The organism is Synechococcus sp. H55.8, from assembly GCF_047462375.1.
In the GTDB taxonomy this organism is placed as follows: Bacteria; Cyanobacteriota; Cyanobacteriia; order Thermostichales; family Thermostichaceae; genus Thermostichus.
Genome location: NZ_JANSJC010000006.1, coordinates 56,906 through 112,596 on the forward strand (window position 1 = coordinate 56,906; position 55,691 = coordinate 112,596).

The following is a 55,691-nucleotide window of genomic DNA, read 5'->3' on the forward strand; positions in this document are numbered from 1 at the left end:
GAGACGGTAAATAACACGGGATCCATCTTCAAAGCCGATGCGGATCCCTTGGTTACGGGTGGTGCTGCCGTCCACGGGATCGGTATAGCTGAAGTTGTCGGCATAGGTCACCCTGTGGGATCCCAAACGCTGGCCCACCCACCCGGGCAGGGAGCGCTGCAGGTTTTCCATAAGGGCCTCGGCCACTTCCACCGGCAGGCCCTCGTAGTCGTGGCGGGAGTAGACGTTGCGTCCGTAGATGTGCCAATGTTCCTCCACGATCTGCCGCACCGGCTGCCGTCGGACGGCCAGAATGTTCAGCCAAAACAGGACGGCCCAGAGCCCATCTTTTTCGCGGATGTGGTGGGATCCGGTGCCGAAGCTCTCTTCCCCGCAGAGGGTCACTTTGCCGGCATCCAATAGGTTGCCGAAGAATTTCCAGCCGGTGGGGGTTTCGTAGCAAGGGATCCCCAACTTGGCTGCCACCCGATCCGCCGCTTGGCTGGTGGGCATGGAGCGGGCAATTCCCACCAAGCCCTCCCGGTAGCCGGGCACCAGGTGGGCATTGGCTGCCAGCACGGCCAAGCTGTCGCTGGGGGTGACGTAGAATTGGCGGCCCAGGATGAGGTTGCGATCCCCATCCCCATCGGAGGCCGCCCCGAAGTCCGGCCCGTCTTCCCGAAACAGCAGCTCCAGCAATGAGCGGGCATGCACCGGGTTGGGATCCGGGTGTCCGCCGCCAAAATCCGGCAGGGGCTGCCCGTTGAGCACGCTGCCCTCTGGCGCTCCCAAGGATCCCTGCAAAATGGCGCGAGCATAGGGGCCGGTGACGGCGTGCATGGCGTCGAAGGCGATACGGATCCCAGAGGCCAGGTAGTCGCGGATGGCGTCGAAATCGAACAGGCGCTGCATCAGGCCCAAGTAATCGGCCACCGGGTCGATGACGGACACCGTCAGGGATCCCAGCCGTTGCTCGCCCAAGCACTCCAGATCGACATCGGCAGCTTCCAGGATGCGGTACTCCCGGATCTGCTGGGTACGAGCGTAAATGGCCTCGGTCAGCTTCTCCGGGGCAGGGCCGCCGTTGCCGATGTTGTACTTGATGCCGAAGTCCCCTTCTGGGCCGCCGGGGTTGTGGCTGGCCGAGAGAATGATCCCCCCATAGGCCCCGTATTTGCGGATGAGACAGGAGACCGCCGGCGTGGAGAGGATCCCTCCCTGCCCCACCAGTACCCGCCCCATGCCGTTGGCCGCCGCCATCTTGAGCAGAACCTGAATGGCCTCCCGGTTGTGGTAGCGGCCATCTCCTCCCACCACCAGAGTTTGGCCGGCGGATCCCTCGAGGACATCAAAAATGGATTGGAGGAAGTTTTCCAGGTAATGGGGCTGCTGAAACACGGGCACCGGCTTGCGCAGCCCAGAAGTGCCGGGTTTTTGGCCAGGGAAGGGAGTTGTGGGAACGATGCGCAGGCTCATAGGCTGCCGGAAATGCTGCTTGCCCTTCTACTATCTCATCTATCTCCCCCTTGGGCGGGGTTCGGGCGCAGAGTCCTTTCCCCTCCTCCACTTGATGGATGGGATCGAGCTCAGTTTTCAATCGCCTGGCTTAACCACCCACTCCACCGGCGTTTTGCTGGGATCGGGCAACTTCAGCGAGAACAGCCCCGCCGCCAAGATCAACAGGGTAGAAAACCAAAGGCAGCCCACCAAGCCATAAAGCTGGAAGAGGATCCCGGAGGTCACCGTCCCCAGCAGGCGCCCACCGGAATTGGCCATGTAGTAAAAGCCCACGTTGAGGGCGACATCGTCATCTTCTGTATAGGCCAACACCAGGTAGGAGTGCACCGCCGAGTTGAAGGCGAAGACGATCCCAAAGAGGATGAGGCCGCCGGTCACCACCCATTCCGGCGGCAGGCCGGCCATAAAGGCGGTGGCAATGAGCGCCGGCACTGCCGTCAAGGTCAACGTCCAGATCTGAATGGTGCGGGCCTTGGGCGCGCGGCCCGGGCGCCCTCCCCCCAACAGTTGCGGCGCTACAAACTGAATAAAGCCATAGCCGATAACCCAGATGGCCATGTAGCTGCCCACCTGCATAAACGTCCAGCCCAGCTCGTCGTAGAGGAACACCGGCAGGGCCACCACAAACCACACATCCCGCGACCCAAACAGGAAAAAGCGGGCCGCCGAGAGAAGGTTGATCTCTTTGCTCTTGGAAAAGAGGCGCTTGAAGGGGATCTTGGCCTTGACCTTGCCCATATCCGCCGGCAGCAGCGCCCCGGAGCAGAAGATCAAAGCCAGCGCCCCCGCCTGCACGAAGTTGGCCATGCGGAAGCCCAGGGGATCCCCGTAGATCTCGGTGAAGATCTGCAGCAGGGCCGCCCCCACAAAGAACCCCACCCCCTTGAGGGCGTTCTTGGATCCCGTCAGCATGGCCACCCAGCGGAACAGGCGGGACTCGGCCTCCTTGGGCACCACCAGGCGGATGGCGCTTTTGGAACTCATCTTGGTGAGATCCTTGGCGATCCCGGCCAGAGCCTGGGCCGTCATTACGTAGGCCACCTGGCCCCAGATCGGCCACTGCAGGTTGATCACCCCCAGCATCACCAGGCCGAAGATCTGAATGGCAATGCCCCCGTACAGGGTGAGCCGCAGGCCAAACAGGGATCCAATCCAGCCGCCCAGAAAGTTGGTGATCACCCCGAAGATCTCGTAGAAGAGAAACAGCATGGCAATCTGAATCGGGGTGAAGCCCAACTTGTGGAAGTGCAGCAGCACCAACATGCGGATGGCGCCGTCGGTGACGGTAAAGCCCCAGTAGGCGGCGGTTACCAGGGCATAGTTGCGCACGGCGGCAGCTTGGGCGCTCGAGACAGAAGTCATGGGCAGGCCTCCAAGGGAGATGTTTTTATAAACTGAGAGCCACTTTGCGGGCCAATTCCGCCATGCGGTTGGCGTAGCCCCATTCGTTGTCGTACCAGGCCAGGATCTTCACCTGGGTGCCGTCCACCACCATGGTCGAGGGGGCATCCACAATGCTGGAGCGGGGATCCCCCTTGAAATCCACCGAGACGAGGGGCAGCTCCTCATAGCCGAGGATGCCCTTGAGTTCCCCCTCGGCTGCAGTCTTCAAGAGGTGATTGACTTCTTCCACGCTGGTGGGCCGCCTCACCTCGAACACCGCGTCGGTCAAAGAGGCATTCAGCAGGGGCACGCGCACTGCAAGGCCGTTGAGCTTGCCGTTGAGCTCAGGGTAGATGAGGCCGATGGCCTTAGCCGAGCCGGTGGTGGTGGGCACCAAAGACAGCAGAGCCGAGCGCGCCCGCCGCAAATCCTTGTGCGGGGCATCCACCATACTTTGGGTGTTGGTGACGTCGTGGACGGTGGTGATCACCCCGTGTAGGATGCCGATCCCCTCGTGGATGACCTTCACCAAGGGGGCCAGGCAGTTGGTGGTGCAGGAGGCGGCTGTGAGCAAATGGTGGCGGCCCGGATCGTAGAGGTGGTCGTTGATGCCCATGACGATGTTGAGGGCCGCCTCATCCTGGACGGGGGCAGCCACAATGACCTTGCGCACCCCCGCTTTGAAGTAGGCGTCCAGTTCTGCCGCCTTGACAAATTTGCCTGAGCACTCCAGCACCAGGTCGATCCCCAAATCGGCCCAGGGGACTTCGCCAGGAGATTTGTACTCGCTGAAGGTGAGGGCTTTGTCTTGGATGCGCAGCCCTTGGCCGGATGCCTCGATGTCGATGTTCCAGCGGCCCTGCACCGAGTCGAACTTGAGCAGGTGAGCTGCGGTGGCAGGCCCGCCTTTGATCTCGTTGATGTGGGCAAATTCCAGCTCCGGCCAGCCCCAAGCCGCCCGCAACACCAACCGTCCGATGCGGCCAAAACCGTTGATGCCCACCCGCACTGCCATGTTGATTGATCCCAAAATCGTTCAGTAGGGATCCCGCCTTTTCAAATGAAGATCCCGCCTCGACATTACCAGAACGCCCCACTCATTTCAAGACAAGTTGATGGAACCCACAAGGGATCCGCTGGGGTGGTGGGCATCGACAACAGGGTTCCTCCCCCAGCCGTTTTACATCAAATAAACGGTTGCGCCCAACCCGGCAAGCGGTGACCTAAGCTGGGAAAAGTCGTGCGTTTCTGGATGTGCCCTCGCCGCCTCAGCCTTCTGTGCCGGATGACTTTCCTCCCCTCCCCCCGCCCCCTCCCCGCTCTCCGGCCTTGAGGGTGGTGGAAACAGCTTTTTTGGCCAGCACCGCCGCTTTGATCTGGATCTTGAGCTACACGCCGCTGGCTCCCTTTATGCGTCTGTTTTTCCCCATTCCGGTGGCGCTGGCGGTGATGCGCTGGGATCCCCGCACCGGGGCGATGGCCCTGGTGGTCTCCGCCCTGTTGCTGACAGTGCTGATGGGGCCCACGCGCAGCATTCTCTACGTCATTCCCTATGGCCTGCTGGGCTACGGGTGTGCCCGCCTCTGGCAGCAGCGCTTCTCTTGGTATGTCTCGGTAGCCAGCGGCGCTGCCCTCAGCGCTTTCGGCCTGGTTTTCCAGTTGTTGCTCTCCTCCCTGCTGGTGGGGGAAAACCTCTGGACTTACGTGACCATCCAACTCACCGGCCTGACCAACTGGCTGCTGGATGTGTCCCTGGCCAGACTAGGGGTGTACTGGGTGGCGGAACCCTGGATGGTTCAGGTGGTGGTGGTGGCATTCATCGCCTTTAACTCCCTCATCTATGTGTTCACGGTGCATCTGGTGGCCGCTCTGGTGATGGAGCATTTCCGCTGCCCGCTGCCGCCGCCACCGAAGTGGGTGCAATTTTTGCTGGATTAGCAGCCTCCCATACTTCTGAGATGGCCGCTGTCATGAGATAGACTTGTAAGCCCTACTCTTTTGGCCTTCCGTCCTGTTGCTGACTCCTATGAATCCCCTGCCCCCGCCCGCTCACCCCTACCAGTTCCGTGCCTTGGGCCTGATCAAGGGATCCCTAAAAGCGATCCCCAAGACCTATGCGCAGGCGATGTTGGTTGCCAGCGATGGCGTGGAGTATCCGGCCACCCCTGGCCGCGCCGAGCTGCTGCGTCCTTTCACCCACTGCATCGAGAGCGGCCACACCTACTGGTACTACGTGCAGCCACAGCCGCGGTCGGGAGGCGCCCTAGGTCTGAGCGTCATCCGCATTCTGGCTCTGCCGGAAGAGGAGGCAGATCCAGAGCTGGAGGATGAGCCTTTTTTGCCTGCCCCCGAAGATGCAGAGGAGGGCTTCAACATTCGCGGCATCGTCGAGCCCCACGATGGCTTTGTTGAGATAACCGTGCGGCGCAAGCCCCAAGGGAACAAGCAATTTCCGCCCTTACAACTGCGCTTGGAGGGGTTTTTGCCAGGAGCTGTTGCGGGCGAGTTTTGGGATCTGTTAGCGGAGCGGGAGGGCCATGAGCTGCTGCTGGTGGATGGCAGCCGCCTCTTGACAGCAGTAGCCCAGCCTCAGAACCCCTCAGAATCGTGACGTCCTCCCGTCACTGACCGCAAGGAAAGTTAAAATTTTCAAAACAAAGAGTTTCCTGACTGATGGTGTCTGCTGCCGGCTTGTCCCAACGGGTCGCCCATCTATCCTCGTCCCCCACGTTGTCCATTACAGCTCTGGCCAAAGCCATGCAGGCAGAGGGTGTGGATGTGTGTAGCTTGAGCGCCGGCGAGCCGGACTTCGATACACCTGAGCACATTCGGGCGGCGGCCATCCGCGCCCTGGAAGAGGGCAAAACCCGCTACGGCCCCACCGCCGGGATCCCCGCCCTGCGCCAGGCGGTGGCGGACAAGTTGCGGCGAGAAAACGGCTTGGACTACAGCCCCGACCAGATCCTGATTAGCAACGGCGGCAAGCAAACCCTGTTTAACCTGGCCATGGTACTCCTGGATCCCAGCGACGAGGTGATCCTGCCCGTCCCCTACTGGGTCAGCTATCCCGAGATGGTGGCTTTGGCGGGGGCCAAGGTGGTGCGGGTGCAGACAGAAGAGGCTCAGGGGTTCAAACTCACCGCCGCCCAACTGCGCCAGGCCCTCACCCCCCGCAGCAAGTTGCTCATCCTCAACTCGCCGGCCAACCCCACCGGCGCCGTTTACCATCGGCAGGAGCTGGCAGCCTTGGCCGAGGTGATCCTGTCTGTCCCCCATCTGTATGTGGTCTGCGACGAGATCTACGAAAAGCTGATTTACGGACAAGCCTGCCACATCAGCCTGGGATCCCTTTGCCCTGACTTGGTGCCACGAGTGATCCTCAGCAGCGGCTTTGCCAAAGCCTATGCCATGACCGGCTGGCGGGTGGGCTACTTGGCCGGGCCCAAGCCCATCATCGACGCCGCCATCAACCTGCAAAGCCACAGCACCTCCAATGTCTGCACCTTTGCCCAGTACGGCGCCCTGGAAGCCCTGACCAGCCCCCTGTCGGCAGCGGCGGTGGAAAAAATGCGGCGAGAATTTTGGCAGCGGCGGGATCTGATGCTGGAGGGGATCCGCGCTCTGCCGGGAGTGACTTGTCCAGAGCCGGAGGGCGCCTTTTATGTGTTTGTCAACATCGGCCAAACCGGGCTAAGTTCGGTGGAGTTCTGCCAACGGCTGCTCCAAGAACATCACGTCGCCGCCGTGCCGGGCCTGGCCTTCGGGGCAGATGCCTACATCCGCCTTTCCTATGCCGCCGATCGCGCCACCCTGGAAAAAGGGCTGCAGCGGCTGCACCGGTTTGTGTCTTCCCTTTGAGGATCCAATTTGAGGATTGATAAAGAGCTGATCCAGCGGATGGATCCCTGCAGGCCGTCCTCAGCCGCGCAATCCCTATCTAAGGTGTAAACACTATTGCTTAACCCTAGCTATAGTGTTAGGGGATGGGCTACGAGGGGGATAACGCATGTCTGGCAGAACGGCGCTTGTCATCACCGTCGCCTGCTTGAGTGGGGGATCCGGAAAGACCACAGCCGCCCTCAACTTGGCCATCATGCTGGCAGAGCACGGCAAGACCTTGGCCGTCGATTTTGATCCGCAGGGCAACCTGAGCCAGTGGCTGGGCTGGACAGATTTGTCGGAGTCGGCCACCATTGCCGAGACGATTTTGCCAGGGGCGGATCGGGTTCACATTCGGGAGATCATTCGTCCGCCGCTGAATGAGGATCGCCAGGAGCGGCTGTGGCTGGCCCCCAGCGACTACAGCCTGTCGCGAGCGATGGACGCGATTGTGATGGAGCCGGGGCGGGAGCTGTTTTTGAAGCGGGCTTTGCGACCGATTTTGTCGGAGTATGACTTTTTGGTCATCGACAGTCCCCCCTCGAAAGGGCTGCTCACCTACAACAGCATTCTCAGCGCCGATCTGTTGGTGGTGCCGACGGAATGCACCCAAAAAGGGGTGATGGGGGCCCTGAGTACCCTGGTGCTGCTGAAGGAATTGGGGGAGCTGGATTTTCAGGTGCCCAAGTTTCTGGGGGTGCTCCCCACCCGGGAGCAATGGGTGGGCAACAACCGCACCAAAATGTCGCGGGCAGCGGTGGAAGCCCTGGCGGAAATGATGCAAGGGATCCCCATTTTTACCCCGGTGCGGCAAAGCACGGTGGTGCAGCAAACCAACAGTATGGGCTGGTCGTTGGCAGAGGCCGGAGAAGAGGTTTTGGCCCAACCTTATCGCGAGATCCTTGAGGTGGTGTTGAGGTCTCGCTAAGATGGCTACCACCAAAAAGCCCCCCAAGAAAAAATTGCCCACTGGCCCTACCAAGGCCGATCTGCTCTCGCGCATGGGGGTGAATAAACAGCCAGAGCTGCCCGAACCTGTGCCTGTCGATTGCGTGGATGCTCCGCACCGTCCCAAAGACAACAAAGAGACACAGCCTCTGGATCTGCCTCGCCCTGGGGCAGTGGGTGTCGAGCCGGAGCAATCTCCCGTGGCCTCGCCCCGTCAGGGCTGTGCTGCCACAACCCCGCCAGAGGCAGAGCGGATCCCTCTTTTGGCCGATGCACCCTTCCCACCTGAAGCGCCTTCTCTGGGTGGAGATCTTGACGTGGATCCTCTGCCCGTCCTGTCGCCGGCTCCGGTCGAGCAGGTCAACCCGGCCAAATGGGCTACGCTGCCGACTGAAGGGCAAGCCGAGCTTCTGCCCCCTGCCACCACCTGTACCGGCGATGGAGTTCACCAAAACGGTGCCGCCAAGCCAGCGGATCCCCGCGAGGCCCTCGATGCCCAACTGGGCCTGCAAAAGCTCACCCTCAAATGGTCTATCAAGAGAGTACAAAAGCTGGGATCCCTGCAAAGCACCACCGGGCTGCCGGGCGAGATTTTGCTGGAAGTCCTGCTGGATCATTGGGAACGACTGCCCAAAGCATTGCAACAAGAGTGCCTGCTGCAGGCCCACCGCATTCGCGTGGAACGGCTGGTGGTCAGCCAAAACTTCACCATCGCCACCATTGAGCAACTGCTGAGCAACTGTTGAACGAGACCCATTGATCCCGATCCGCTCGGGTGGGAATTCCGCTCCAAAGGATCCCTGTCCTCGAGTGCCAGGCAACGGTAGAACCAAGTCCTGTGCTACGGTCAGAGTAGGTTACCCCCAGCTTTTCAGCCTGTGCTCCCTCCCCCGCTAGCGGACGGCCATCCCAGCCTTTTTCATTTCTACTCCTCGCTAGAGCTCTCCATCGTCTGCGAAGCAACAGCAGGGCCGCAAGGGGAGTGCCATCGCTATTTTTTAAGGGTCGCGTAGCGTCAGCGCGCTGTGAGACGAGCGGGTTTTGATTGGAGCAGTAACTTTTCATGAAAGCAGTAGATTTGGCCAACGCTATCCAGCAACGGCGCACCTTTGCCATTATTTCTCACCCCGATGCCGGGAAAACCACGCTTACGGAAAAGCTTTTGTTGTACGGGGGGGCGATTCAAGAAGCGGGGGCTGTAAAGGCCCGCCGCGCCCAAAAGCGGGTTACCTCCGACTGGATGGAGCTGGAAAGGCAGCGGGGCATTTCCATTACCTCGACCGTGTTGCAGTTTGACTACCGCAACATTCGCCTCAACTTGCTCGATACTCCCGGCCACCAAGACTTCAGCGAAGATACCTACCGCACCCTGGCGGCGGCTGATAACGCTGTGATGCTGGAAGATGCCGGCAAAGGGCTAGAACCCCAGACCCGCAAGCTGTTTGAAGTCTGTCAACTGCGGAAGTTGCCGATTTTTACCTTCATCAACAAGATGGATCGCCCCAGCCGGGATCCCTTGGAGCTAATGGACGAAATTGAGACTGAGCTCGGCCTCAAGCCCTATCCTGTAACCTGGCCGATTGGCTCAGGGGAGCGCTTTACAGCTTTGTTTGACCGACGCACGCAGGAGTTTCATTTCTTTGAGCGGGTCTCGCGGGGACGGCTGCGGGCCAAAGAAATGGTCATCAAGCTGGGGGATCCGCAAATTGAAGACTTGGTTGAAAAAGATCTCTATTACCAATTCAAAGAAGAGCTGGAGCTGTTGGATGGCCTCATGCCCAGCTTGGATCTCAAGCAGGTTCATGCTGGCAAGCAAACGCCGGTCTTTTTCGGCAGCGCCATGACCAATTTTGGGGTGGAGCTGTTTCTCAATGCGTTTCTGGAGTATTCTCTACCGCCAATGCCCCACGAGAGCACGGCAGGGCTGATCCCACCCGAACATCCTGAGTTTACCGGCTTTGTCTTTAAGCTGCAGGCCAATATGGATCCCCGCCACCGGGATCGCCTTGCTTTTGTGCGCATCTGCTCCGGCAGGTTCGAGAAGGACATGGTGGTCAACCATGCCCGCCTCAACCGCCCCATCCGCCTCTCCTATCCCCAAAAATTGTTTGCTCAAGAGCGCATCTCCATCGATGAAGCCTATCCTGGCGATGTCATCGGCCTCAACAACCCCGGCATCTTCAGGATTGGGGATACCCTCTACACCGGCCCGAAGTTGCGCTACGCCGGGATCCCCAGCTTTTCGCCGGAGCTGTTTGCCTATTTAAAAAATCCCAACCCCTCCAAGTTTAAGCAGTTCCAGAAAGGGGTATCAGAGCTGCAGGAAGAGGGAGCGGTGCAGATGATGTACTCCCTCGACGAGTCCAAACGGGATCCGATTGTGGCCGCAGTGGGCCAGTTGCAGTTTGAGGTGCTGCAGTACCGCCTGGAACATGAGTACAACGTCGAAACCCGGCTGGAGATGCTGCCCTACACGCTGGCCCGCTGGGTAGAGAATGGCTGGGAAGTTCTGGAGAACATCCCCAGCCTGTTTAACACCCTTATCGTCAAAGACATTCAAGATAGGCCCGTTCTCCTCTTTAAAAACGAGTGGACCTTGCAGCAATTCATCAGCAGCAACCCCAAAATCAAGCTGAGCAAAATCGCCCCCCTTGAGGATCTCAGTCCAGAGTCCAATGGCAGCCTGTAGAGGCATCCTAAAGAACTCTCCTCCCATCCGATGGTCTGACCGCAGCCCTGTCCATCTAGCCTTGACACTCTTAATTTTCTGGGCAAGCTGCTTGGACGCGGATCCCAGATTTTTGTAACCCAGGCGACTCAGCCATGTCTTTTTCCTCAAGTGCCGGATCGGATCCCTACTGCTTGGAAGCGGCTGCCAGTGCCGAGGCACCGCTTTGCGACCGCTCGTTGTGGGGGCTGGATCCCCAGGCCATTTTTTTGAATCACGGCTCTTTCGGTGCGACCCCGAAAAAGGTGTTGCAGGCCCAAAGTGCTTGGCAAGAACGCCTAGAGGCCCAGCCGGTGCAGTTTATGGGGGAAGAGCTGCCGCGGGCTTTGCGGGCGGCGGCGGCAGAGCTGGCCCAGTTTGTCGGGGCCGAACCGGAAAATCTCGTGTTTGTGGAAAATGCCACTGGCGGCATCAACACGGTGTTGCGCTCGCTGTCGTTTCGGCCAGGGGATCAGATTGCCTGTACCAACCATGGCTACGGGGCTGTCCGCCAGGCGTTGCGCTATGTCTGTGAACGCTGGGGGGCCGTGCTGGCGGAAGCGCAGATCCCCTTCCCCATTGCGGGGCCGGAGCAGGTTCTGGCAGCGTTTGCAGCCATTCTCACCCCCCAGACTCGGCTGGCGGTCGTGGATCACCTCACCTCGCCCACGGCCCTGATCTACCCCTTGGCGGAGCTTGTTGGCCTCTGTCGGCAGCACGGGATCCCGGTCTTGGTGGACGGGGCCCATGCGCCGGGGGTTCTCCCGTTGGAGTTGGAAAGCCTAGGAGCCGATTGGTACACCGGCAACGCCCACAAGTGGCTGTTTGCCCCCAAAGGCTGTGCCTTTCTGTGGGCGGCCCCCCACCGCCAGGCCCAAACCCATCCCCTGGCCATCTCCCACGGCTATGGGCAAGGGTTCACAGCCGAGTTCGACTGGGTGGGCACCCGCGATCCCAGCGCTTGGCTGGCCATCTCGGCAGCCCTGGCCTTCATCCGGGAGCTGGGGGTGGAGAGGCTGCGCCAGCACAACCACACGCTGCTGCTGCAGGCGCGGCAGTTGCTCTTGGAAAAACTGGAAGGGATCCCACCCGCCCCTGAGAAGATGTTGGGCTTCATGGCGACCCTGCCCTTGCCACCCTTCTGGCAACAGTGGATCCCGGAGCTGCCCTTGGCGGAGCGGGCCCGCCGCCTGCACGACTACCTCTGGCAGATGCACCGCATCGAAGTTCCCATCATTCCCTTTGCCGGCCAGCTTTGGGTGCGCATCTCGGCCCAGGTTTACAACCATTTGGCTGAGTACGAACAGTTGGCGCTGGCCTTGCAGCGGTTGCCGAAGTGATGTGCGCCCTCACCCCCAACCCCTCTCCCAGAAGGAGAGGGGAGATGGGGTTGAGAAAGAGTTTTGCTGTTCTATCCGCCCTGGGTTTGGGCTGCCGGGAAAGTTCGGCTAGAGTCAGATCAGTAGCTGCGTTCACTTCTTGCTCGGATCCCCATGCTCTCTCCGGCTGCCATGCAAGCCCATCTAGGCCCCATCGATCTGGATCGCCTGCTCACGCCTGAGATCCAGCGGCCAGCCCGCTACTTGGGGAAAGAATTCGGCGCCGCCCACCGCCCCTGGGACTCGGCGCGGGTGCGTTGGGTGCTGAGCTACCCGGAGCTGTACGAGGTGGGGGCTTCCAACCTAGGCCACATCATTCTCTACAACATCCTCAACGCCCAGCCGGATCAGTTGTGCGACCGCACCTATCTGCCAGGCCCGGATTTGGCGGCCCGGATGCGGCAGTTGCGGATCCCGCTGTTTGCCGTAGAATCGCGCCGCCCCTTGCGCGCTTTCCATATTATCGGCTTCAGCCTGGCCTACGAGCTGGGGGGCACCAACATCTTAGAGATGCTGGATCTGGCCGGGATCCCGCTCAAATGGTGGGAACGGCAAGCCTTCACCCCGCAAGAGTGTCCCCTGATCTTTGCCGGTGGGCCGACCGCCACCTCCAACCCAGAGCCCTTTGCCGACTTTTTTGACTTCTTCGTCTTTGGGGATGGGGAAGAGGTACTGCCGGAGATCGGCCAGGTCTTGGCCGGATCCCTGCACAAGCCCCGCCGAGAAGTGCTCTTGGAATTGGCCCAGGTGCCGGGGGTGTACGTGCCCCAGTTTTACGAGGGGATCCCGCCCCGACCCATCGTGCCCGGCGTGCCGGAGCGTATTCGCCGCCGCGTAGCGCTGCCCCAACCCCAATACGCTGTCGGCCTGGTGCCCTTGGTGGAGACCGTCCACGACCGCCTGGTGATGGAAGTGCGGCGGGGCTGTACCCGCGGCTGTCGCTTTTGCCAACCCGGCATGCTCACCCGTCCAGCCCGCGATGTGGAGCCGGAAGCAGTAGTGGAAGCGGTGGTGCAGGGCCTGCGCAAAACCGGCTACAACGAATTTTCCCTCTCCTCCCTCAGTTGCTCCGACTACCTTTCCCTGCCGGCGGTGGGGGCCGAGCTGCACAACCGTCTCCTTGGCCAGCAGGTTGCGCTCTCGCTGCCCAGCCAACGGGTGGATCGCTTCGATGGGCAAATTGCCGCCATCATGAAGGGATCCCGCCGCTCGGGGCTGACTTTTGCCCCAGAAGCCGGTACCCAACGGCTGCGGGACATTATCAACAAGGGCCTCACCGACGCCGACCTGATTCGCGGCATCCGCACCGCCGTCCAAGAGGGCTGGGACAAAATTAAGCTTTATTTCATGATTGGCCTGCCCGGCGAGACCGACGCCGATGTGCTGGGGATCGCCCGCACGGTCGAGATGCTGCAGCGGGAGTGCGCTGCCCTGGGCCGCAAGCGGGTGGAATTTACCCTCACCCTCTCCAACTTCACGCCCAAGCCCCACACCCCCTTCCAGTGGCACCGGGTAGACTACGCCGACGTGCAGCGCAAGCAGGGCCTGCTGCAAAAAGAGCTGCGGCGGCTGCGGGGGGTCAAGGCCCACTTCACGGATATCCGCTTCAGCATCCTAGAAGACTTTATCGGCAAGGGGGATCGCTCCCTGGGCCGCATGATCGAGCAGGCCTGGCGGGCCGGCGCCGGCCTGGACGCCTGGTGGGAAAACATCGACGCCGCCTATGCCGCCTGGGTGAAGGCCTACTGCGGCGAAGCCGTGGATCCCAGCGCCGATCCGGTCGCCCTCTGCGCCCATCTCCCCATGCGCGAGCTGGGTTTGGAGGATCCCTTGCCCTGGGATCACATCGATACCGGCATCGACAAAAAATGGCTGCAGAAAGACTACCACCGCGCCCTGGAAGCCATCACGGTGGAAGATTGTTCCTTTGAGAAGTGCTCCGCCTGCGGCATCTGCGGCCCCGGCTTTGGCCACAACATCGTTATCCCGCCCCCGCCCGTCCCGCCCCTGCAAAGCCGGCCCACCCCCACCCCGGATCCCCTGGAGCCGCAGCCGCCCGCCCAGCGCTTCCGCATCACCTACGGCAAAACCGGGGATCTGCGCTGGCTGGGCCACCTGGATCTGATGCGGCTGTGGGAACGGGCTTGTCGGCGAGCGGGGCTACCTCTGGCCTTCAGCGGCGGCTACCACCCCATGCCCCGCCTGGCCAACGCCAACGCCCTACCCATTGGCCAGGAAGGCTATGGAGAGATCCTCGATCTGGAGTTGCTGGAGCGGCCTGAGGGGCCCGTCACCCCTGAGGAACTGCGCGCCCTTCTGAGCGAACAACTGCCCCCTGAACTCTCCATCCGAGCCATCCAAGCGATCGGCCTGCGGGATCCCTCGGCCACCGAAGCCGTCTATGCTGCCGAATATCAGCTCACTGTAAGTTGCGAGTCGCCCACTGCCGACTGGCCGGCCTGGGTCACCCAGATCCTGGATGCGCGCGAGATCTGGATTGAGAAACGCTCCAAGTCGGGCAAATCCGCTCCCTTCAATGCCCGTGCCCTGCTCTACTACCTGGAGTTTCAGGGCTTGGCCCCCGACGGCAGCGCCCACCTTCTCTACCGCGGCAGTTGCCGCAACGACGGCGCCTACCTACGGCCCAACCAACTGGTGCAAATGGCCGAGTCCCTGGGGTTGCCCTGCTGGACGTTGCAGACGGCCAAGCGGCTGCGCCTGTTGTGGGAACACCCCCTGTCCGATCAGGATTAAGGATTTCCCAGGGGAGCAGCCCAGCTGTTGAGATCCGGTCGCAGCAGCGTTGCGCGGCAAAATGGCCAAGTGCCTATCTGGGCTGAGGGATCCCACAAGCGCTATAATGCTGCTACTACTGGCTCCTGCCGCTGTGGGGCTTGCCGAGCATCAACCTGACCGAAGGCGGAGCGAGCAGCAGGCAAAGGTTGGGCCGGGTTTTGGAATGGAGACACTCTTAGCTCAGTACCCGGGGCAAGTAACAGGCACGGCGGGGTCAAACCATAGGTGAACAGAGGGATCTGACCGTTTGACCTAGCCCGGGCTATATCTTAACCCTGAGAAGGTGCTTCTTTCCACGTGCAAACCCCGTCTTGTTGTTGGCTCAGGCTGGGGTCGCACAATTGGGGTTCTGCAAGGAGCCAGCGTCCCATCTCCCGAGGCGGAGCCGTCATGCTTACTGAGCCTGTCGATTGAGCCCATCCATGAATCTCCATGCAAACCTCACCCCATTCATGCATCTCCACCGATGAGCTTTCGTTGCAAGCAGCAGAAGCCCCGCGCTGGACTCGCCAGGGCCAGCATCGGGTAGTTCACCTGAACTTAACTCGCCTCACCCCTTGGATGAGGAAGCTAATCGGTTCTATTCCGTCAGAGCAGAGCTTAGGGTAATAGACAACTCCATGATGAGTCGATCTTGGTTAAAGAAACTTGAGCGGATCCCGGCCAAAGGACGACGCCTCGCCCGAATGAGGGTTCAGTCCGCAACCGCGTGCCCTTGGGGCGGGGAGGAGGGTTAATGCCCAGGCAGATCGTCATTGCCGAGCAACATCGAGTGGCAGCCGTCTTCGCCGAAGACCAAGTGCAGGAGCTGATCGTCGCCAGCGGCGCTCACCAAGTGGGGGATGTTTACGTCGGGATCATCGAGAACGTTCTGCCCAGCATTGATGCCGCTTTTGTCAACATCGGCCCCGCCGAACGCAATGGCTTTATCCATGTCAGCGACCTAGGCCCGCTGCGCCTCAAACGCAACCATGCCTCCATCTCCGAGTTGGTCTTGCCCCAGCAAAAGGTGCTGGTGCAGGTGATGAAAGAGCCCACCGGCAACAAAGGGCCAAGGCTAACCGGAGATTTGGCCTTTCCAGGGCGGTATTTGGTGTTGCGGCCCTACGGCAAAGGCGTTCACCTGTCCCGGCGCATCGAGGATCGGGAAGAACGCAACCGTTTGAAATCCCTGGCTATCTTAATTAAACCTCCGCAGATGGGCCTGCTGGTACGTACCGAAGCGGAGGGGGTATCCGAAGAGGCGATAATCGACGACCTGGAGCAGTTGAAAAAGCTCTGGGAAGATATTCAACAGCAGTATCAGGCGGCACGGGAGCCAGGCCTGCTCAGCCGGGACGATGATTTCATTCAGCGGGTGCTGCGGGATGTCTACTCGGAGGACGTGAACCGCATTGTTACCGACTCTGTTGCTGGCGCAAAGCGGGTGCGCAGCTATCTGCAAGGTTGGAACAAGGGCCAGATGCCGCCTGGCGTCGTGGTCGATGCCCACCGCGAGCCCACCCCCATCCTGGAGTATTTCCGGGTCAATGCGGTCATTCGCCAGGCGTTGCGGCCTCGGGTGGATCTGCCCTCCGGTGGCTACATCGTCATCGAGCCCACCGAGGCCCTGACGGTGATCGACGTCAACTCCGGCTCTTTCACCCAATCGGCCACCTCCCGCGAGACGGTGCTGTGGACCAATTGCGAGGCCGCCACCGAGATCGCCCGCCAATTGAGACTGCGCAACATTGCCGGTGTGATCGTGGTGGATTTTATCGATATGGATTCCCGCCGCGACCAGTTGCTGGTTTTGGAGCACTTCAACAAGGCCCTCTCCAGCGACAAAGCTCGCCCCCAGGTGGCCCAACTCTCGGAATTGGGTCTGGTGGAGCTGACCCGCAAACGGCAGGGGCAAAGCCTTTACGAGATCTTCGGCCATTCTTGCCCCACCTGCGAGGGGCTGGGGATCCTGGCCCGTCTGCCAGGGGCGGAGCCGGGACGGCTGCTGACCGTCGAAAGTGGCCTGACTGTAACACTGCCCAGCGAGGCGGAGGAAGGGGATGAGGAAGAGGCTGGCCCGATCCTGCCCCGCGATGGCAACGCCCAACGGGCCCGTCTGCGAGTCGGGAGCGATGGGTTGTCTCGAGGCGATAGTCGCGCGCTGCTGCGGCGGTCACGCTCTGCCCCCGGACAACGACGCCCCAGCCCGGATCCCTTTTCGCCCTTTGCTGCCTCAGTCGATCTGGAGGAGCCACGGGTTGAAACCGAACGCAAGCGCTCCCGCGAAGACTGGGGGGATCCCCGCACTAGCCAGCGCCTCGTTGTGCGCAGCACGGATACGCTTGCCGAAGAGGAAACCCCGGAGCCGCTTGGGGAGGATCCCCTGCAGGGGGGTGGAGCAGAGCCGAAGCGCCGCGAACCCCGCCGTTCTGGCCGCGCCGAGGAGGCAGAACCCACCCTACGCAAGAGCCACACTGCCCCGGCCCGAGCTGCTGGCGCCAGCGGGACGGAGTCCTCAGAAGGCCGTCCAGCTCCGCCACGGCAAACCATCACCGTGGAGATGACCCCGCTGCAACAACGGGTCTACTCGGAGTTGGGGCTATCGCCGCTGTTGCTTCTGGATCAGCCGCCACCTTGGGGCCGCGACCTGGCGGTTAGGGTGGTTCTGCCGGGAACTGTCAAGGCGGAAACCAGGCCAGAGACTGAGGCCACTGCTCAGTCGGAGGAGTGGGTGCCCGAAGCGGATGCCTTGCAGGAGAAGGAGCCGGTGGATAACCTTCCCCCACCCGAAATCCCCTCTGCTGAATCGTTCCCATCAGCGGTGGGGAGCACCTTGGCCGAGCCACCGGCGGAACAGGGGATCAGCCCTGCCCAGCAATCTCCGGCAGCCTCCAGGCGACGCCGCTCCCATAGCAGTTAGACCAGCCGGTTGAGCGCAGGAGCACGGTGGTCTGGTGGGTTGATGGCTCCAGGGCTGGCGTTGTGGGCAAGACGGCGAAGCCCAGTTTGGTTTGGGAGGGATCCCTTTGGCAACAGGGGATTCTCCGAGTGGCGGGGGTGGACGAGGTGGGGCGGGGGGCGCTGGCGGGGCCGGTGGTGGCAGCGGCGGTCATTTTGCCGGCCCAGATGGATCCCAAAACGCTGGAGGGAGTGAGGGATTGCAAACAACTGCGCCCGCCGCAGCGCACCCACTGGGCGGAGCGGATTCGCCAGGTGGCCCTGGCTGTGGGTATTGGCAGCGCCTCTGCCGCCGAGATCGACCAGCTCAACATTCGCCAGGCCACGCTGCTGGCCATGCAACGAGCGCTGGCGCAGGTGGGGGAAGTGGAGCACATCTTGCTGGATGGGTTGCCGTTGGCCGAGCTGGGATCCCGGCAGACGGCGCTGGTTAAAGGGGATCAGCTCAGCCTCTCCATCGCCGCCGCTTCCATCGTGGCCAAGGTCTGGCGGGATGCCCTGATGCAAAGCTGGGATCACCAGTACCCTGGCTACGGCTGGCGCACCAACGTGGGCTATGGCACGCAGGAGCACCGACTGGCGTTGCAAAACCTAGGGCCGACCCCGCAGCACCGCCGCAGCTTTTTCCCCTTGGCAGAAGGGAAAATCAGGCGATAAGATAGGTTATGCAATAGCGCTGCCCACGTAGCTCAGTGGACTAGAGCACTGGGTTCCGGTCCCAGGTGTCGGAGGTTCGAATCCTTTCGTGGGCGCTTCAAACGTACAGACGAGCCAAGTCCCTGCTGTAGGGCAGGGTGGGCATAACTTGCCATTGGGAACAGGAGCCAAAGCTGATTCAGGGGTGAACCACCCCATTGGCCTCAAACTCATATTCCTCAGGGGCGACCGGAACGCAGAGGGTTGATGGGCCAAACACTCGATCTCAAGGGCTTGCGGTCGGCTCTGGCAGCACGTAAACGGACTCCACCTGGCTCCCTGCTGCCGGCGCAGCCTGGATCGTGCCTTTTTCGATGTAATAGATGACCTTTTCTGCTTGCAACTGATTTTCCCCTTGGCGGATGGTGACCTGGCCCTCCAGCTCAATGCGTTGCTCCTGGCTGTAGTACACCGCTCTTTGGGCGCGGGCCGTGAGGCGCTCGGCAGGGAAGCTGAGGGTGACGTTGCCAGTGGCTATAAACACCCCCGTATTGGCATTGGCCTCCTGAACATCAGCGCTAATGCTGATGGCGCGCGGATTTTGCCCCCAGGCCGGGCCGGGGATCGCAAGCGCCACCACCACACCCATCGACCAGCCCAGCTCCCTCAGCCGGCCCAAAACCTTGCGATCGAGGTTGATCCCCAGTGCCATCCCATCACCTTGTCAAACCACCCCAGCAGCCAGTCTAGCCTGGGATCCCGGATCCCTTCTGACGGGGCAACGTGTTAATCGCTTCCATTTCCCCCCTTGGGCAGCCCTTGGGCCAGTTGCTTTTCCAGCTCGCTGACCCGCTGCAGTAACTGGCGGTTGGTTTCCAGCAGCTCCCGGGCTTGGCTGTTGAGATAGGGATCCGATTCCCACCAGTTGATCCCGATCTCCTTGGCCTTGTCCACCGAAGAGATCAACAGCCGGATGCGGACATTGAGCAGCTCCACATTGCCCACCGAAACGGTGATGTCTCCAGCAATAACAATGCCCTTATCCAGCACCCGCTCCAACACGTCGGCTAGCGAGGAGCCGTGAGTGGCCGTATTCAAGGGTTGAGAGCTAATCGGCACAGGGTTCATCGACCTCCAGAGCGCACCCACAGGCAGAAGACCTAGCCAGGCAGTTGGTCTAGCAGATAATTCAGCAACTGGGATCCCTCTTCATAGCGCTTGCCGGCCCGGGGCAACAGCACGTCGGCACACAAAGCGCGAAAGTCGGCATTGTCTTTGCTCACCGCCAGCTCGTGCTCCTTGACGATCCGCCCGATCATCAGACAACTGCGCAGGCTGGGGTGGCGGGTCAAATCCAGCTTGCGGCGAAAAGCCCGCACAATGTGCACGATCTTGAGCGCATCGGGGGCAGATAGACCAATGCGGGCAGTGAGGATCTCTTTTTCGGTCTCGATGTCCGGTTCCCCCATATCGATGGTGATCATCCGATCCAGCAGCGCATCTTGGGCCTTGTGAACCCCGGTGTATTCCTCTGGGTTAGAGGTAAAGATGGCCCGGAACTGGGGATGCACCCGCAGATATTCGGAGCGGTTGCTATCTGGCGGCAACACCAGCAGCCTCTCTTCCAAAGCGCTCAGGAGGGCGTTGTTGGCCTCAGGGCGGGAGCGGTTGAACTCGTCGTAGATGAGGGTAAAGCCCTCGCGGCAGGCCAAGGTGAGGCGGGCATCCACCCAGCGCTGCCGCACGTCTTCTTCCATTTTCACCACCGAGTGGATGAAATTATCCACCACCCGCCGATGGGTAAAGCCGGTGCGCCCGCCGATCAGGTCGGAAGAATCGAAGCGATCATCGCCGTAGATCAGCATGATGGGACGGCCCAGCAGGCTGGCCAGATGCATCGCCAGGGTAGTCTTGCCCGTGCCCGAAGGCCCCCGCAGATGCACCGCAAAACCCGATTGCAGATAGCGCAAAGCGCGGCGGGTAATCCGCTCGATGTAAGGAGTGTTCACAAATTGGCGGGGACGCGCCTGCAGAACCGTGGCCATAGCAATACCCAACTCTCAATTGCCTTGACGCTCTTGCCTTGACTATAGCCGCAACGGTCTTTTTGCGCTCCTAGGGACTGCGCTGGGCTCAGACCACAACCGTCGCTGACACCATACGCCGCAAGGTGGCCAAGATTTCCGAGGGATCCACCCCCAGATCCACTGCACCGCGGGCCAGCAGATCCCGCACCCGCTCCCGATCCCCGATCACCTGCAGCAACGTGACATCGGGATCCTGCGCTTGCAGGCTGGCCACATAGTCGTTGACGTAGGCCACGATGGGATCCGGCTCAGGGAAGGGCTCGGGCGGAACTGGCGGAGGTTCAGGTGGTGTCACAGGAGGAGGGGCTGTGTTGTCTGAGACTGGAACTACAGGCTCTGGTTGGGTAACCTCAGTCGAAATCGTTGTTGCAGCTTTGACCGAGCTCTCAGGCGGCTTATCACCCTCTTCAGATTCCTCAAGATCTGGGACAATGGGCCGATCCCCTGGGATCCCATTCCCCCACACCTGCTCGTGCAACGCCTTGCGGAAAGCTGTCAAAGCCTGCCGCAGAGCCTGGGCCTCTGCCCGCTGTTCTTGAGCAATCTGAGCCAGCTCCTGCTGCGCCAGTTGCCGCAAAGCTTGTACCCGTTGCCGCAACTCAGTATAGAAAGCCTGCCGCACTTGTCGGGTTTGGTTGGCCATGGCCTGCCGCGCCTGGGCACAGGTGCTCAGCAAGCTCTCCGCGGTCGCTGTCAAGTTGGCTTGAAAAGTCTGTAGCTCCTGCTGCTGGGCCTGCGATTGGGCGGCTCGTTCTTGGGCCATGCGAGAGAGAAGCTCCGCCACCGTTTTAGCCCGCTGCGCCGCAGCCGCCATGCGAGAATGCTCGTCCAAGGCTCGCTGCGCCGCCCGGCTCTGCTCCAGGTTGCGCAGTTGGCTGCGGGTTTGTTCTCTCTGCTGCCGTATTGCCTCTTGTCGTTCCTGGCAACGTTGTCTCAGCTCGGCCATCAGAGCGCGGTGCTGCTCCAGGCGCTGCTGCCGGGATCCGCTTAACAAACTTTGATTTTGAGCCGCCCGTTGATTACGGGCTACGACCCACTGTTCCTGCAAACTCATGGTGTGCAATCCCCCTACGTCCTTCTCAATGCCTGGGCGAATGCAGTTCTCCGCTTTTTCCCAACTCGCTCTCCACCAGCACGGCCTGTAGCTCAACACCACCGCCCAACTCGATCCCCAAGCCGAAGCTAAGGAAACAAGGCAGAGATCGACGGCGGATCCCTGCCTCGCCTTCTCGACGACCCGACCCTTCGACCCCCGCGGTGTTGAAGGCAAGGGGATCGAGCGATTGGGTCAGATTTAGACGGCAGGGGCAGCAGCGGTAGCCGTCAGGCCCACAGCCTCGGCGTATTTCAGGTAGGTTTCCACCGAAGCCACAACGACGCGCGCCTCAATGGCCAACAGCTCGATCCCCACCAAAGAAACCCGCACCCAGGCATCGACCACGATCCCTTTGTCCAAAATGCGGTCGATCACTTCGGCCAAGCTGGAAGAAGAGTTCACTTTCTCGACTGCCATAACGATCTCTCCTGCACAGATGATGGTTGAAAAAGACAAACAATTCTGTAGCAAAACAGCAGGCAACAAGGATCCCAAGCTGGGATTTGCCTTCCCCAGGGCGACAAGCGCACTTTCTGTCGCCCCAGCCCTATTCTGCTAACTTTTTTCGGGGAGAACACCCGTAGATTCGCTTAAAAAATACGGCAGGCCGACAAGACTTACCGTCTTTTCCAAGCGCCATCCCCCCTACATAGTACCCGCCGAAAGAAAAAGTGGGTCAGAGGGCAAGAGCGTTTTTGGATCCCGGCTATGGAGATTGTCCAGCCAAGGTGCGGGCCAGCAGGGATCCCCTATACTGAGAGCAGTGCGCTTGCCGTCCTTTCGCTGGCCAAGAGGGCTGCCGTGACCGAGTTCAACACCGGGATCCCAAGCGTGCGTCGCCTGCAAAAAGTGATCAAAGATCGAGAGATCCTTGAGGTAAAGCTCAACACCGGGGATGTCTTTGTCGGCCAGTTGCGCTGGCAGGATCCCGACTGCCTCTGTTTGGCCGATGCGGAAGGGCGGGAAGCGCTGCTGTGGCGCTCCGCCATCGCCTTCGTCAAAGTCAGACCTCCCTCCTAAACCCAAGTCCCCGCACTGGCCGTCGCTGGCTTCCCGGCAGCAGAGGCTCTTTTCTTGCAGCTATCGACGGCCCTGGCCAAAGCCCTCGGCGGAAAGGCTATGATTCAGCAAGAAGTGTGAAACAATGGACACCCTCTCTCCGCCCCTATGACAACCACTCCCCTCGAGTTGCCCCTGCAGCCTGCTGCCCAACGGCACAATCACTACAGCCGCGAAGACTTTTATCGTTTCGACCCCTCCCAGGGATCCCTGGTGGACTGGACGGGCGCGCGCAACGTCTTGGTAAGCGAAGACTTTATCCTGGGCCTACAGCAGGGCTTAGAAGAAGAAGTGGGGGATGCCTCTGCCTCGTTGATGTACACCATTGGCCGCGAGTGGGGGAGCAACGACGCGATCCACTTCTCCCGCTGGTTCGAGGAGGAGTATCGGCGCAAACCCAAGCAGAGCCACCTGATGTTCCTTTTGGAAACCTGGTGGTGGCCCTTGACCTCGCAAGGCTGGGGGCGCTGGGAGGTGGAGACTGAGGGCCGGCGGCAGGGATTTATTTTCATTAATTTGTTCGACTCCGCTGTGGCTCGCACCCTGGGGGATGTGGGTAAGCCCGTTTGCCACCTCTACGCCGGATTGTTTGCCGGGTTTTTTAGCGCCATGGTGGAACGGCAGCTCAACTGCATCGAGATCCAGTGCTATTCCATGGGGGAAAGCTACTGCAAATTTTTGCTCGGCAGCAAAGATCGCATCGATGCCGCTGCCTTTTGGCTCAACGAAGGGGCCAGCGCCGGCGAAATTGCCCAAAAGTTGCGCTCCGGTCAGGGAGTGGCCAAAGCATGACAGCAGAGGTTTTTCTGGAAGAGTCGGTGCAGAGCTTTTTTGCCCATTTAAATTGGGATAGCCGACCGCGGCAGAGTCCCTCGCTGCCCATGCCTTTTGTAGGGGTGCGGGAGTACTTCGGCTCCATCCCCTGGTCGGGGGATCCCCTGACTTTGGCGGCCCGTTCTATGGGATCCCTGTCGGCAGCGCTGCCGCCTCAGCCTGAAGAGAAACAGATTACTTTGGCCGATTTATTCAGCCTGTTTTGAACTCCGACACCCGCTGAGCACCCACCGACCCTTGGGAGGAGCGAGATGGTGAGCCCACTGGAGCAGATGCTAATTGAGGCAGAGGCCCGCTACCTCACACCGGAGCAACTGGAGCAGCTCAAAGCCTATGTGCTCGGCTGGCCCAAAAGGCTGCACGTGTACCGGGCCGTACGGGAGGGGGAGAGCCAGATGGTGAGCCGCACCCTAAACACCCTTCAAAAGGAGATGCCCAACCTTTCCTCTCAAGTGGTGGATCTCTGCCGGCGGCACCTGCTCCTGTTGCTGCGTTACAGCGCTCTGGCCATGTTGCTCCAGGACGAGAACCTGTTGAAGGAGCGGCTGATCGAGTGGATGGAGGAAGAGGTGCGCCTGTACAAGCTGCAAAGCGCCTACGAGGTTGCTTATCGGATTTGTCAGCAAGAGCTAAGGGATCATCTGGCCCCTGGAGAGCTAGAGTTTATTCGCCCCTTGATCACCCAGGCGCAAGCAGCTTTGCTCTCTTTGGACGGACTCAGATCAACTGAGTAGAGGTCTCTCCTGCTGAGTTTCCCAATTGCGCTGCCCTACTTGATAGCCCAGGGATCTTTGACATATGGCCGGCACCACCGCTATCCCCAATGGCTCCACCAGCTTCGACCCCTATACGCCTGTTTTGGGCAACTACTACGCGCCCAGCGCCTACCTGCAAAGTGACCTGGAGTCAGGCTTGCTGGAGAGTCGCCACGGTGACCGGCTCTTGGCCCTTCCAGAGGCATTGCTGAGGGGTATCTACACCGGCTTGGAATACGAGACGGGGCAAGCCGCTCGCCTGGTGTTGCGCAACTGTGGTCGTATGTGGGGCAAGGAATTTTTCCGCCGTTTTGCCCAGGAACTCTCTGACTACTACCAGAAGCCTCTGGCCGAGCTGGAGATGGGCATTTTCCTCCAAAGTCTGAGACAAGCTTGGAAAGCTCACGGCTGGGGGTTGATCGAGATCGACTGGACCTACAAAGATCAGGGGGTGCTGGTGGTGTCGATCCGAAACTCTCCCTTCGCTGCCGCTACGCCCCCTCATTTCAAGCGCCCGATGGGCTTTTTGGAAGCAGGCCTGCTGGGCACTTGGTTTAGCCAGTTAACCGGCCAGGATCTGGCCTGTGTGCAAACCACCAGCGAGGCCTTGGGGGCGCAGAGCAACTTGTTTATCTTGACCGCTGCCGCCCGCCTCAAAGAGGGAGAAGCCTGGGTGGACTCCGGCCTCAGCCACGCTCAGATCCTGGAGAAGCTGTTACAGCCTGGCCCCTAACCGGAGCTGGCAGGGGATGGGATCCCGTGGAGATGAGTCTGTATAATTTTCTGGAAGCAAGACGAGCTCAAAGGCGCGAGGGTGTGGCCATTGGGGTGGCGAGTCAGAGCAATTCGGGGAGCCATCACCGTACCGGCAAACACTGCCGAGGCGATTGAAGCGGCAGTAACAGAGTTGTTGGACGCACTGGAACATCGCAACGCTCTAGATCTGGCTGAGTTGGTCAGCGTTATTTTTTCCGTTACCCCTGATTTAAATGCGGCTTTTCCCGCCCAATTTGCCCGTCGTCGCCCCGGCTGGGAATCGGTACCGTTGTTGGATGTGCAGCAGATGGGGGTAAGCAGCGACCTGCCCCGTTGTATTCGCGTTCTGATCCAATTGAATACTCCGCTTGCCCAAGCTGACATGCAACATGTGTATCTGCGAGGTGCCCGCGAGTTAAGGCCAGATCTCAGCGCTGTTTAACCGATGGGAAGCCGCGGGGTTTTCCGCGGTTACGGCCATTTATCTCATTTCAAACAAAAAAATATGAAGAAACTACATCCATCCCTAACTCCCCTCTCCCTGAGGGAGAGGGGTTGGGGGTGAGGGCTGCCTCAGGGAGAGGGGTTGGGGGTGGTCGCGTGAGCGGCGCGGAGCGCTTGGGCTGACTCAGGGAGAGGGGATCGTCTGTTGTTGGCTTAGAGCAGCCGGGAGCTATGCTAGTCTCAACGCGCCCTGGCAGGCTCAGACGGCTTGGGAAAAAGATCGGTAGAGCATTCAGGAAGATAGCTTCTCGCGCAAGCGGGCTTCCCATTGTTGCAGTTGCTCTTGGCGGGCGGCCACCTCGGCTTCTCGACGGCTCAGCTCTTGGCTTTGGCGAGTCAAAGATTGCCGCCAGCTTTCGATCTCCGACAGATCCACCAGACTGCGGTTTTGAGACAGGCTGTGCAACATCTCCACCAGCTTCATGGCCGCCTCTTCCAGCCGCTCTACCCGCCGCTGTTCCGAGAGCTCAACCAGCAGCAACACGCCAACGTTGTAAGGGCCGGCATCTTTGCAGGTGACCCACTCTGGCTGGCGCAGTGGGATCCAAACCCCTTCTTCGGCCTGGCGAGCCAAGAGCTGCAGCTCCCCCTGGCCGAAGAGACTCTTTTTGTGTACCCGTGCCAGATACAGCATGGAACATGCAGGAAGATGTTGCCGATTTTAGCACCGATCCCATGGATTCAAGAGGGATCCAAACCCGGGTGTTGTCCGTGCCGGCGGGAGGATCGATGTTAGGATCGGCTGTGGAATGGGTAAGGCTTAGCGCTCTCCCCTCTTCATTGTTTAGGGATCCCTGGCATGTTTCTCACCCAAAGCCCCTATTTTTTGATGGCAGCGCTGGTGGCGATTGCCAGTGGAGCCATCTTCGCAGTTCGCTTTATCAAGCGAGAGGCCTCCGCTGAATCGGATGTGATTTTCGCCACGATGGGCCTGATCTATTCCATCTGTTTGCTTCTGGAGGGTCAGCGGCTCATCCCGTTGCTGTTTTTTGCCCAGGTGCTGCTGGCGGTGATGGCCGGCTGGTTTGCCATCGAAACTTTCCGGTTGCGGATTCTCTTGAGCGAAAAGGTACGGCAGGTGGGCGGGGTTCGTCCAGCCGTTCGCAAGAAAGACTTCAGCCGTACCTACCCCCTAGATGACTATGCCCAAGGACGCACGGTTTCTGCTCGGGCCGAAGGATCCCGCATTCGCGATACCTCCTCTTACAGTCGCGCCATTCCCAAACGCAGCAGCGAAGAGCCTGGGCGTCGCCCCAGGCCCCAACTGACCAGCGATACCCGTGTGCGTCCGCGCCGCCGACCCGAAGTGGATGAGTATTACGACGAGCCAGGATCCCGCCAAGACACCGGCTACGATGAGCCGGCCCCGCCGCCAGAGGCCCGCCGCCCCCGTCGCCCTGCCACCGAAGAGTATCCAGAGGATGTAGATACGCAGGAGGAGCGCGGCACAGGCACGGTCACCCGCCGCCGTCCCCCACGTCTGCCCCAAGACCAAGGAGAAGGCTACCCGGATGAAGCCCCCCGTCGTCCCTCCCGCCGCGTTGTCGAGGTGGAATCGGTCGAGGTGGAAGAGGCGGAGCCAGAAGAGTACGATGACGACCTGTTCTGAAGATCTGAACCAATCTGAGCTTGGCCGGCGTTTGAGGGGTTCAGCCGGTGTTGCGCATTCCGGCGGCAATGCCGTTGATGGTGAGCATGGCTCCGCGCAGGAGTTCAGCGCGGTTGTAGCGCGTGCGCCCGGCGCGGGCTCCTTGGTGCTCTCGCAGGCGCTTGAGGAGAGAGACCTGAATAAAGCCCAAGGGCACAATCGAGCGGTTGCGCAACTGCACCGAGCGCTTCAAGTAGGGATCGTTCTCCAACAGTTCCCTGTGACCCGTAATCTGTAGCACCATTGTGCGCGTGCGGTACATTTCTTGGGCAATGCACTCAAACAGCTCCATCGCCCGCTGCAAACGTTCTGGAGAGCTCATCTCCCGCACGTAGTGACGCGCTATTTGCAGATCCACCTTGGCCAGAGTCATCTCCACTTTGGAGATCACCATGCGGAAGAAGGGCCACTCGCGGTAGAGGTGCTGCAGGTGGTTGAGGTTGTGCTCGCCCTTAGCCACGTATTCTTGTAGGGCGGTGCCGACCCCATACCAGGCCGGCAAGAGAAAGCGGCTCTGCGTCCAACTGAATACCCAAGGAATAGCCCGCAGGGATCCAATATCTTTCGAGCCACCGCTGCGGCGAGCAGGACGGGAGCTGATCTGCAGTTGGCCGATCTCTTCTATGGGGGTAACCTCATGGAAAAACTCCACAAAACCCTCCTGCTCGTAGACCAGGTTGCGGTACACCTGGCGGGAGCGCTCTGCCAAGGATTCCATCAAGCGCGACCACTCGTGCAGGTCGTTGGGGTAGGTGCGCAGCAGGCTGGCCTGGATCACAGCGCTGGTAACGGTTTCCAGGTTAAAAATGGCCAGATCTTGGAGGGAATACTTGGAAGCCAACACCTCTCCCTGCTCGGTAATCTTGATGCGGCCTCCCACGCTGCGCCCCGGCTGGGCCAAAATCGCCTCGTAGGCCGGCCCTCCCCCGCGCCCCACCGAGCCGCCCCGGCCATGGAAGATCTGCAACTTCACACCATAGGACTCGGCCACCGCCTGCAGCCGCTGCTGGGCTTTGTAAATCTCCCAGTTGCTGCTTAGAAAGCCAGCATCCTTGTTGCTATCCGAGTAGCCCAGCATCACCTCCTGTAAGTCTTCTTGCTGAGCTAAGTACTGGCGGTAGAAAGGGATCTCCAACAACTGCCGCAGCACCTCTGGCGCTCGCTTTAGGTCTTCAACAGTCTCAAACAGCGGCACCACTGCCAGGGATCCGCGCCCGCTGATGGGATCGTAAAGGCCCACCTCCTTGGCCATCAACAAAACTTCCAGCAGATCGCTCAACTGGCGGCTCATGCTGATCACATAAGTTTGGCAGATGGCCAGGCCAAATTCCTGCTGCAGACGGCGCAGGGTGCGAAAGGTGGCGATCAGCTCCGCCGTTTTCTCGGAAAAAGGGCTCTCCAGGGGGATGAGGGGCCGACGGGTCTGCAGCTCCTGCAGAAGAAAAGCCGTTTTTTCCTCTTCCGTCATCTGGCTATAGGGCCGCGGCAAAATGCGCAAGTACTCAAAGATCTCGGTGAGAGCGGCCTCGTGGTAGCTGCTGTCTTGGCGGATATCCAGGTGGGCCAGGTGAAAGCCAAACACCTGCACCTGTTGGATGAGGTGATCCAACTGGCGGCAAGAAAGGCCACTGTTTTTCAAACTTTGCTGGATAAGCTGCAAGTCGGCCAGAAATTCTTCCGCATTGGCGTAGGCGTTGTCCACAGGGGGAGGGGCGGGCAGACAGGCGGAGTCGGCCAAGTTGCGGTTGCGCTCCCGCGTCAACTCCAGCCGCCGCTGCATATAACTGAGCTTGAGACGGTAGGGCTCTTGGCGATACTGCAGCGAAAACGATTCGTAAACCTCCGGCATGAGGCGGTGATCTTGCTCGAGGGCATCCAGCAGTTGGCTGTCCACATCCCCCCAGTGCAAAGAGACGCTCAGGGTTTTGGTGAGCGCCTTCACCGATTCGATGTACTTGCCCAAAATCAGGTTGCGCTGGTAGCGGGCCGTTTGCCAGGTAACATCGGCGGTGACGGAAGGATTGCCATCCCGATCCCCGCCCACCCACGAGCCGAAGTTGCAAAATCCTGCCGGCGGCGGCTCAACGCCGGGAAACGCTTTTTTCAAGCTGCGGCTGAGGTATTCGTGCAGCAGCGGGATAGCCTGAAACAAAACCTCTTCAAAATAGTGCAAGGTGTAATCGACTTCGTTCAGAACGGTCGGTTTGGACTGATGCAACTCGTCGGTGCGCCACCAAAGCAAAACCTCTTCCGCCATCTGTTCTTTCAACATCTGGGCCTGCAAAGGCTGAGTCTGTTCTGCCCAATCCAGTTGGCTGAGCAGGCGAGAGAAGGCCCGTTGCTTTTCCCGGATGGTGTGGCGGACGATCTCGGTGGGGTGGGCGGTGAACACCATGCGAATGTGCAACTGCTCCAGCAGTCGGCGCAGTAGGCCTGGCGGCACTCCTTGAGCCCGCAGGTAAGGGAACAACCGTTCAAATTTTTCGTTTTCCCGCACCGTGCGCTGCTGGCTGTCCACCATGCGCATGTCGGAGTCTTCGGCCCGTTCGTAGTGCTGTTCAACAATGTTGATCAACTGGAAAAACAGGGCAAAGGCGCGCGCCGTTTGAATGGTGGCATCGAGGCTGAGATGCTCGATAATTTGCAGCACCTCTGGGATCGGGTACTCCAGGGCTTGTCCTTCTGGGGAACACATGGAACGCAGCCGCCGCAACAGCTCCACCAGAGACTGCCCGCACTCCTGCAGGATTACGGCTTCCCAGAGTTCTTCCACCAGTTGCAGGCGACGGTTTAACAGGTTGTTCCTGTGGTTGAAGGCTTCGTTGATTTGGAGGGGATGGGCCAAGGGATCGCGTTCCCCAAGCAGGGCAGCCTCCTTCAGCCCGTTGGCAGAAGCCGCTGCCCACTCTGCAGCGGTCAGGTGGGGGGAAGAGGTCATGAAGGCAGCTCCTAGAACAACCATCCCAATATTAGAGCCTGTTTGTCGAAACCCAAGATGTAGCAGGTATCACGGTCAGGAGGTTGTGAATTGGCGGGGGCAACTTCTTGCCCGTATCTGGATCGATACCCACCTCTTGACGTCAGGTAGCCGAGCTAGAATTTAGAGCATCTATCGTAGCTTTTGACCGTCAACTGGCAGCTCTATAGCCAGCTTCAGCCCCCTGGACTGGACGCCCATTTTATGACCTCGGATCGGCAATGGATGGAGCGGTGTTTGTCCCTGGCCCGTTCCACATTGCAGCGCCCCTCTCCCAATCCGCGGGTGGCCTGCGTGATCCTGCAGGGGGAGCAGGTGGTGGGAGAAGGCGTTCATCCAGGGGCCGGCCAGCCCCACGCAGAGGTGTTGGCTCTGCAACAGGCGGGATCCCTGGCCAGGGGCGCCACCCTCTACGTCAACCTGGAGCCCTGTAACCACTATGGGCGTACCCCCCCCTGCACCGAGGCCATTCTGGCGGCTGGGATCCGGCGGGTGGTGGTGGGAATGCAGGATCCCAATCCCCTGGTGGCCGGCAAAGGGATCCGCCGCCTGCAGGAGGCCGGGGTTGAGGTAACAGTAGGGGTGCTGGAGCAGGAGTGCCAAGAATTGAACGAGGGCTTTGCCTTCGCCATTGTGCAGAAACGGTGTTTTGGCCTGCTGAAATACGCCATGACCCTAGACGGCAAGAGCGCCGCCGCCACCGGCCACAGCCAGTGGATTAGCAACCCCCTGGCGCGAGAGTGGGTTCACCGCCAGCGGGCCTGGCACGATGCAGTCATTGTGGGATCCAAAACCGTCTGGCACGATAACCCCCGCCTCACCTGCCGCCTGCCGGATTTTCAGGGATCCCAGCCCCTGCGGGTGGTTCTCAGCCGCTCTCTGAATCTGCCCCCGCTGGCGCACCTGTGGCAGGTGGAAGAAGCACCAACTTTGGTGATCACCGAAGCCCCAGAGACCCATTCCCTCTGGGGATCCCTGGCCAAGCAAGGGGTGGAGCTGCTGCACCTGGATCAAGTAACCCCGGCCCAGACAGCACAGGCCCTCTTCGAGCGAGGCTGTCTGAGCGCCCTCTGGGAATGCGGCGGCACCCTGGCCTGGGCAGCCCTCAAAGATGGGGCCATCCAGAAAGTGGCCGCCTTCATCGCCCCCAAGATCTTGGGCGGGGCCGACGCCCCAACCCCCGTAGGAGGAGAAGGGATCCCTGACGTTAACCAGAGCTGGCAACTGCTGGAGCCGCAACTGCAGACTGTGGGGGATAACTGGCTGATCACCGGGAAGATCCCCTCTTCTAGCCCCGATGACTAAGAGATCGATTGTTGACAAATTCGCGAGGGCTATCTGGAGGGTTTTAAGTGTCTGAACGAACAGACTGATATCTGTTCAATGTAAATGAATATACTGATCAGAAAAATACAGCATTCTTGCAAAGTAGGTTTCAGAATTGAGCTCAACTGTGCTATGCTGGCCGATATTCTAGGGGGTCATAAGGATCTTTCGGTAAGGCCAGCAAAATCAAGCTGTAGGGATCTGTCAAGATTCTCCTGAGGTGAACCTTGTGAAAGGTAATGACGAAGGCTCTAGCTTCTTTGTCCAGTCGTTTTTCATTGCTTGCCCGGCGAGCTGATTGAGAACTTTCCCAGTACAAATCCTGGTAGGGAGAACCATCATGTTAAACCTTTTTGCCGGCCTGCTCTTTACCTCGCCTTACCTCAGCCTCTCAGGAAATGTCCTCATTGAAGGATTGGGGGAGTGGGTTTTCGCCGATCATCAAGTCCTGGAAGGGCTTACTCTAACCCTTCTTACACGGCCTGGAGAGAGCTTGTCCTCTTGGAGTGAAATGCTCTCCGTCATGGACATTCATGTCGAGGGATCGCCGCGCTTGGTGGCCAACCGCCTTCGGGATGACCTCTTGGCCAACTGTCTCCAAATGACTTGGGAGTTTCATTGGGAGGGCGAAGAAGATGTTCTCTACGAGTTCCGTAGCGCCGGCTGTCGTGGGCAGGCTGCCGGGATCCAAGAGCATGAGATTGGCCGCATCACCCAAGGCCCAGACGGCCCTGTGCGCATTGCCTACGCCACCAAGCCAGAGATGACACCCGAAATCCGGAGTCGCTGGCTCAACTTGCTGGGCAGCGAGGTGGGGACGGCTCGGGGCTTTCCCATCCAAAACCTTACGGGGGTCGCCCGAAAGCCTTCTTCTCCAGCTCCAGAAGCCCCAACCGCAGAGCGGCAGATCGCCCGCTGGCTGCAGGAAGCAACCGATGCCCTGAAGCAGCAGGAAGATTTGCTGGCCGAGCTGGATCGTCTCGGTCAGGAAGCGCAAGCGGATGCCCGCGCCTACAGCCAGAAGGCCCCAAACGAGGCGGGGACAAGCGTGATCAGCCTGCACCGAGGTCGGGGGGACGGCAGCCCTGGCGAGGCCACAACCGAGTTCAAGACCACCGATACCCTAGTCTGGGCCATTTTGCCGGTGGGCAGCCTCCCTGCCAACGCCCAGGTGGAGATGCTTTGGTACTACGAGGGCGGAGAAGCCGGGGGCGAGCAACTGATCCGCAAGTTTGATTTTCCCTGGGATCCCTTGGCCGACACGGTGCAAGGCTTTCTCAGCTTCAGCCAACCCTACACCGGGCGCTACCGTGTCGAGGTTCAGGTCAACGGCGAGAAGATAGGAATTGGCCGCTTCACAATTCGGTAGCCTTAGCTTGGCTCCCACTTCCAACTCTTTTCTCTCGGAGGGAGCCCAGCCTCTCTCTTAGAAGGAAGGGGGAGATAAGGCTTACAGAGAACAATTTTTGACTATAAATCCAGGCTTTTCCGGTAGGGCGATGTCCATCGCCATCTGCCTATTTTTCGCGCTGTGAAGACTATTGCGCTGAGAGTGAAAAGATAGCTCGACATTCTCTAGCGAGTTCTGATCACGGGCCTGGCTTTGAGGTTGTAGATAAAGCTGGTGCGGTACTGCAACAGCAAGTTGCGCAGGTAAAGGGGCAAGTTGCGTCGGTGGAGCAAGCGAGTTCTGCGGTAGAGCAGTGTGCGGCGACGGTTGATCGCCCGGCTGCGCTGTTGCAAAGAAGCTTGAAGAGAACGTTGAAGTGCCAGGGATCCGGGCACACGCCTCAACTTTGGCCGTAACACATCTCACCTCCAGGGCGACCATCGAAAATTAGCTCCAGTGTAGGGGATCCTCAGGAGAGCAGTCGCCAGCAGGTCAGCCTGTTCTGCCCAGCTTGCGGAGATCCTCGCTTCACTCCTCTCCAGATCTTGCAGCAACTGCCGGCCCAGAGGAGCCAGACGATACCGGTCGGTGATCTGCGATCTCGCCGGCGGGATCCCTTTTGTGCTCATGGCCCGCAACAAGGCCAACCGGAAAGGACTACAGATCCAGGCACTTCTGCACACCGACGCCGAGTCATCGAGCATGAGGGGCAACCAGGTTCTTTATATTCTTATTCAACTTTGCCAATGGCCGTTGGGCAGCAGACTTGTTACGATAGATTACGATATGTTGATCATCCTTGCTATTGTTGTCCTGTTGGGATTCTGGGCCCTGCGCCTGATGGAGCAGGCTTTTCAGAGTCAGGAGTTCTCGCGCATGTTGGCCGGGACACTGGTGGCCGTGGCTGCCGGTGGCGTCTTGACCTGTTACTTTCTCATGAGCGACACCCTACAGATGTTGTTTCATCTCCAGGCGCACTCCTCCTTTTCCCACTCTCAAGATCTGGATCTGCTTTCCGATCTGAGCTGGCTTGACTAGGCGAGGTGGGTGGATAGCCAGGCTTGAATGCTGCGGATCATCTGGTGGTTGGGGGCCAGCCAGCTTTGGTAAATCAACTGTCCAAAAGCATCGATGGGGCTGAATTCTTCCCCAACTGGGAAAGGGTAGCTAAAACCCAGCGGAGTTAGGTGATCCCCTTCCAAGTGTTGCCATTCTGTGTAACTTCGATACTTGCGGCAAAGCTGTTGGTAAAGCAGAGGAACATCGTCGATATCATCGTGGCGAAATTCCACGAGCAGGTTGTTGCTGACCGGATACTGCTCCTCGATTAAGCGATTGGTTTCTGCCGGAGAAGGCTCGAACTCCAACCACAGGTTCACAGGCGGCGAAGAGGATCCCATCCACATCCGCCACAGATCGGACAGTTGTTGTTGAGGCCAAGCTTGAGCCAACAGCCGCAGCAAGGGCAGAGCCCGATCCAGCCCGGCGTTGCTGTAGGCCAGGAAAATATTGCCTCGCCGCTGGGATCCCATGGCCAGACAAGAGAGGATCTGCAACTTACAGCCCAGGCTATGGCCCAAGCCAAACAGGGGTAGACCTAGCAAATTTTTGCTTTGCAGGCTTCTGTGCAAAGATTGGGCTGCATTGAGAGCCAGTTGAGCGTGATCGATATCGGTGCTGTAGGGGGTAGCCACAATGGCCATGCCCATGCGGGCCAGTTCTTCGAGCAGGCGGCTGTAGAACACTTGCGGGGCAGCTCCCACAAACGCTCCGCCCAGAAAGTGAATTACGGCACGGGGTTGAGCGGGCAGAAGAAACCAAGTGTGCCCATCTGTCTGCCAAGTCGGTGCCATGGTTTGCGACCTCACCTGCGATTTTGTTGGGGCTCTCCCCACAACCCGGCGCCCGGCAGTCCGATTTTGCCACTTCGCGCGGTTCCTCGCGTCCCGTTTGGCCAGCCCCTGGAACTCATGCTAATGGATATCCTGCCCAAACATGGGGATCCCCAGGCGGACTTCCGATGTAGCAAGCAAAGCTCCGTCCTGCCTCAGGTTGAAGTTCCAGCACGCCTAGGGTGGGGTGTCGTGGGGGATCGTGATGCAGACTTCGCAGTTGAAAATCGACGCCTGCCCGCCGAGCCACTAACCTGGTAGGGAGATAGGTAGAAGTCGGCTTTGATCCATCGGCGCGTTCTACAGCTTTGCATCGTCGGCTGGGCAATGCTTTTCGCCCTGGCAGTAGGGGGCAGAGCATCCCTGCCGGTTCTGCATCTTTTTGACATAGAGGCTCTCCAGGCCCAAGCCGGAGAACTGCCACAACCGGTACGCCTACGACTGCCCCCTGGCCTGGCCCGCTACACCTACGATAAGTCGGCGGGAGATTACTTTGAGGAGATCGACCCGCTGCTGCCGGGCGGCGTTTACGCCCAGTGGGCCTTCTACCCCGTTCCTGTCTACATCCAAGGGGATCACCCCCAGTGGAAAACCTTTGTGGAGCAGGCGGTGAAGGAGTGGTCTGCTTATATCCCGATGCGGGTGGTGGCCAAAGAGGAAGAGGCCCTCTACGGGATGAGCATTTATCGCGTTCCCCCCCTCGGCGGCGGGGTAGTGGGGGCGGCCCGACCTGAGTTTTTCTTCGCCTCAAATGGAGCTTTGCAACAGCGGGTGCGCATCGTCATTGCCGAAGGCCAGGGGTTGGCAGAAGTGACGGCGGTGGCCCGGCACGAGATCGGCCATGGGCTGGGGCTGTGGGGCCATAGCCCCGACCCGCGGGATCTGATGTATGGCGGCCACCATGCAGCGGCTACCGGCAATCGCCGCCTGCTGCGGGTGCCCACCATCACCAAACGGGATCTCAACACCCTGAAGCGGGTTTATGAGCAGCCCACCCTCATGGGCCAGGTTTTCCCGGAGAGCTACCGCCGCCTGTTCGGCCAGCTTCTGCCAGAAAGAACTTTTGGGATGGCCGACAGCTAGAGCCGCAGCAGTTGCGGCGCCCCCTTGAGCGCCATAGCCAGGAGAAAAAACAGCAACTGGGTGGCCACAATGCTGGGGCCGGAGGGCAGGTTGAAGGCAGCCGAGAGGAGGATCCCCAACACCGCACTCAAGCCCCCCAAGCCCATGGCCAGCAACACATACGTTGTAAAGTTGGATCCCAAAAGCCGCGCCGTCGAAGCAGGGATCACCACAAAAGCGCTCACCAATAGCACCCCCACCGAGCGGATCGACAGGGCCACCACCAAAGCCAGCAGCACCACAAAGGCCAACCGCTGCCAGCCCCCCTCTACCCCCCGCGCCCGCGCCAGCGACTCATCCAGGGTGAGCAGCATCTGGGCAGGCAAGGTCAGCCCAATATACCCCAGGGCCAAGAGCAGGAGCAGGCCGCTCATCCACAAGGCCGGCAGGCTGATGCCGAGAATATCCCCAAATAGCAACTGGTTAAGGTTGCCGCGGTAGCCAGGGATCAGGCTGAGGCCAATGATGGCTAGAGCCAAGGAGGAGGAGTAGATGATGTTTAGCACCGCATCTGCCGAAAGCTGGGTGCGTTCCAGGACAAAAGTCACCCCCAGGGCAAACACTACCCCAAACACCATCAGCACCGCCGTGGGATCCAGCCCCAGGGCCACTCCCAGGACAATACCCAGCAGCGCCGAATGCCCCAAGGCATCGCTAAAAAACGCCAACTGCCGAAAGATGGCAAAACTGCCCAAAAGCCCCCCCGTCACCCCCGTCAGGATGCCGCCTAGGAGAGCCCGCTGCATGAAGGGCAGCTGCAGCCATTCCACCACCTGCGCCCAGGTCTCCGGCATTGCCCCTCCTCAGTGGTGGTGGATGTAGCGGGCAAACGCGGGGCCGTAGACGCGGCTTAGCATCTCCGGCGCCAGGGCCGCTTCAGGGGATCCCTGGCAAATCAGGGAGCGGTTGAGACACAACACGCGGTCACAGTAGCGGGACACCATCTCCAGGTCGTGGGAGACCTGCAGGATGGCCCAGCCCAGGGAGCGGCGCAGCTCTTCCAATAGCCGATAGAATTCTCCTTCGCTGAGGCTATCTAGACCAGCGGGGGCCTCGTCCAGCACCAGCAGCCGCCGCGGCCAGACTAGACAATAGGCCAACAACACCCGTTTGAGCTCGCCGCCGCTCAGTTGACCCAGGGGCTTAGAGGCCAGGTGCAGAGCCTCGGCCCGTTGCAAGGCTTTCTGGACGGCCTCCTGCCGAGCAGCTCGCTGCTGCCAGGGCCAGCGGGGCCTAAGGGATCCCCAGCCCAGGGCAACAAACTCCGCCACCGTCAGGGGAATGGCGGGGTTGAAGTGCAAGCGCTGCGGCACATAGGCAAGCTGCTGCCGCACTTTCTGGGGCAAGTACCCCGACAGACGCAGCGGCTCCCCTAGGATGTAAACCGAGCCACACTGCCGCGGCAGGATGCCCAAGATGGCCTGCACCAAGGTGCTCTTGCCGGCGCCGTTGGGGCCAACAATGGCCGTGTGGGATCCCGCCGCCAGCTCAAACGAGACATTCTGCACCGCCAACTGGGATCCCCGATAGACCGTCAGCCCCTCCACCCGCAGGACAACCTCGTCAGAATGGAAGCTCATCGCCCCCTTGCCAGCAGGTGCTCGAGAGCAGCCTGACCCACCAAGGGCAACTGCAGGGGAACCCAGGCCTTCTCTTTCTCGAAGGCGGAGACCAGGTTTTCCACGTTCTGCCGCAGGATGGTTAGGTAGTACTCCGGCTCGATCCCCTCTGGGCCAGCGGTTTCGAGGGGATCGAATACGCGGACTTGTACCCCCAGATCCCGGGCCAAGACCTCAAAGGGGTTGTCCTTCCCCACTTGTGGCTCCACCAGGATTGTCTTTAGGCCCGACTGCCGCACCGTCTCCATCACCCGGCGCACATCTTCCGGAGAGGGGCTGGCTTCCGGGATCTCCACCAGGAACTCCGCTTTGAGGTTGTAGCGCTCGGCAAAGTATGGGGCAAAGTCGTGGAAGACCACAAAGCTCCTGCCGGCGAAGGGAGCTAATTTCTGCTCGATTTCTTTATCCAAAGCTTCCAGTTGCTCGATAAAGGCAGCGGCATTGGCGCGGTAGATCTCTGCCCCTTCTGGATCGACAGCAATGAGGCCATCGCGGATGTTTTCCACCTGCTGAATGGCCCGCCTGGGATCCAGCCAGATGTGGGGGTTCAACTCGCCGTGAGAGTGCCCGTGACCATGAGAATGGCCATGGCCGTGGCTGTGACCATGAGAATGGCCATGGCTGTGGGAGTGGCCATGCTCTGGCTCCTGGGTCTGCAAAGTCGGGATCCCTTGGCTGCTGTCAATGATGCGCAGCTTCGGATTGCCGGCGTTGGCAATCAATCCCTCCAAAAAGGTCTCCATTCCCAACCCGTTGATCACCAGCACATCCGCCTGGGACAGCAGGCGCGCATCCTCGGGTCGAGCCTGAAAGTCGTGGGGCCCCATCTGGGGAGGGATCAGGGGTTTCACCTCGGCCCGCTCCCCGGCCACGGCGCGGGTAAATTGCGTTATCGGCAGGATTGTGGTCACCACCTGCGGAGGGGTGGATCCCCGTTGGGCCCGGGACTCTTCTTGGCGCATCTGCAAGCTGCCCAGGATCCCGACCGAGAGGGCCGCCACCAGCGAGACCAGCGATCGCACGGGTCGGGCCGAACGCAGAGAGTTATTAGCCATGAGTCCTAATACCTCACAAGACGACAGAGACAGCAGCGTCGGAAGCGCCTGACTCCTGGAAAGCCAAGGCCCGCTGCTGCAGCAGCGAAAACATACTCACCAGGCCGTTGCTGCGGGAAGGGCTAAGGCTGAAGTTGAGGCCCATCTCCCGCACAAACTCCAGGGAAACCCCCAAAATTTCCTCTGGCGCTAGGCCGCTCAACCCCTCCACCAAAATGGCCACCAAGCCCTTGACCAACTGGGCATCGGCATCTCCCTGGATGTAGACCTTGCCGTTCCTTAAGTCGGTGGCCAGCCACACCCGCGAAGCACAACCCCGCACGAGATTCTCCTCTGTTCGCTGGGAATCGGGGAAAGGGGGCAGGCGCTTGGCATAGGCCAGCAGCAGCTCGTACTTCTGACGAGAAGTTCTGGCCTTTTGAAAGCGACCCACAATCTGCCGCAGAGCTTCGGGCATCAACCCACTTGCCTGAATGAGAATGATAATCAAAAGTCATCGTAGCACGCCGCCTCAGAGCCTGCCGAGGAGAAGCACTAGGTGTGGCGATGGGGGGATCCCTATATAGCTTGGCTGGCGCGCACAATGGGGCCGGCATTGGCCAGGGTCCAGCGCAGTGCTTCTTGGTTAATCTGTTCGGCAGCGGCGCCGTCGTGGGCAGCGATGGCCTTCAGGAGCCGGCGGTGAAACTCCAGCGACTCCTGCATCTTGCCTTCCACGTGGTAGGCCAGCCGCAGGTAGCGCTCGGCGTGCTCGCGCAGATTCCGGATTCGCTGGATCAACTGTTCCCGACCGGTGATGGCGTAACATCGCAGACGAAAGTGCCACTCTTGGCGCAGATAGGTCCACAAATCCTCGTCCTCGGCCAGCGTGGCAATGGCAGCCAGGAGTTGTTGCAGCTCACCCACGTCCGAGGGCGTAGCTCGCTCCGCAGCCAGACGCGCCGCCAGCCCTTCCAGCCCGATGCGCATGGCATAGAGCTCTTCAAATTCCTCCCAACTGAGGGGCACCACCCGCACCCCATAGTTGGGAACAAACTCAACCAGGTGTTCCTGGCTCAACATGCGCAGAGCCTCGCGGACAGGGGTACGGCTGACGCCGAAAAGAGAGGCCAACTGCTCCTGGCGCAGCCACTCGCCCGGCTGCAGCTTGCTGCTCAAGATCATCTCCCGCAGCTTGCTGTACACCACCTCCTGCGGCCTTTGCCCGCCCTTGGCCGGTCGGAGTTTGAGCTTGCCTTGAGCCAGCAGGTCGGCTGATTTGGCCCAACGCCTACCAGGCCGCCCTTTGGCTGGGGTGCCGTCGTTTCCTGTAGCCATCTGTGCTCCTGCTGGTTGATCCCTGGTGAGCGCGCAGGCTTGCTATTGGAAAGTGGCTGAACAAAGTTAGGAGAGGCTGTAAGGTTATGCACTATCCGGCAGGGATCCCGCGGCCTGCTTCAACTCTGGAAAGCATACGACAAAAGCGGGGGGAGTTGAAGTTGGCTGCCGGCAAAGGTGGGATCCCCTAGTGGCGGTGGCAAGGCCGGCCAATGACAGAGAGGACGCGGCCTGGCTTGGCCCGAACGGGGTAGCTTTGCCCCAGGATAACCGGTCGGTCGTGCAGAAGCGTGACTTTGCCTGCGCCTATCAATTCCCCGGCGATCTTAAAGACATCGCCTCCGAACTCAACGGCTGTGGGCACGAACTGCCCTGCCTCCATCGATTGGCCAACTTCGGGCAAAAGCTCCAGATCCCCGCTGCGAACTGCTACCTGCACCACCTGGCCATCGCACTGCCAGGGAATGTTCGCCTCTACTCCGGGGGCAAGGCGTACGCGGCCAGGTCCAAGACGTTGGGCAGAAAACACCGCTGCCCCCCCGAAAAACTGAGCCACAAAAGCGCTGGCCGGGGCTTGCCAGAGCTCCTGGGGCGTCCCGAATTGCTCCAGCTTGCCCGCCTGCAGCACCGCCACCCGGTCGGCAATGGCCAGGGCCTCTTCTTGGTCGTGGGTAACAAACAGGGTGGTGACCCCACTGGCCCGCAACAGGGCTTGCAGGTCGGCCCGGATGGCCGCCCGCAGTTGCGGATCCAAAGCCGCCAGCGGCTCGTCCAGCAACAGCACCCGCGGCGACACGGCCAGAGCCCGGGCAATGGCCACCCGCTGCCGCTGACCCCCAGAAAGCTGGGTAACTGGACGATCGGCCAGCTCGGCAATGCGGCAGAGCTCCAGCATCTCGGTGACCCTCCGGCAGATGACAGGCCTGGGGATCCGCCGCATGCGCAATCCAAAAGCCACGTTGTCGCGAACGTTGAGATGCTCGAACAGGGCATAGCTTTGGGGCACCCAGCCCACCAAGCGCTTCTCTGGCCCCAGGGAGCTTGTGTCGGCGCCGTCGATGAGAAGGCGGCCTTCGGCGGGGATCAGCAGGCCGGCCACCAAGCGCAGCAGAGTGCTTTTGCCACAGCCGCTGGGGCCAACCAACACCACAATTTCTCCCGCCGGCACCTGCAGGCTAATGTCTTCGACCACTAGGCGTCCGGGGATGTAGGCGTAGGCAATCCGGTCAAAGACGACAGAAGCAGGGGTGGTCATGCTTGTCCTACCTTGCTACCGCCCAGTCGCTCGATGGCAATGGCAGCGGGCACGACGAAGAGAAGAAAAAGGGCAGTCATGGCCGCTGCCACCTCCACCCGATTGGTGATGTAGGCAGAATACAGCTCGATGGGCAACGTTTTGTTGAGAGGGGTGAAGAGAAAGAAAGAGACGTTGAACTCTCCCATGGAGAGGGTGAAGACCAGGAGCAAAGCGGCCAACAGGGCGCTGCGGATCGAGGGGAGCGTTACATGCCATAAGCGTTGCAGGAAAGTGGCGCCCAGGGTGCGGGCCACCGCCTCTTGCTCCAGCAATGCCCCTTGGGCCAGAGCCGGCACCAGCGTGGCCACCAGAAACGGCAACGTGTAGATCACCTGGCCGAGCAGGAGAAGGATCCCGCTGGCGCGAGCTGCCGGGTAGGCCAGGATCAAGGCCAGGGCAATGGCGATGCCGGGAATGGCCAGCGGCAGATTGATCAGGGCCATCAGAACCTGCCGACCCACAAAGCGCCGCCGCGCTATTAGCCAAGCTGCCGGCAGGCCGACGGCCAGGTTGATCCCCAGCACAAGGCCCGCCAGCCGCAGGCTGAAAAAAGCATAGGGTCGCACCGTTTCCCATCCCTCCTGCAGCCACTTGCCGGTGATCCCGCCGGCCCAAACCCCCAGCGGCCAGTTGGCTGTGGTAGCCACCAGCAGCAGCAAGGGCAGGGGCGCCAGGCACAAGATCGCCGCCGCCCAGGTAAACCCCCGCCCAATGGCCAGGACGGGATCCCCTTGCGACCGGGGAAACAAGGGCTTCATGGCCGCGGCCCCCTAGATGATCCCGCTGCGGGGCGCTGTGGCTGCAGGGCCTGCTCGGCAACCTGGCCCAGGCCCACCAGAATGGCTGTGGTGAGCAAGGTCAGGACAATGCTCAAGCTGGCAGCCCGTCCCGGCTGAAAGCTTTCTGTGAAGGAAGCAGCGATCTCCAGCGGCAAGACGCGAAAGCCACGGCTGAGGGTGGCCGCCGTGCCAAAAGCCCCAAAGGCAGTGGCCAAGCTGACGCTGGCAGCGCCGAGCAAAGCCGGCAGGAGCGCCGGCAACAGCACGTGCAAGTACACCTGCAAAGGTGTCGCTCCCAACGTACGGCTCACCTCGATCACCTCCTGAGGAAGGGCAGCCACCGCCCCCCGCAACACCAACACAACCCGCGGGATCTGAAAGTACAGATACCCCAGCAGCATGCCCCCAAAGGTGTAAGCCAAGCTCAGTTGCCGCTCGCCCGTCAGCAGCAAAAAAAGCTGGGGCACCAGGCCCGTCCTCCCAAAAAACAGGATGACGAAGAACCCGATGACAATCCCCGGCAGGCTAAGAGGAATGCTCAAGGCCACAGCCAGGGCATGGCGGTGGGGATCGGCGGAGCGCTCGATGTAGATGGCTACGGGAAAGCACAGGATCAAAGCCAGCAGCGTAGAGGCAAGAGCAATCCAGATGCTGTTGAGCAAGGCGCGGCGATAGGCAGCCGAGGTAACCACCGCCCCGTAGTTCTCCAGCGTCAGGCTCCCGCCGTTCTCTTCCAGCAAGCTCTGGCGCAGCAGCACAACCAGCGGGATCAACAGCCCCAGCGCGTAGAGGAGAACAAGCGGTGCAGCCAGCCACCGCGGCCCCATCGCCGCCAACCTCAAAGGAGAGCGAAGTCCCGTGCCTGGGATCACCGCATGACCTCAGCTTTCCAGCGTTCGTTAAATTGCTCTTGCACGGCGCGCATTTGCGCGAAATCGGGCACAGTCACTTTTGCATAGGCGCTGTCCGGAAGCATCTTGGCGGCAATACCGGGATCCACACTCACCTGCCGCACGGGCCGCAGGTAGCTCTTGGCAAACAAAGCCTGCCCCTCGTTCGAGAGGGTGAAGTCGATTAACTGCTTACCCCCTTGCGGGTTGGGCGCCCCTTTGACCAGGCCGATGACATAGGGGATGGCCAGGGATCCCTCGCAGGGGATGACGACTTCAACGGGGGCGTTTTCGTTGTTTTTGAGCTGGTAGCCGTTGAAATCGGCGTCGATCAAAATGGGGATCTCGCCCTGTTGAACCAGGGCAGTGGCCGTCTGGGCCGGCAGCTGCAGGTCATTGGCCTTGAGCTGAGCCAGGTATTGGATGCCGGGATCCCAGTTCTCCAGCGTGCCTCCCAGGGCCAGGTTGGCAGCCGTGGCCACCGAATACCCGATGGCCGCCTGGGTGGGATCCAGAAAACCGACCTTGCCCTTGTACTCGTTCTTCGTCAGGTCAGCCCAGCACTGGGGCATGGGAGTGTTGCCCAGCACCTTGGTGTTGACCAAGAAGGCTACCGCACCCTGATGGATCGTCATCCAGCGGCCCTCGGGATCTTTGAGCCCTGCCGGGATCTCCGCAAATCCCGCCGGCTTGTAGGGCTCCAGCAACCCGGCTTCGGCAGCCTGAATGCCGAACACGATGCCAAAGTAGGCCGTATCCGCCTGAGGAGCCGCGGCTTCCGCCTTGAGGGCAGCCAGGGTTTGGCCGGAGTTTTTGGGATCCGAAGGAGCTTGTAGGCCAGTTTTAGCAGAGAAAGTTTTGAGCACCTCGCCCCAGTTGGCCCATTTCTCCGGGCTGTTGTAGGCCACCACCAAGGCAGCGCGCCCGCCAGTCGGCGCCCCCGTTACCGGAGGAGCCGAGGTGACCACTGCCCACGTGGTCAACACAGCGGCGATGGGGAGACCGATCAGGGGAAGCTCAGCCAGCTTTTTCATGGGACGACCTCCTTGCGCGAATAAGTGTATGCGCTTATTAGCAGGCTACACGGCCAAATTTAAGTTGACGTTAAGAGCCGGCCCCATCTCTACAGGGCTCTTCAAGAGAAAGGGAATCCTGAGAAACAGGAAGGGAGATCTTTCCGTGTCGCTACCGCGCCGAGCGATAGCCACCACTCACTCCTCGAGGTGAGAGAACCAGTTGCCAAAGCTGGCTGGCTCGGGCCTTGAAGCTGCCGGCGCTCATCAGCAGGTAAAGCCGCCACATGCGGCGGAAGCGCTCGTCGTAGCGACCAGCCAGTTGGGGCCATGCCCGCTCAAAATTGGTGTGCCAGGCTTTTAAGGTGGTCACGTAGTTAGTCCCAAAGTTGTGCCAGTCTTCCAGCACAAACAGACCTTCAAAGGCCGCCGTGATGAGGCCAGGTGAGGGCAGCATCGAGTTGGGAAAAATGTAGCGCTCAATCCACGGATCCCGCCCCTGGTAGGCAACGTTGGCGCCGATGGTGTGGAGAAGAAACAAGCCATCCTCTTTGAGAAGGCGACGGACTACCTGCATAAATGTTCGGTAGTTGCGGTAGCCCACATGCTCAAACATGCCAACAGAAAGGATCCGATCAAACTTTCCTTGCGTCTGGCGATAGTCTTCCAGCCGGATCTCTACCGGTAGGCCGCGGCAGCGTTCGCTGGCCAGCTTGGCCTGCTCTTGCGAGACGGTGATGCCCACCACCTGCACCCCATAGCGCTCGGCCAGGTACTGTGCCGTGCCTCCCCAGCCACAGCCGATGTCGAGCACGCGCATGCCGGGCTGGAGATCTAGCTTGCGGGCAATGAGATCCAGCTTGGCTTCCTGGGCTTCGTCGAGGGTTTGTGCCCCCCCATCCCAATAAGCACAGCTATAGATCAGGCGGCGATCCAGCATGGCCTCGTAGAGGTCATGGCCAAGGTCGTAGTGGCGCTGGCCAACCACAAACGCTCCCTTACCCCGCTGGCGGTTGATGAGGCGACTGTCCAAGGCAAGCAGGAGCCGAACCGGCCAGCCCACTTGCTCCACTGCCTGACCGGTGAGGAGACGACAAACCAACTCGTCAATAGCCTCACAATCCCACCACCCCTCCAGGTAGGCCTCGCCAAAGCCCAGGGATCCATAGAGCAGGCAGCGCAGGTAAAGCCGCTCGTCGTGGACTTGCAGATCCCAGGGCCGCGAGCCATTGACGGCTATATCGGCAGCACTCAAGAGCCTAAGCCCATATCGGCGGGCCAGCCAATGCCAGATGCTAAGGCTTTTCCTCATCTCCAGGAACCCCTTGCTATAGGCAAGCCTGGTGAGCGCAACCAGCAATGTATTGCTCAGCTATTAAACCGCAGCTTCTTCATCCTGTCACTTGGCAGCAGCTCAGGACATTTCTGCCTATCGGCTTCTAGCTTCTGTTGTTGGTGCCAAAGTCAGGGATACAGCACCAGAGGGAAAACTTATTTTGATAAGAGCTTTACTGGCGGGGTGGTGTGGGTTTTGCCCAAACACGCCGTACATTCCAGCAGGTGCCAACTCTAGAAAAGGATGGCTTTAAAGTTAAACTTTTTCCGGAATCGAGTGCAATTGGATTACAAGTGCGAGGAAATAAATTCTATACCTACAAGCACCATACACCTGACTATAACTGACCCTATTCGAGAAAGTGCAGGCATTGCTGCAGGGCGCGCTGCACCGAGCCCAGGTAGCCCTCTCCGAACAAGTTGAGATGGTTGAGCCAGTGGTAGAGCTGGTAGAGAGGCTTGCGGTGGGGATACCCCTCGTTCAAGGGATAGGCCTGCTGATAAGCCTGATAGAACGCCGGCGGAAAACCGCCGAACAGCTCTGTCATCGCCAGATCTGTCTCCCGATCCCCGTAGTAGACGGCTGGGTCGAAGATCACGGGGGATCCATCGGCCAAGGCCCCGTAGTTGCCCCCCCACAGATCTCCATGTAGCAGAGCGGGTTCCGGCCTATAGTCCTGAAAAAACGCTTCCAGCTTCGCCATCACCCGTTCGGCTTGGGTCACCCACGTGCCGCGGTATCCCCGTTGGCAGGCCAGCTTGACTTGGTAGAGCAGCCGCTGTTCCCGATAAAAGTCCGGCCAGTTTGGCCGCCAACTGTTGATTTGCGGCGTGGAGCCGATGGTATTGTCGCGATCCCAGCCATAGCTCCCGTTGGGAGACAAGGTGCGATGCAACTGGGCCAACTGGGATCCCAAGAGACTGGCCGTGTGGGGACGGGGCGAGGTTAGCTCCAGGTACTCCAGCACCAAGTAGGCTTGGCTTCCTACGGATCCCCAAACAATGGGTCGAGGCACCCGAATGGCGTGGGCAGCCGCCAGGGTTTGCAAGCCCGCCGCTTCTGCCGCAAACATCTCCAGCGCCCTCTCTCCCCCACGGGCCAATTTGACGAAGTAGTCTCTCGACCCTTCTGTAAGAGGGTTTTGGGGAGCGCAGGAAAACCGATAGGTGGCGTTGATGCTGCCCCCGCCCACAGGACGATACCGCAGGGGCTGGATGGGATCCCCTGTCGCTTGCGAAAGGTGCTGGGCAATGGCTTGCCAAAGAGTTTGCATCAACAGCAAAAGTTAGTTGTTGGGGGAAAACAGGTACTTAATTGACATATTCTCCATAGCTTGCCTCAGACTCTCCGCCACAGCCCATCCGTTGCTGACCAGGACGCCGTTCGCCTGCTCTCATTTTGATCTTGAATTGATCTTGAAACTGATTTTTCTCCTTGCCTAGTGCCTGCTGGGCCAATGTCGGGTAGAGTTGGCGATAGCCATCCTGATGTCGGTTAACGCTTATGAATAGCCCGAACCCGGATCGCGATCCCGCCTTTTCACCCCGCGCTCAGCAGGGCAGTCTGGGTTGGAGCCTTGGCTTGTTTTTCGGATCCCTGGCTTGGGCAGGATGGACAAGTCAACCGCCAACTTGGGCTCAACCGGTCGAGCAGCAACCGCAAGAGGAAGTCTTTGTGCTGGAGCGCAACATCGATCCTGGGGCGCAAATCCGGGTGCGTAACGAGCTGGTCAAGATCTGTGGCGACTATCGCTGCGAAGGCTATCGCTTTGCGGTGCGGGTGCCGATTGGCCCTGAAGATACTCTGGAAACTCTGCTGGGGCGGCTGGATGCTGAGATGCGGCGGGAGGTGGATCGGGTGTTTCAAACTCGGCCCGATCTCAATCGGGTCATCGTCGATGGCTATGTCTTTTCGGGAACTCCCGCTTTTGTTGGCCGAGAAGTGCTGTTGCAAACGATGTTTGTTCCCCGTCACCGTTGGCAAGTGGGTCGCTTGGGGCCAGAGCAAGACGCGATTTTCTACGCCGAGCTGCTGCCCCAGGTGACGCCTTTTCTCACTCCATCCCCAACCCCCACGCCCGCACCTGGGCCTGTACCCGGAGAGGCTGTGCCCCCTCTGCCCCCAGCTCCTGTGGCAACGCCTACCCCTGAAGAAACCCCAGCCGCTCCACCGCCGCCGGGGGGTGTGATCGAACGGCAGCCCATTCGGCCTTGAGGGGGTTGCTCGCTTTAAATGCCCTCTGGGTCGAGAGGGATCCCACCATTTTTGCCCTCAGTCTGTTGCCGTTGGAGCTGGGGTGGGGTTGAGTCCTGGGTCGCCGTGATCTAGGCTTCAAAATTAGGAGGGATCCCCTCGGTTGATGGCTTGACTGGATCGGTGTCGGCGGCATGGCAGGACACAGCAAATGGGCCAACATTAAACGGCAAAAGGCCCGTGTAGATGCCAAAAAGGGCAGCCTATTTACCAAACTTTCGCGGGCCATTATCGTGGCGGCTCGCAGCGGCTTGCCAGATCCGGATGGGAATTTTCAGTTGCGGGCGGCGGTGGAGAAAGCCAAAGCGGCGGGGATGCCCAGCGAGAACATCGAACGGGCCATCGCCAAGGGAGCCGGCAACTGGAGCGATGACAGCCCCCTGGAAGAAGTTCGCTACGAGGGCTATGGCCCCGGCGGGGTAGCGGTGTTGATCGAGGCGATGACCGACAACCGCAACCGCACGGCTGCCGAGGTGCGAGAAGCTTTCAACAAAACCGGCGGCAGCTTGGGAGAAGCCGGCTGTGTGAGCTGGATGTTCCGACAGCGAGGGGTGATCAGCCTGGAGAACGTGGCGGATCCCGAAGCCCTGTTGCTGGCGGTGGCAGAAGCAGGGGGCGATGACCTCAAGGTGGAGGGAACCAGCGCAGAAGTATACTGCGACTACTCCTTGCTCGAGCAGGTGGCCACGTATCTGAAAAAAGAGGGCTGCCAAGTGCAAGATGCCGCCATCCGCTGGATCCCATCCAATGAGGTTCAGGTGGGGGATCCCGACACCGCCAAGCTGGTGCTCACCTTGATGGAACGTCTGGATAGCCTGGACGATGTGCAAAATGTCTACGCCAATTTCGAGATCGACGAGGCGGTGATGGAAAGCCTAGCCTGAGGACACCCTTCTATTGAAGCGACAGGAAACTCTCATCAGAGCTGCATTGCCGGCCACACCTACAAACAAAACGTTTCTCTAAGTCGTTATTGCTACACAACGCTCTAACTCCCCTCTCCCTGAGGGAGAGGGGTCGGGGGTGAGGGTCATCCCTGAGGGAGAGGGGTCGGGGGTGAGGGCAACATCGCTATTGGGTAACTGACCTTGTGCTAAATGGACTACAAATTGATCCCTCACCCTGCCCTCTCCCAGAGGGAGAGGGTTCTGAGTCTTCTCCCCCTCGCCCCTTGGGAGAGGGGCTGGGGGTGAGGGTCATCCCTCAGAGAGAGGGGCTGGTGGCAAAGTGTCTTAAATCTTATTTGAAACGACCATACCCCCAGAACTTCAGCCGAGCTTAATGGCAGTGCCGGTGGCGGTGATGAGCAGCAGCACGCCGGTTTGATCGATGTTGATGGTGTCGGTGTTGATGGCGATGCCGATGACGCCATCTGCCCCCAGGCGTTTGGCTCGCCGCTCCAGCTCTTCTATGGCTTCTTTTTGGCCTTGCTCGAAGACGCGCTCGTAGGCTCCCGTGCGCCCGCCAATAATATCGCGGATGCCGGCAAAGAAATCTCGCAAGGCATTGCTGCCGTAGACCACCTCGGCGGTGACGATGCCCAGGTAGCGCTCGATCTCCACACCTTGCAGCACATCTGTGGTTGTCAGCAACATCAGCCTGCCCCCTTGGTCAACGCCTACCAGGATAGTCGGGATCGTCAACCTTCAGATCCCTCCCGATGGCCTTTGCCACGTGGTGGGGTATTGTTAACGGGATCCCCGGCCAAACCGGCGGCTGATACAATAGCTGCCCAAGAGTCAAAGACTTCTGCTTTGCCGACAGGATTCTCCCCCAAACCCGATGGCAGGCCCAATCCGAGTGGTGGGTAGTTTGAACATGGATTTGGTGGTGCAGGTGCCCCGCCATCCCGGCCCTGGCGAAACGGTGCTGGGATCCGACTACGCCACCTACCCTGGCGGCAAGGGGGCCAATCAGGCGGTGGCAGCGGCACGAGCAGGAGCCCAAGTGGAGATGTGGGGGGCGGTGGGATCGGATGGGTTTGGCCGCCTGCTGAGAGAGAACCTGGAGCAAAACGGCGTCGATACCCGTCACCTGAGGCAGTTGGAAGGGCCCAGCGGCGTGGCTCTCATCACCGTGGATGCAAGCGGGCAAAACCGGATCGTGGTCAGCCCTGGCGCCAATGGTCGCTATTTGCCAGCGCATTTGCCTCCCTTTACCCCGGTGGCTCTGCTTCTGCTGCAACTGGAAATTCCTCTGCCCACCGTGCAGGCTGCAGCAGAACAAGCCTTTGCCCAGGGGATCCCCATTTTGCTCAATCCTGCGCCCATCGCACCCTTGCCGGGATCCCTGTTGCGCCAGGTTCGCTACCTGGTGCTCAACGAAATCGAAGCCGCCGACCTTGCCCAGTCTCCTGTGGAAACGCCGGAACAAGCTCAAAAGGTGGCTCAAGAATTGCAGAAGCAGGGGATCCCAACCGTCATCCTCACCTTGGGAGGGGCAGGGTTCGTTTGGGCCGATGGGGAAGAAAGGGGCCATTGGCCGGCCCATCCCGTAGAGGTGGTGGATACCACTGCTGCCGGAGATGGTTTTTGTGGGGCGTTGGCCGCTTGTCTGGCTGCCGGGGGATCCCTGAGGGAAGCCTTGCGCTTTGCCAATGCCGCCGCTGCTTTGGCCGTAACCCGCGCGGGAGCCCAACCCAGCTTGCCCCGGCGCCCTGAAATCGAGGCGTTTTTGGCCTCTGCCCCAGAAACAGCCTAGACCAGCGCTAGCACCCGACCACAGCCGGTAACAGGATCCCTTGGGTACTGCTCAAGAGAACCTTGTCTTCCCGCGTAGGTGTGGGTTAGGAGATGAACAGACAGAAAACATCCGGTAGCTCTGACAAAGACCTGTGAGTACCCTCCTTGCTGAAGATGACGTTCTTTACCGTCAGCATGTACACAGCCTACTGACGCAACATTTGCCTGAATTTGGCCCGGTGTACACAGCCTCGAACGGCAGAGAGGCGCTGGATCTCTACCGTCAGCACCACCCCAGCTTTGTGTTGATGGATATTCGCATGCCCGAGATGACCGGGATCGAGGTGGCCCGCCAGGTGTGGTCAGAGTGCCCCAGCACACGCATCATTTTTTGGTCGCATTTTGCCGATGAAGTCTATGTGCGGGAGCTGCACAAGATTGTGCCCCCGCAAACCGTCTATGGTTACCTTTTGAAAAACTGCACCGATGAAAAATTGGTCAGCGCCATCCAAGCGGTGGTGCAGGACGAGCAATGCGTGATCGATCGGGAAGTGCGCGGGGTCGATTCCCGTTCACAAAACAAAATTACGGGTCTCAGCGATGCGGAGTATGAGGTGTTGGTGGACATTGCCCTCGGCCTCACCGACCAGGCCATTGCCGCACGGCGCTTTTTGTCCCGCCGAGGGGTCACCAACCGCCTGCGCAACCTCTACGACAAGTTAGAAGTGAGCAACGACCAAATCGAGAGCGACGAGTGGGGAACCACCTTCAGCCTGCGGGCCCGCGCCATCCGCCTTGCTTTTAAACGGGGGTTGATCAACGCCCAACTGCTGGATGAGGAGGAAGTGCATTTGGATCACTGGCTCAGCCGCTATCGATTGGATCCGTTGGACTAGTACCCAACCGGATAAAAGGGCGGGGCTTTTTCGGTCGGGCTAGCGGCGCGGAGCGCGGCCTGGTGGCCTGGATGGGGTTCAACTGGGCCAGGGGAGGCGAAAGGCACCTCGATCATCCGCTCCGGCACCAGCGGCACCATGTCGGAGCGGTCGGCAACTTCCCGCAGAGCATTGGCGATGGATTCTTGAGCCAGCAGAAACTGCCGTTCGTTGCGCTGCATCTGCTGCCACACCTGGTAACGCTGGCTCCATTGGCTTTGGGTATGCACAGTCCAACTGTAGAGGCCCAGCACCGCCAACCCCGAGACAATGGCCATGCCTGTGGAGATCTGTTGCCACCTGACCAGATGTTTTTTCCAGACGGGATCCCGACTGTGGGGATGAGCCGATTTTAAGGGCTGGGGGCGACTGACTTTGCTGGCGTGGGCAGCCGTCCTTGGGTGGCGGCGGGCAGGCAAGGTCGCGGTTTTGCTCTGCAGTGGAAAAGGGCGGCGGCCACGGCCTGTGTTCAAAGGCTGGCTGATCATAGAGTTCAAACCTCACACACACCAAGTGCCAACGTCACAACGCTAGCAATGGGTCGCTGCCGTTCGCGCCAGCGGGACGGAGTCCTTTTCCGACCCACTCTATCCGATCTGCAGCAGCTTTCCACGATGAGACGCAGGGTGCTAAATCAAACCTCCAGGCGAGGTGGAGGGCAATCACGGCGCCGCTCGGCGGGCAGCCACTCGCAGTTTGGCAGAACGGGCACGCGGATTGCGTTGCTGTTCCAGCTCGGAAGGGCACACGGGTTTGGGAGTGAGCACCTGCCAGCGGGGATCTGTGCGAAAGGCCCATTTCACCAGGCGATCTTCCAGGCTGTGGAAGCTGATCACGGCCAACCTGCCGCCGGGTTTTAACCAAGTGGGAGCCTGAGCCAGCAAGGTTTCCAAAGCCTCGAGTTCTCGGTTTACGGCAATGCGCAACGCCTGAAAGATCCGGGTGGCCGGGTGGATACGGCCTCGCCGCGCTGCCGGGGGTACCGCCTGGCAAACCACCTGGGCCAGTTGGGTGGTGGTGAAAAGGGGGCGCGACTGTTCGATGCGGTGGGCGATGCGGCGGGCAAATCGCTCTTCGCCATAGCGGGTGAAAATGTCGATCAAGTCTTCCACCGGGCGATGATTGACCCAATCGGCAGCGGTTTCCAGATCAGCACCGGGATCCATGCGCATATCCAGCGGCCCCTCCCGGCGAAAGCTAAATCCTCGCTCAGGAGAGTCCAGTTGTGGCGAACTCACCCCCAGGTCGGCCACGATGCCATCGAAGGGGATCCCCTGCCCTTGCTCATCCCGAAAGCCGTGCTGCTGCAGATCGAAATCGGCAAAGTTGAGGTGCCAGAGTCGGAGGCAACTGTCGGGGATCCCTGCTGCGGCCAAACGCGCCTGGGCCGCCCGCAGAGCTGCCGGATCCCGATCCAGCCCCACCACTCGCTCTGCTCCTCTTTGTAGCAGCACCAAGCTGTGTCCACCCCCTCCCACCGTCACGTCCAAAAAGGTGCCGCCCTGCCGTTCGCGGGACGAACTCCTTGGTTGCAGATAGGCCACCACCTCTTCAGTCAGAACGGACTCATGGTGGTAGAGAGGGATCTCCCCAAGCAGAGTTTTCGGCAAGTCCATAAGCGCAGCAGAGGGGTGGCTTCGATGCTAGCCGGGTCTTTTCCCCAGCCAAATGGATCCGTCTGTTCAGTAGGTCGGCTGAGTTTCGCCTCTATTGGTTTGTAGAGTAGAGACTGTGCTTTTATCAAGCTTTCATGATCTCAAATTATAGTCATTTCAAATAGCAACGAAACGTTTCTCTACATTGCTACGCGCCGCTCTAACTCCCCTCTCCCAGAGGGAGAGGGGCCGGGGGTGAGGGCAACATCGCTATTGGGTAACTGACCTTGTGCTAAATGGACTACAAATTGATCCCTCGTTGATCCCTCACCCTGCCTTCTCCCAGAGGGAGAGGGTTCTGAGTCTTCTCCCCCTCGCCCCTTGGGAGAGAGGGCCGGGAGAGGAGTTGGATTGGCGGCGAAGTGTCTTAATCCGGTTGGAAATGACCATACATCCAAAACCAAGAAAAGCCTGAAGTTTTAGACCCAACTTTTTGATAAAGACAACTTGATAAAAACAACAACTGCTTGGTGATTAGAAACAGTATTGCTGTAACTGAGCCAGTTCTGCCTCGCTGAGATCCTGCCACTGGCCGGGAGCAAGCCCCGTCAGAGAGAGCGGCCCCAGTCCAACGCGAACCAGCCGCAAAGTTGGGATCCCAACAGCGGCAGTCATGCGGCGCACCTGTCGATTGCGACCCTCCCGCAGCGTCAGTTCCAGCCAGGTGGTGGGGATGGAGCGGCGAAAGCGAATGGGGGGATCCCGTGGCGGCAGGTTGGGTTCCTCGGCCAAGACTTTAACCTGGGCCGGGCGCGTTTTTCGCCCTTGGATGATCAGCCCCTGTTGCAACTGTTGTAGGGCCTGGGGGGTGGGGATCCCTTCCACCTGAACCCAGTAGGTGCGCTCGTGGCCGAACTTGGGATCGATCAAGCGGGCATTGAGGATGCCATCATCGGTCAGCAGGAGCAGCCCTTCGCTGTCGCGATCCAATCGACCCACCGGATAGACCCTGGGCACCGGGATAAAAGACTTGAGCGTAGGCCGCCCCTCTTGGTCGGTAAATTGGGTGAGCACACCGTAGGGCTTGTAGAACTTGAGATAACGCATGAGGCACACAACTCATGAATTCCATCTTTCCGGATCTTTCAGCTAGGCAGAGCAGCTTCAACGGTAAGATCGAGCCTTAAGGAGCAATGTTCCTCCACCGGCAGCAGCGTTTGACGGAGCTCACCCATGACCATAGACAACAATTTACTTTGGGTTTTAGTCGGAACGGCGGGGCTCTCTCTCCTCAGTCTGGTGTACGTGCTGGTGGACGAGGGCAACAAACGCCGGCGCTACGAACAGCAAAAAGAAAAAGAAGCTGCCCAGCCACCTGCGGTTGCTCCCGAAGAAGAAGCCGCGATCCCGACTGCGCCCTCCCCTTCTGCCCCAGAGCCTGTTGCCGCCCAGCTTCCTCTTAAGGAGCAAGAAACCGCTCCCAGCCTTGAGGACTCTGCCCTCGCCCAAGAGCCGGATACGGCGCCCAGCCCGGCAGAGGAAACGCCGCAAAACACCCCCTAGGGCAAAAGTTGTATCAGATCCTGGCAAAGCCGTCTCATACAACCAGCTCTACCCCCACCAGCTAAAACAATGGACAAAGTTGACTTGCCTGAGGAGATCCTTCGCGCTTGGCTGCGGGAAGATCTGGGTCACGGCGATCTCACCACAGAGCTGACCCTGCCCCCAGGACTGAAGGGCGAGGCGGTGATTTTGGCCAAGGAGCCGGGGATCCTGGCGGGCCTGGAGATTGCCCAAAAAGTCTTCCGGCTGGCAGATCCCCAGGTAGAGTTCACCCCTTGGGTGGAAGAGGGGGCCGCAGTAGCTGCTGGCCAAGAGGTAGCTCATCTCAAGGGATCCCTGCGGGGGATTCTGGCGGGGGAGAGGCTGGCGCTCAACCTTCTCCAAAGGCTGTCCGGCATTGCCACGCTCACCCGCTCCTATGTAGAAGCTCTCCGAGGAACCTCAACCCAGCTTCTGGACACCCGTAAGACCACCCCTGGCCTACGCGCCCTGGAGAAGTATGCAGTACGAGTAGGGGGCGGCAAAAACCACCGCTTTGGCCTCTTCGACGGCATCTTGATCAAAGAGAACCACATCATTGCTACGCAACTCTGTTGCGACCGCAGCGCGGGGGGGGTTTTGACAGCCGTCAAACGGGCCAAGGAAGGCGCTCCCCACCACCTCAAGGTGGAGGTCGAGGTGCGGGATCTCCAAGAACTGGAAGAGGCGTTGGCGGCAGGCGCCGATCTCATCCTCCTGGATAACTTCACCCTGGAAGCAACTCGGGCCGCCGTCCAACGGGTGGGCGGCAAGGTTCCTCTGGAGGCCAGCGGCAACATGAACCTGGAACGGGCCCGGCAAGTTGCCGAGGCAGGCGTGAACTACGTCAGCGTCGGGGCGCTCACCCACTCCGCCAAGGCCTTGGATCTCTCTTTGCTGGTGGTGCCGCCCTGAGACACGCTCTCGCGGGGCACTGCTTTTGATGCTAGCTTGAGAAGACAACCTGGGCTCGGCTCCGTCCCGCTGTTACGAAAGGCTTCTCTTGCCGGCTCAGATGCTTCTCCAAAGCGGAGTTGACCACCTGCGGGAGCTATGCTCTGCCCAAAAAGTGCTCCGCTCCAGCTCACAGAGGAACAAAACCGTTAGGAAGTAATGGAAGGAGAAACCCTGTTGCGAGGCAACGCTGCTGCGACCGTCCGGGAAATTGCTCAGCTCAAACAGGAGAGACAGGCGGTTATTCTTGCTCATTCCTATCAGCTCCCCGAAGTGCAGGAGGTGGCGGACTTTGTGGGAGACTCCTTGGGACTGGCTCGCGAGGCGCAGAAGACCAACGCCCAGGTCATCGTCTTTGCCGGCGTCCACTTTATGGCTGAGACGGCGGCCATCCTCAACCCGGAAAAAACGGTGCTGCTGCCGGATCTGGAGGCGGGCTGCTCCTTGGCCGATAGCATCTGCCCCGAAGATGTGCTGCGCTGGAAAGAGGCCAACCCAGAAGGCCTGGTGGTTGCTTATGTCAACACTGCCGCCGCGATCAAGGCCCTGGCCGATGTCTGCGTAACCAGCGCCAACGCGGTTCAAGTGGTGGCCAGCCTGCCCCCGGATCGCCCCATCTTTTTTGTGCCAGATATGTTCCTGGGGGCCCACGTGGCGCAGGTGACAGGCAGGGAGTTGGATTTGTTTCCCGGCGAGTGCCACGTGCATGTCGGCATTCGGGAAGAGCACCTCAAGGCGATGGTGGAAGAGCATCCTGGGGCAGAGTTCCTCATTC

General features: G+C 60.1%; 55 protein-coding genes and 1 tRNA gene (2 of these 56 running past the window's edge). 29 read left to right on the top strand and 27 right to left on the bottom strand.

Features of this window, described 5'->3' with window-relative positions:
- From NW862_RS04280 to NW862_RS04290, 3 genes are all read right to left on the bottom strand, one after another.
- Positions 1-1,455, bottom strand: the 5' portion of a protein-coding gene (locus NW862_RS04280; protein ID WP_414333096.1) for an alpha-D-glucose phosphate-specific phosphoglucomutase. The gene continues 177 nt to the left of window position 1, outside the view; only the first 1,455 of its 1,632 coding nucleotides appear in the window; its start codon is at positions 1,453-1,455; the stop codon falls past the left edge of the window.
- 117 nt (positions 1,456-1,572) lie between these two features.
- The gene (arsJ, locus tag NW862_RS04285) at positions 1,573-2,859 is read right to left on the bottom strand and encodes an organoarsenical effux MFS transporter ArsJ (RefSeq protein WP_414426952.1); all 1,287 of its coding nucleotides are present in this window, start codon (positions 2,857-2,859) and stop codon (positions 1,573-1,575) included.
- A gap of 25 nt (positions 2,860-2,884) precedes the next feature.
- Entirely contained in the window at positions 2,885-3,895 is a 1,011-nt protein-coding gene (locus NW862_RS04290; protein WP_414333099.1) for an ArsJ-associated glyceraldehyde-3-phosphate dehydrogenase, read from the bottom strand.
- 323 nt (positions 3,896-4,218) lie between these two features.
- Between NW862_RS04290 and NW862_RS04295 the strand changes: the two genes are divergently transcribed.
- The 11 genes from NW862_RS04295 to NW862_RS04345 all read left to right on the top strand — a co-directional run bounded on the left by NW862_RS04295 (position 4,219) and on the right by NW862_RS04345 (position 18,281).
- Positions 4,219-4,818 (top strand): DUF2232 domain-containing protein, encoded by a 600-nt coding sequence (locus NW862_RS04295; protein ID WP_414341522.1) that lies wholly within the window; start codon positions 4,219-4,221, stop codon positions 4,816-4,818.
- Positions 4,819-4,906: 88 nt separating this feature from the next.
- On the top strand, positions 4,907-5,491 hold the full coding sequence (locus NW862_RS04300; RefSeq protein WP_414347827.1) for a hypothetical protein: 585 nt from the start codon (positions 4,907-4,909) through the stop codon (positions 5,489-5,491).
- A 62-nt stretch (positions 5,492-5,553) separates the two neighbouring features.
- Positions 5,554-6,738: a pyridoxal phosphate-dependent aminotransferase gene (locus NW862_RS04305; protein WP_414334453.1), complete on the top strand. Its 1,185-nt coding sequence runs from the start codon at positions 5,554-5,556 to the stop codon at positions 6,736-6,738.
- A 148-nt stretch (positions 6,739-6,886) separates the two neighbouring features.
- Entirely contained in the window at positions 6,887-7,687 is an 801-nt protein-coding gene (locus tag NW862_RS04310; protein WP_414347824.1) for a ParA family protein, read from the top strand.
- Position 7,688: 1 nt separating this feature from the next.
- Positions 7,689-8,453 carry a hypothetical protein gene (locus tag NW862_RS04315; protein ID WP_414347822.1) on the top strand — a complete coding sequence of 255 codons (765 nt, stop codon included), beginning with the start codon at positions 7,689-7,691 and terminating at the stop codon, positions 8,451-8,453.
- Positions 8,454-8,770: 317 nt separating this feature from the next.
- Positions 8,771-10,396, top strand: a complete 1,626-nt coding sequence (locus NW862_RS04320; protein WP_414334458.1) for a peptide chain release factor 3 — start codon at positions 8,771-8,773, stop codon at positions 10,394-10,396.
- 134 nt (positions 10,397-10,530) lie between these two features.
- The gene (locus NW862_RS04325; RefSeq protein WP_414426953.1) at positions 10,531-11,754 is read left to right on the top strand and encodes an aminotransferase class V-fold PLP-dependent enzyme; all 1,224 of its coding nucleotides are present in this window, start codon (positions 10,531-10,533) and stop codon (positions 11,752-11,754) included.
- A gap of 153 nt (positions 11,755-11,907) precedes the next feature.
- Positions 11,908-14,547 (top strand): TIGR03960 family B12-binding radical SAM protein, encoded by a 2,640-nt coding sequence (locus NW862_RS04330; RefSeq protein ID WP_414347820.1) that lies wholly within the window; start codon positions 11,908-11,910, stop codon positions 14,545-14,547.
- A gap of 778 nt (positions 14,548-15,325) precedes the next feature.
- Positions 15,326-17,491, top strand: coding sequence for an Rne/Rng family ribonuclease (locus NW862_RS04335; protein WP_414347819.1), 2,166 nt, complete (start codon positions 15,326-15,328; stop codon positions 17,489-17,491).
- Between the two features lie 62 nt (positions 17,492-17,553).
- Entirely contained in the window at positions 17,554-18,186 is a 633-nt protein-coding gene (locus NW862_RS04340; RefSeq protein ID WP_414334483.1) for a ribonuclease HII, read from the top strand.
- A 21-nt stretch (positions 18,187-18,207) separates the two neighbouring features.
- Positions 18,208-18,281, top strand: a tRNA-Arg gene (locus NW862_RS04345).
- A 170-nt stretch (positions 18,282-18,451) separates the two neighbouring features.
- Here the strand turns inward: NW862_RS04345 and NW862_RS04350 are convergent.
- The 5 genes from NW862_RS04350 to gvpA form a co-directional block, all read right to left on the bottom strand.
- On the bottom strand, positions 18,452-18,877 hold the full coding sequence (locus tag NW862_RS04350; protein WP_414334466.1) for an LptA/OstA family protein: 426 nt from the start codon (positions 18,875-18,877) through the stop codon (positions 18,452-18,454).
- Positions 18,878-18,951: 74 nt separating this feature from the next.
- The gene (locus tag NW862_RS04355) at positions 18,952-19,284 is read right to left on the bottom strand and encodes a gas vesicle protein (RefSeq protein WP_414334484.1); all 333 of its coding nucleotides are present in this window, start codon (positions 19,282-19,284) and stop codon (positions 18,952-18,954) included.
- A 41-nt stretch (positions 19,285-19,325) separates the two neighbouring features.
- Positions 19,326-20,210, bottom strand: a complete 885-nt coding sequence (gvpN, locus tag NW862_RS04360; RefSeq protein WP_414334468.1) for a gas vesicle protein GvpN — start codon at positions 20,208-20,210, stop codon at positions 19,326-19,328.
- Between the two features lie 88 nt (positions 20,211-20,298).
- Positions 20,299-21,306, bottom strand: a complete 1,008-nt coding sequence (gene gvpC, locus NW862_RS04365; protein ID WP_414426954.1) for a gas vesicle protein GvpC — start codon at positions 21,304-21,306, stop codon at positions 20,299-20,301.
- A gap of 240 nt (positions 21,307-21,546) precedes the next feature.
- Complete coding sequence (gene gvpA, locus NW862_RS04370; RefSeq protein WP_011429717.1) at positions 21,547-21,765, bottom strand: gas vesicle structural protein GvpA; 219 nt, start codon at positions 21,763-21,765, stop codon at positions 21,547-21,549.
- 291 nt (positions 21,766-22,056) lie between these two features.
- On the opposite strand from gvpA, the gene NW862_RS04375 reads away from it, so the two are divergent.
- The 6 genes from NW862_RS04375 to aroH all read left to right on the top strand — a co-directional run bounded on the left by NW862_RS04375 (position 22,057) and on the right by aroH (position 25,194).
- Positions 22,057-22,368: an Hfq-related RNA-binding protein gene (locus tag NW862_RS04375; protein WP_414334472.1), complete on the top strand. Its 312-nt coding sequence runs from the start codon at positions 22,057-22,059 to the stop codon at positions 22,366-22,368.
- A 147-nt stretch (positions 22,369-22,515) separates the two neighbouring features.
- Positions 22,516-23,199: a V4R domain-containing protein gene (locus tag NW862_RS04380; protein WP_414334474.1), complete on the top strand. Its 684-nt coding sequence runs from the start codon at positions 22,516-22,518 to the stop codon at positions 23,197-23,199.
- The gene (locus NW862_RS04385; protein WP_414334475.1) at positions 23,196-23,447 is read left to right on the top strand and encodes a hypothetical protein; all 252 of its coding nucleotides are present in this window, start codon (positions 23,196-23,198) and stop codon (positions 23,445-23,447) included. The genes NW862_RS04380 and NW862_RS04385 overlap by 4 nt, the downstream gene beginning before the upstream one ends.
- Before the next feature lie 45 nt (positions 23,448-23,492).
- Positions 23,493-23,975, top strand: coding sequence for a hypothetical protein (locus NW862_RS04390; protein ID WP_414334477.1), 483 nt, complete (start codon positions 23,493-23,495; stop codon positions 23,973-23,975).
- 64 nt (positions 23,976-24,039) lie between these two features.
- A complete protein-coding gene (locus tag NW862_RS04395; protein WP_414334479.1) occupies positions 24,040-24,729 on the top strand; it encodes a V4R domain-containing protein in 690 nt (229 codons plus the stop codon).
- A 90-nt stretch (positions 24,730-24,819) separates the two neighbouring features.
- Positions 24,820-25,194 (top strand): chorismate mutase, encoded by a 375-nt coding sequence (gene aroH / locus NW862_RS04400; protein WP_414334481.1) that lies wholly within the window; start codon positions 24,820-24,822, stop codon positions 25,192-25,194.
- Between the two features lie 294 nt (positions 25,195-25,488).
- On the opposite strand, the gene NW862_RS04405 is transcribed toward aroH, so the two are convergent.
- A complete protein-coding gene (locus NW862_RS04405; RefSeq protein ID WP_414335877.1) occupies positions 25,489-25,890 on the bottom strand; it encodes a hypothetical protein in 402 nt (133 codons plus the stop codon).
- Between the two features lie 165 nt (positions 25,891-26,055).
- Between NW862_RS04405 and NW862_RS04410 the strand changes: the two genes are divergently transcribed.
- Positions 26,056-26,865: a Ycf66 family protein gene (locus NW862_RS04410; RefSeq protein WP_414335878.1), complete on the top strand. Its 810-nt coding sequence runs from the start codon at positions 26,056-26,058 to the stop codon at positions 26,863-26,865.
- 40 nt (positions 26,866-26,905) lie between these two features.
- On the opposite strand, the gene ppc is transcribed toward NW862_RS04410, so the two are convergent.
- Positions 26,906-29,842, bottom strand: coding sequence for a phosphoenolpyruvate carboxylase (gene ppc, locus NW862_RS04415; RefSeq protein WP_414426955.1), 2,937 nt, complete (start codon positions 29,840-29,842; stop codon positions 26,906-26,908).
- Positions 29,843-30,085: 243 nt separating this feature from the next.
- Here ppc and ribD point away from each other — a divergent pair, with 243 nt between their 5' ends.
- Together ribD and NW862_RS04425 are read left to right on the top strand one after the other, a co-directional pair.
- On the top strand, positions 30,086-31,186 hold the full coding sequence (gene ribD / locus NW862_RS04420) for a bifunctional diaminohydroxyphosphoribosylaminopyrimidine deaminase/5-amino-6-(5-phosphoribosylamino)uracil reductase RibD (protein WP_414426967.1): 1,101 nt from the start codon (positions 30,086-30,088) through the stop codon (positions 31,184-31,186).
- A gap of 361 nt (positions 31,187-31,547) precedes the next feature.
- Positions 31,548-32,576, top strand: coding sequence for a hypothetical protein (locus NW862_RS04425; RefSeq protein ID WP_414426956.1), 1,029 nt, complete (start codon positions 31,548-31,550; stop codon positions 32,574-32,576).
- Between the two features lie 206 nt (positions 32,577-32,782).
- On the opposite strand, the gene NW862_RS04430 is transcribed toward NW862_RS04425, so the two are convergent.
- Positions 32,783-33,016, bottom strand: coding sequence for a hypothetical protein (locus NW862_RS04430; protein WP_414337264.1), 234 nt, complete (start codon positions 33,014-33,016; stop codon positions 32,783-32,785).
- Between the two features lie 208 nt (positions 33,017-33,224).
- Between NW862_RS04430 and NW862_RS04435 the strand changes: the two genes are divergently transcribed.
- Positions 33,225-33,635 (top strand): hypothetical protein, encoded by a 411-nt coding sequence (locus NW862_RS04435; RefSeq protein WP_414349167.1) that lies wholly within the window; start codon positions 33,225-33,227, stop codon positions 33,633-33,635.
- On the opposite strand, the gene NW862_RS04440 is transcribed toward NW862_RS04435, so the two are convergent.
- Positions 33,632-34,450 carry a DUF1350 family protein gene (locus NW862_RS04440; protein ID WP_414335863.1) on the bottom strand — a complete coding sequence of 273 codons (819 nt, stop codon included), beginning with the start codon at positions 34,448-34,450 and terminating at the stop codon, positions 33,632-33,634. The genes NW862_RS04435 and NW862_RS04440 overlap by 4 nt on opposite strands.
- A 366-nt stretch (positions 34,451-34,816) precedes the next feature.
- Between NW862_RS04440 and NW862_RS04445 the strand changes: the two genes are divergently transcribed.
- Positions 34,817-35,572: a hypothetical protein gene (locus NW862_RS04445; protein WP_414426957.1), complete on the top strand. Its 756-nt coding sequence runs from the start codon at positions 34,817-34,819 to the stop codon at positions 35,570-35,572.
- Here NW862_RS04445 and NW862_RS04450 read toward each other — a convergent pair.
- From NW862_RS04450 to NW862_RS04500, 11 genes are all read right to left on the bottom strand, one after another.
- Positions 35,569-36,405: a metal ABC transporter permease gene (locus NW862_RS04450; protein ID WP_414335859.1), complete on the bottom strand. Its 837-nt coding sequence runs from the start codon at positions 36,403-36,405 to the stop codon at positions 35,569-35,571. The two genes, NW862_RS04445 and NW862_RS04450, sit on opposite strands and share 4 nt — an antisense overlap.
- 9 nt (positions 36,406-36,414) lie before the next feature.
- The gene (locus tag NW862_RS04455; RefSeq protein WP_414349117.1) at positions 36,415-37,191 is read right to left on the bottom strand and encodes a metal ABC transporter ATP-binding protein; all 777 of its coding nucleotides are present in this window, start codon (positions 37,189-37,191) and stop codon (positions 36,415-36,417) included.
- Positions 37,188-38,285 carry a metal ABC transporter solute-binding protein, Zn/Mn family gene (locus tag NW862_RS04460; protein ID WP_414426958.1) on the bottom strand — a complete coding sequence of 366 codons (1,098 nt, stop codon included), beginning with the start codon at positions 38,283-38,285 and terminating at the stop codon, positions 37,188-37,190. Before NW862_RS04460 ends, NW862_RS04455 begins: the two co-directional genes overlap by 4 nt.
- Before the next feature lie 13 nt (positions 38,286-38,298).
- On the bottom strand, positions 38,299-38,742 hold the full coding sequence (locus tag NW862_RS04465; RefSeq protein ID WP_414426959.1) for a SufE family protein: 444 nt from the start codon (positions 38,740-38,742) through the stop codon (positions 38,299-38,301).
- A gap of 101 nt (positions 38,743-38,843) precedes the next feature.
- Positions 38,844-39,602: a GntR family transcriptional regulator gene (locus tag NW862_RS04470; RefSeq protein WP_414426960.1), complete on the bottom strand. Its 759-nt coding sequence runs from the start codon at positions 39,600-39,602 to the stop codon at positions 38,844-38,846.
- A gap of 187 nt (positions 39,603-39,789) precedes the next feature.
- The gene (locus NW862_RS04475) at positions 39,790-40,857 is read right to left on the bottom strand and encodes an ABC transporter ATP-binding protein (RefSeq protein ID WP_414337269.1); all 1,068 of its coding nucleotides are present in this window, start codon (positions 40,855-40,857) and stop codon (positions 39,790-39,792) included.
- Positions 40,854-41,657, bottom strand: coding sequence for an ABC transporter permease (locus NW862_RS04480; protein ID WP_414337270.1), 804 nt, complete (start codon positions 41,655-41,657; stop codon positions 40,854-40,856). Before NW862_RS04480 ends, NW862_RS04475 begins: the two co-directional genes overlap by 4 nt.
- On the bottom strand, positions 41,654-42,505 hold the full coding sequence (locus NW862_RS04485; protein ID WP_414337271.1) for an ABC transporter permease: 852 nt from the start codon (positions 42,503-42,505) through the stop codon (positions 41,654-41,656). The genes NW862_RS04480 and NW862_RS04485 overlap by 4 nt, the downstream gene beginning before the upstream one ends.
- A gap of 41 nt (positions 42,506-42,546) precedes the next feature.
- On the bottom strand, positions 42,547-43,602 hold the full coding sequence (locus tag NW862_RS04490) for an extracellular solute-binding protein (protein ID WP_414337272.1): 1,056 nt from the start codon (positions 43,600-43,602) through the stop codon (positions 42,547-42,549).
- A 151-nt stretch (positions 43,603-43,753) separates the two neighbouring features.
- A complete protein-coding gene (gene cfa, locus NW862_RS04495; protein ID WP_414426961.1) occupies positions 43,754-44,893 on the bottom strand; it encodes a cyclopropane fatty acyl phospholipid synthase in 1,140 nt (379 codons plus the stop codon).
- A 373-nt stretch (positions 44,894-45,266) separates the two neighbouring features.
- Positions 45,267-46,190: a fructosamine kinase family protein gene (locus tag NW862_RS04500; protein WP_414336109.1), complete on the bottom strand. Its 924-nt coding sequence runs from the start codon at positions 46,188-46,190 to the stop codon at positions 45,267-45,269.
- A 230-nt stretch (positions 46,191-46,420) separates the two neighbouring features.
- On the opposite strand from NW862_RS04500, the gene NW862_RS04505 reads away from it, so the two are divergent.
- Together NW862_RS04505 and NW862_RS04510 are read left to right on the top strand one after the other, a co-directional pair.
- On the top strand, positions 46,421-47,131 hold the full coding sequence (locus tag NW862_RS04505) for a hypothetical protein (protein ID WP_414336111.1): 711 nt from the start codon (positions 46,421-46,423) through the stop codon (positions 47,129-47,131).
- A gap of 173 nt (positions 47,132-47,304) precedes the next feature.
- A complete protein-coding gene (locus tag NW862_RS04510; RefSeq protein ID WP_414336113.1) occupies positions 47,305-48,054 on the top strand; it encodes a YebC/PmpR family DNA-binding transcriptional regulator in 750 nt (249 codons plus the stop codon).
- Positions 48,055-48,438: 384 nt separating this feature from the next.
- Here the strand turns inward: NW862_RS04510 and NW862_RS04515 are convergent, their stop codons facing one another.
- Positions 48,439-48,765 (bottom strand): YbjQ family protein, encoded by a 327-nt coding sequence (locus NW862_RS04515; RefSeq protein WP_414336018.1) that lies wholly within the window; start codon positions 48,763-48,765, stop codon positions 48,439-48,441.
- 187 nt (positions 48,766-48,952) lie between these two features.
- Between NW862_RS04515 and rbsK the strand changes: the two genes are divergently transcribed.
- Both rbsK and NW862_RS04525 read left to right on the top strand, forming a co-directional pair.
- On the top strand, positions 48,953-49,870 hold the full coding sequence (gene rbsK, locus NW862_RS04520) for a ribokinase (RefSeq protein ID WP_414336016.1): 918 nt from the start codon (positions 48,953-48,955) through the stop codon (positions 49,868-49,870).
- A gap of 133 nt (positions 49,871-50,003) precedes the next feature.
- Positions 50,004-50,747 carry a response regulator gene (locus tag NW862_RS04525; protein ID WP_414336014.1) on the top strand — a complete coding sequence of 248 codons (744 nt, stop codon included), beginning with the start codon at positions 50,004-50,006 and terminating at the stop codon, positions 50,745-50,747.
- Here the strand turns inward: NW862_RS04525 and NW862_RS04530 are convergent.
- The 3 genes from NW862_RS04530 to NW862_RS04540 form a co-directional block, all read right to left on the bottom strand.
- Positions 50,744-51,274: a hypothetical protein gene (locus NW862_RS04530; RefSeq protein WP_414348908.1), complete on the bottom strand. Its 531-nt coding sequence runs from the start codon at positions 51,272-51,274 to the stop codon at positions 50,744-50,746. The genes NW862_RS04525 and NW862_RS04530 overlap by 4 nt on opposite strands.
- A 174-nt stretch (positions 51,275-51,448) precedes the next feature.
- Positions 51,449-52,402 carry a 16S rRNA (cytosine(1402)-N(4))-methyltransferase RsmH gene (rsmH, locus tag NW862_RS04535; protein WP_414336010.1) on the bottom strand — a complete coding sequence of 318 codons (954 nt, stop codon included), beginning with the start codon at positions 52,400-52,402 and terminating at the stop codon, positions 51,449-51,451.
- Between the two features lie 513 nt (positions 52,403-52,915).
- On the bottom strand, positions 52,916-53,488 hold the full coding sequence (locus NW862_RS04540) for a pseudouridine synthase (RefSeq protein ID WP_414335608.1): 573 nt from the start codon (positions 53,486-53,488) through the stop codon (positions 52,916-52,918).
- A gap of 126 nt (positions 53,489-53,614) precedes the next feature.
- On the opposite strand from NW862_RS04540, the gene NW862_RS04545 reads away from it, so the two are divergent.
- The 3 genes from NW862_RS04545 to nadA all read left to right on the top strand — a co-directional run.
- A complete protein-coding gene (locus tag NW862_RS04545) occupies positions 53,615-53,944 on the top strand; it encodes a hypothetical protein (RefSeq protein WP_414335607.1) in 330 nt (109 codons plus the stop codon).
- A 69-nt stretch (positions 53,945-54,013) separates the two neighbouring features.
- Positions 54,014-54,877: a carboxylating nicotinate-nucleotide diphosphorylase gene (gene nadC, locus NW862_RS04550; RefSeq protein WP_414335605.1), complete on the top strand. Its 864-nt coding sequence runs from the start codon at positions 54,014-54,016 to the stop codon at positions 54,875-54,877.
- A 198-nt stretch (positions 54,878-55,075) separates the two neighbouring features.
- On the top strand, positions 55,076-55,691 hold the 5' portion of the coding sequence (gene nadA / locus NW862_RS04555) for a quinolinate synthase NadA (RefSeq protein ID WP_414335604.1). It continues 341 nt past the right edge of the window; only the first 616 of its 957 coding nucleotides appear in the window; its start codon is at positions 55,076-55,078; its stop codon lies off the right edge, out of view.

Excerpts from the sequence above, each read along its gene's own strand:
- NW862_RS04290 (WP_414333099.1), bottom strand. The coding sequence starts at position 3,895 with ATGGCAGTGCGGGTGGGCATCAACGGTTTTGGCCGCATCGGACGGTTG.
- arsJ (WP_414426952.1), bottom strand. The coding sequence starts at position 2,859 with ATGACTTCTGTCTCGAGCGCCCAAGCTGCCGCCGTGCGCAACTATGCC.
- NW862_RS04460 (WP_414426958.1), bottom strand. The coding sequence starts at position 38,285 with ATGGCTAATAACTCTCTGCGTTCGGCCCGACCCGTGCGATCGCTGGTC.
- NW862_RS04395 (WP_414334479.1), top strand. The coding sequence starts at position 24,040 with ATGGCCGGCACCACCGCTATCCCCAATGGCTCCACCAGCTTCGACCCC.
- NW862_RS04515 (WP_414336018.1), bottom strand. The coding sequence starts at position 48,765 with ATGTTGCTGACAACCACAGATGTGCTGCAAGGTGTGGAGATCGAGCGC.
- NW862_RS04320 (WP_414334458.1), top strand. The coding sequence starts at position 8,771 with ATGAAAGCAGTAGATTTGGCCAACGCTATCCAGCAACGGCGCACCTTT.
- NW862_RS04530 (WP_414348908.1), bottom strand. The coding sequence starts at position 51,274 with ATGATCAGCCAGCCTTTGAACACAGGCCGTGGCCGCCGCCCTTTTCCA.
- gvpA (WP_011429717.1), bottom strand. The coding sequence starts at position 21,765 with ATGGCAGTCGAGAAAGTGAACTCTTCTTCCAGCTTGGCCGAAGTGATC.
- NW862_RS04465 (WP_414426959.1), bottom strand. The coding sequence starts at position 38,742 with ATGCCCGAAGCTCTGCGGCAGATTGTGGGTCGCTTTCAAAAGGCCAGA.
- NW862_RS04485 (WP_414337271.1), bottom strand. The coding sequence starts at position 42,505 with ATGGGGCCGCGGTGGCTGGCTGCACCGCTTGTTCTCCTCTACGCGCTG.
- NW862_RS04305 (WP_414334453.1), top strand. The coding sequence starts at position 5,554 with ATGGTGTCTGCTGCCGGCTTGTCCCAACGGGTCGCCCATCTATCCTCG.
- NW862_RS04335 (WP_414347819.1), top strand. The coding sequence starts at position 15,326 with ATGCCCAGGCAGATCGTCATTGCCGAGCAACATCGAGTGGCAGCCGTC.
- ppc (WP_414426955.1), bottom strand. The coding sequence starts at position 29,842 with ATGACCTCTTCCCCCCACCTGACCGCTGCAGAGTGGGCAGCGGCTTCT.
- gvpC (WP_414426954.1), bottom strand. The coding sequence starts at position 21,306 with ATGAGTTTGCAGGAACAGTGGGTCGTAGCCCGTAATCAACGGGCGGCT.
- NW862_RS04315 (WP_414347822.1), top strand. The coding sequence starts at position 7,689 with ATGGCTACCACCAAAAAGCCCCCCAAGAAAAAATTGCCCACTGGCCCT.
- NW862_RS04310 (WP_414347824.1), top strand. The coding sequence starts at position 6,887 with ATGTCTGGCAGAACGGCGCTTGTCATCACCGTCGCCTGCTTGAGTGGG.
- NW862_RS04325 (WP_414426953.1), top strand. The coding sequence starts at position 10,531 with ATGTCTTTTTCCTCAAGTGCCGGATCGGATCCCTACTGCTTGGAAGCG.
- NW862_RS04500 (WP_414336109.1), bottom strand. The coding sequence starts at position 46,190 with ATGCAAACTCTTTGGCAAGCCATTGCCCAGCACCTTTCGCAAGCGACA.
- NW862_RS04475 (WP_414337269.1), bottom strand. The coding sequence starts at position 40,857 with ATGACCACCCCTGCTTCTGTCGTCTTTGACCGGATTGCCTACGCCTAC.
- NW862_RS04375 (WP_414334472.1), top strand. The coding sequence starts at position 22,057 with ATGGAGATTGTCCAGCCAAGGTGCGGGCCAGCAGGGATCCCCTATACT.
- NW862_RS04480 (WP_414337270.1), bottom strand. The coding sequence starts at position 41,657 with ATGAAGCCCTTGTTTCCCCGGTCGCAAGGGGATCCCGTCCTGGCCATT.
- NW862_RS04445 (WP_414426957.1), top strand. The coding sequence starts at position 34,817 with ATGCTTTTCGCCCTGGCAGTAGGGGGCAGAGCATCCCTGCCGGTTCTG.
- NW862_RS04470 (WP_414426960.1), bottom strand. The coding sequence starts at position 39,602 with ATGGCTACAGGAAACGACGGCACCCCAGCCAAAGGGCGGCCTGGTAGG.
- NW862_RS04455 (WP_414349117.1), bottom strand. The coding sequence starts at position 37,191 with ATGAGCTTCCATTCTGACGAGGTTGTCCTGCGGGTGGAGGGGCTGACG.
- NW862_RS04490 (WP_414337272.1), bottom strand. The coding sequence starts at position 43,602 with ATGAAAAAGCTGGCTGAGCTTCCCCTGATCGGTCTCCCCATCGCCGCT.
- NW862_RS04440 (WP_414335863.1), bottom strand. The coding sequence starts at position 34,450 with ATGGCACCGACTTGGCAGACAGATGGGCACACTTGGTTTCTTCTGCCC.
- cfa (WP_414426961.1), bottom strand. The coding sequence starts at position 44,893 with ATGAGGAAAAGCCTTAGCATCTGGCATTGGCTGGCCCGCCGATATGGG.
- NW862_RS04300 (WP_414347827.1), top strand. The coding sequence starts at position 4,907 with ATGAATCCCCTGCCCCCGCCCGCTCACCCCTACCAGTTCCGTGCCTTG.
- NW862_RS04435 (WP_414349167.1), top strand. The coding sequence starts at position 33,225 with ATGGCCCGCAACAAGGCCAACCGGAAAGGACTACAGATCCAGGCACTT.
- NW862_RS04510 (WP_414336113.1), top strand. The coding sequence starts at position 47,305 with ATGGCAGGACACAGCAAATGGGCCAACATTAAACGGCAAAAGGCCCGT.
- NW862_RS04390 (WP_414334477.1), top strand. The coding sequence starts at position 23,493 with ATGGTGAGCCCACTGGAGCAGATGCTAATTGAGGCAGAGGCCCGCTAC.
- NW862_RS04385 (WP_414334475.1), top strand. The coding sequence starts at position 23,196 with ATGACAGCAGAGGTTTTTCTGGAAGAGTCGGTGCAGAGCTTTTTTGCC.
- rbsK (WP_414336016.1), top strand. The coding sequence starts at position 48,953 with ATGGCAGGCCCAATCCGAGTGGTGGGTAGTTTGAACATGGATTTGGTG.
- NW862_RS04380 (WP_414334474.1), top strand. The coding sequence starts at position 22,516 with ATGACAACCACTCCCCTCGAGTTGCCCCTGCAGCCTGCTGCCCAACGG.
- NW862_RS04410 (WP_414335878.1), top strand. The coding sequence starts at position 26,056 with ATGTTTCTCACCCAAAGCCCCTATTTTTTGATGGCAGCGCTGGTGGCG.
- NW862_RS04425 (WP_414426956.1), top strand. The coding sequence starts at position 31,548 with ATGTTAAACCTTTTTGCCGGCCTGCTCTTTACCTCGCCTTACCTCAGC.
- NW862_RS04350 (WP_414334466.1), bottom strand. The coding sequence starts at position 18,877 with ATGGCACTGGGGATCAACCTCGATCGCAAGGTTTTGGGCCGGCTGAGG.
- NW862_RS04540 (WP_414335608.1), bottom strand. The coding sequence starts at position 53,488 with ATGCGTTATCTCAAGTTCTACAAGCCCTACGGTGTGCTCACCCAATTT.
- ribD (WP_414426967.1), top strand. The coding sequence starts at position 30,086 with ATGACCTCGGATCGGCAATGGATGGAGCGGTGTTTGTCCCTGGCCCGT.
- NW862_RS04330 (WP_414347820.1), top strand. The coding sequence starts at position 11,908 with ATGCTCTCTCCGGCTGCCATGCAAGCCCATCTAGGCCCCATCGATCTG.
- NW862_RS04405 (WP_414335877.1), bottom strand. The coding sequence starts at position 25,890 with ATGCTGTATCTGGCACGGGTACACAAAAAGAGTCTCTTCGGCCAGGGG.
- gvpN (WP_414334468.1), bottom strand. The coding sequence starts at position 20,210 with ATGGCCACGGTTCTGCAGGCGCGTCCCCGCCAATTTGTGAACACTCCT.
- NW862_RS04505 (WP_414336111.1), top strand. The coding sequence starts at position 46,421 with ATGAATAGCCCGAACCCGGATCGCGATCCCGCCTTTTCACCCCGCGCT.
- NW862_RS04450 (WP_414335859.1), bottom strand. The coding sequence starts at position 36,405 with ATGCCGGAGACCTGGGCGCAGGTGGTGGAATGGCTGCAGCTGCCCTTC.
- NW862_RS04545 (WP_414335607.1), top strand. The coding sequence starts at position 53,615 with ATGACCATAGACAACAATTTACTTTGGGTTTTAGTCGGAACGGCGGGG.
- nadC (WP_414335605.1), top strand. The coding sequence starts at position 54,014 with ATGGACAAAGTTGACTTGCCTGAGGAGATCCTTCGCGCTTGGCTGCGG.
- rsmH (WP_414336010.1), bottom strand. The coding sequence starts at position 52,402 with ATGGACTTGCCGAAAACTCTGCTTGGGGAGATCCCTCTCTACCACCAT.